Origin of the sequence: Streptomyces sp. BBFR51 (genome assembly GCF_044591655.1) — a bacterium.
In the GTDB taxonomy this organism is placed as follows: Bacteria; Actinomycetota; Actinomycetes; order Streptomycetales; family Streptomycetaceae; genus Streptomyces.
On record NZ_CP172448.1, the window covers coordinates 2699713 to 2757383 of the forward strand.

Consider the following 57671-nt stretch of genomic DNA (forward strand, 5'->3'; position numbering starts at 1 on the left):
TGCCCGTTGAACAGGACGGTCACGTAGCGAGAGGCGAGGAAGGAGGAGAGCAGCCCGATGGCGTAGAGCGGGACGATGGCGACGACGCCGGCGATGATGCGGGTGGTGACCAGGTAGGGCATGGAGCGGATGCCCATGCCCTCCAGGGCGTCGACCTCCTCGTTGATGCGCATGGCGCCGAGCTGGGCGGTGAAGCCGGCCCCGACGGTCGCGGAGAGGGCGAGTCCCGCGACGAGCGGGGCGATCTCGCGGGTGTTGAAGTAGGCGGAGACGAATCCGGTGAACGCGGCCGTGCCGATCTGGTCGAGGGCCGCGTAGCCCTGGATTCCGACGACGGTTCCGGTGAAGAGCGTCATCGCGATCATCACGCCGATGGTGCCGCCGATGACGCCGAGGCCGCCGGAGCCGAAGGCCACCTCGGCGAGGAGGCGCTGCACCTCCTTGAGGTAGCGGCGCAGGGTCCGCGGGATCCACAGCAGGGCCCGGACGTAGAAGAGCAGTTGGTCGCCGGAGCGGTCGAGCCAGACGAGCGGGGAGGCCATCGGACCTCAGCCTCCCTTCGGCGGGACGATCTGGAGGTAGATGGCCGTCATCACCATGTTCACGAAGAAGAGCAGCAGGAACGTGATGACGACGGACTGGTTGACGGCGTCGCCGACGCCCTTGGGGCCGCCGCGCGGGTTGAGGCCCCGGTAGGCGGCGACGATGCCCGCGATGAACCCGAAGACCAGCGCCTTGAGTTCGCTGACGTACAGGTCGGGCAGCTGGGCGAGGGCGGAGAAGCTGGAGAGGTAGGCGCCGGGGGTGCCGCCCTGCATGATGACGTTGAAGAAGTAGCCGCCGAGGATGCCGACGACGGAGACCAGGCCGTTGAGCAGGACCGCCACGGCCATGGCGGCCAGGACCCTGGGCACGACCAGTCGCTGCACCGGCGAGACGCCCATGACCTCCATCGCGTCGAGTTCCTCGCGGATCTTGCGCGAGCCGAGGTCGGCGCAGATGGCCGAGCCGCCGGCGCCGGCGATCAGCAGGGCGACGATGAGCGGGCTCGCCTGCTGGACGACGGCGAGGACGCTGGCGCCTCCGGTGAACGACTGGGCGCCCAACTGCTCGGTCAGGGAGCCGACCTGGAGGGCGATGACGGCGCCGAAGGGAATCGAGACGAGGGCGGCGGGCAGGATGGTGACGCTCGCCACGAACCAGAACTGCTCGACGAACTCGCGGAACTGGAAGGGTCTTCGGAAGACGGCGCGGGTGACTTCGGCGGCGAGTGCGAAGAGCCGGCCGGTCTGCCGCAGCGCGCCGGTGATCACGCGCCGCTCCCGGCGGCGGGCATCGCCACGGTGGCCGCCTCGGAGTTCTTCGCGTAGGTCTCCCGGATGGCGGTGCGCGCGGCGGGCGGCAGCGTGTCAATCATGCCCATGACACGCTCACGTCGCCGGGCGACGGCCTGGCGCGGCGGCAGACCCGGCGAGGGCTCCAGCTGCGGGACGATCTCCCGGGGCCCGTCGGGCACGGCGGGGGCTGCGTCGGCCTCGGCGGCGAGCGTGGCCGCGTCCTTCTCCTCGGACATCCCGATGGGGCCCTCGCGCCGGCCGCCGAGGAACTGGGAGACGACCGGCTCGTCGCTGGTGAGCAGCACCTCGCGCGGCCCGAAGGTGACGAGTTGGCGCAGGAAGAGCATCCCCATGTTGTCGGGCACGGTGGCGGCGATGTCGAGGTTGTGGGTGACGATCAGCATCGTCGCGTCGAGCTGCGCGTTCAGGTCGATCAGCAGCTGGGAGATGAAGGCGGTGCGAACGGGATCGAGCCCGGAGTCCGGTTCGTCGCACAGGATGATCTGCGGGTCGAGGACGAGCGCGCGGGCCAGTCCCGCCCGTTTGCGCATGCCTCCGCTAATCTCTCCCGGAAGCTTTCCCTCCGCACCCAGCAGCCCGACGACGTCGATGCGCTCCATGACGATGCGGCGGATCTCGGACTCCTTCTTGCGGGTGTGCTCACGCAGTGGGAAGGCGATGTTGTCGAAAAGGGACATGGACCCGAAGAGGGCGCCGTCCTGGAACATGAGACCGAACAATTTACGGGTCTCGTAGATGTCTCTTTCCGGACTGTTCACCATGTCCACTCCATTGATGAGGACACGGCCCTTCTCGGGTTTGAGCAACCCTATGAGCGACTTCAGGAAAACCGTCTTACCAGTACCGGACGGGCCCAGCATCACGCTGACCTCTCCGGCCGGAAGAGTGAGTGACACGTCCCGCCAGATGCTCTGCTTACCGAAGGACTTGGTCAGACCCTCGACCACTACTTCGATTCCCATATCACCTCCAGCGGACGTCAATCGGATACGCGCTGCGGGCGCACGTTAAGTCGGCACGGAGCGCACTGACAACGGGTGCGACGCCGGATCTCCGGCCCCCTCCCGAACTTGTCACCGCGCAGACAACCCGCCGGCCCCGCACTTGTCTCCGGGGAGACAGGGCGGGGTCGGGGTCCAGCCCGCCCGGCGGGGGCCACCGACCTGCAACCGAGCACCACACCGGCACGTTACGGCCGAGTAACCTCGGCGGGCAACACCGGAATCGGAGTTTTCCGGGATGCCGACTTCAGCCATCCGGAACCTGTCAGGCAAGGCACAAAAACGAACCGCGAATCACTCACGCCGGAAACAGCTTGTTCCACTTTTCAAAGAATCATGGGCTGCCGCATTGTTCGGCTATGTTTCCCGCGAGTAACGTCACGGCTCTCCTCCCCGTCAACCCCTAGGAGAGTCCCGAGTCATGAAGAAGAACACGAGAAGGACAGCCGTCATGGCGTGTGCGGCCGCGGCCGCGCTGGGCCTCACCGTCGGCACCGCGTCGGCGGCGCCCTCCACGGTGTGGACCGTCAGCCCGTCGCCGGCCGCGTTCGACGCGACGAACGTCGGCAACATCGTGCTGACCGCCACCATCCCCATGACCTGTACGGTCTCGGACGCGGCCGGGACGATGGCGAGCACCACCGGCAACCCGGGGGACGTCGCCGACATCGACGCCATGAACTTCGGTACGTCCGCCTCGCCGTGCACCAGCGTCCTGGGCAACGTCAACACCACGTCGGTCGTCCCCTGGGACGTCGTCGCGGAGGACTACGACGCCGCCACGGGCGTCACCACGGGCTACGTCGGCAGCGTCACGGCCAACGTGACCGCCGGCGCCTGCAGCTTCACGGTGACGGGCCAGGCCTCGGCCACCTACACCAACTCCACGGGCATCCTGGCGGTCAACAGCGTCGCCGGTGAACTGGCGGTCAGCAACCCGGTCAACTGCGGTGCCATCGTCACGGAGAGCACCCGGCCCACCTTCAAGGGCAACTACGCCGTCAAGGTGGCGGGCACCAGCACCATCCCGACCATCGTCGGCTCCAACCCGTAGGCCGCGACCCGCGCACGTCCGCCCGGCCGGCACCCCGGCCGGGCGTTCGCGGGCTCTGCGCCGCGCACCCACGCCACGTCCGAGCGGAGTCGCATGAAAGCCCAACACACCGCCCTCTCGCGGCCGCTCCGGGTCCGTGCCCGGACCACGTCGATCGCCGCGTTCGTCGTGCTCGCCGCCCTGATCCCGACGACGAGCGCCTCGGCCTCGGGCACCCAGGAGGTCGAGGCCGAACTCCCCTACGTCTGCACCCTCCCCTCGGGGCAACTGCCCGCGACGGTGCGGATCTCGGCGGAGTTCCCGGAACGGGCCGAGGTGGGCGAGGCGTTCACGCCCTCAGGCGTCACCACGACCGTGGCACTCCCGGCGGAGGCCGTCGCGGACCTCACGGCGCGCGACGCGACCGAGGTACGGGCGGCCACGAGGCTCGCCGTCGGCGTCGCCCAGAACGCGGCCACGGCCAAGGCGACCTGGCGAGGGAGCGCCGAGCCCGTCGCGGTGCCGGAGTCGGGGCCGCTGACGCTGGTGTCGACGGGCGACGTTCCCTCGGTGGCCGGCCGGAGCGACGGCGACCTGACGTTCTCCGCGGGCGGCCTCGCGATCGACCTGGCGCTCGGCGCGGCGGACCCGGCCGCCACCGACCCGGACACCACCGGCGCCGGTTCGCTGACCGTCGACTGCACCCTGGCCGAGGACGCGCCGGACCAGGGGCTGCTGGCCACCGTACCGGTCGGCACGGGCGGCTCGGGACCGAGCGGTTCGCCCTCCTCGTCCGGGTCGGCCGATCCCTCCGGGGTGCCGGAGGACGGGCAGGGGGACGGACGGGGGGACCAGCAGCGGGAGCGGCAGTCCGAGCGGTCGCCGAAAGTGACGGAGAACCTGCCCGGCGCCGCCGCGGACCGCGACGTACCGCCGTGCCGCTACGACGAACAGCACCCGCCCACGGACGTGTCGCTCAGCGCCTACGTCACCGGCTACGCCAACGTGAAGAAGATGAAGGGCGCCGCATACCTGCCGCCGTCCTGCGTGCTGATCGAACAGGGGATACCCGTGATGGGCCCCCCGGACCCGGAATGGCTCATCTTCGACACGGTGTCGTATGCCAACTTCCACTACCAGGAGCGCAAGGAGACACCGCCGTTCCAGAGCACCTTCCTGTCCTTCGACTTCGCCCCGGTGAAGGCCACCATGGTGCTGGAGCAGACGGGCCCGATGAGAATCGACTCGCGCATGAAGATGCGCCTCTCCGACTTCCTGACCACCACGGACACCTACGTCCGGGCCCCGTTGGTCCTGCACGTGACCGCCCTGGAGGTCAACGGGACTCCCCTGGACGTCGGTTCCGCGTGCCGGACCGAGAAGTCCCTCACCTCCGTCGACCCGGATCCCGCGAACTTCCCCGGTGACCACCTGGTGCTGTACGGACGGGGCGAGCAGATCCTCGGCCAGGACGCCACCGGTTACCTGCTTCTCACCGGCGGTGTGCTGTCCGGCGAGACGAGCATCCCGGCCTTCACCGGCTGCGGCACCGACGGCGAGGACCTCGACCGTCTGCTCACCGCCTCCGTCTCCGGTCCCGGCAACCTCATCAAGCAGGTCCAGGGCCAGACGTGCTCGATCGCCAACCCCGTGTACGAGACCCCGAACACCAGGGGCGAGTGCACCAAGGATCTCCAGCCCTACCAGATCCCGGTCGCCGAACGCTGAACGCCGAGCGCCGAACAGCCACCCCCACCCCCATTCCCGAAACGTCCACGGAAGGCCACCACCATGCCCCCGATCTCCGCCCGCACCCGCCTCGCCACCGTCTCCGCGCTGACCGCGCTCGGCGCCTTCGCCTCGCTGGGCACGGCGACCGCCGCCGACCCCGCGCTGAACGGCGAGTGGGCCCCCTTCACCCGCTGCCCCGTGGACGCCCCGGCGATGCTGGCCGCCGACGGTTTCGACAAGACCCCGCAGTGCGTGGTGTCCACCTCGGCCAGCGGTTCCATCAAGCTGGGCGACACCACCGTGGTCACGGGCAGGACCAACCTCCAGATGGGCGTCGTCCAGAACGCGGACGGCACCAGCAGCGTGGTCGCCCCGGCGTCCGGCGCGCTGGTCGCCGAGCCCGCCTCCGTGCCCGGCGGACTGCTCGGCCTGATGTGTCCGAGCGACATATTCGTGATCACGGGCATCTGCGAGTCGCTGGAGAACTCCAGCCTCAACAAGATCACCGCGACCATGGAGTCCGCCGGCGCGCCCTACGCCTTCGACCAGACCGCGGGGGTCCTCACGGACATGCCGATCGTCGCCCTGCCGGTCCGCATCCATCTGGAGAACCCGCTCCTCGGCGACAACTGCTACATCGGCACGGCCGCCGCCCCGATCGTGCTGCGCCCGGAGAACCGCACCTACCCGGAGTTCGGGATGACCTTCTTCCAGGGCGACGGCACCGCGGACGCGGCCGGCGAGATGAGCCGGATCAACCTCACCGGCGCCACCCAGAACGACAGCACCTTCGCGGTGCCCGGCGCCACCGGCTGCGGCCTGAACGTCGGTCTGATCAACGCGGCGGTCAACGCGAAGACCGGGCTGCCCTCCGCCTCCGGGAACAACAGCGTGACCCTCGACGACACGCAGACCCACCTCACCGGTCTCAACGCGCCCGGCACCGTCGTCCCCGACGCCGGCAAGGTCCTGGCGGAGAACTGGCACTCCGCCGTGAAGTAACCGTCAAGCGCACGCACAACCGGGGCACGATTCCTCCCCAGATTCCTCCCCAAGCGATGTACAACACAACAGAGTTGATTTACCGTCGGCTTGCCAAGCCGGTGAACACCCAGTGGACCGGTCCGGGCCCCGCCCGACGAGGCGGCGGGGCCCGGCCGGCCACCCACCGGACATGTCGCAGACCAAGGGAACACTCATGCCCTCAATCGCGCGTCCGTCGGTGCTCGGTGAACCGCTCGATCCTCTCCCCAAGAAGTTCGCGGCCTTCATGCGCCCGCTGCTCCCCGGTCTGCTGAACGAGATACGAACCGAGGTCACCCGCAGCTATCCGGTGTACGGCAGGCTGCTCAACGGCCCGGACGGGGACGCGATACGCCAGGGTGTGGAGCAGGCACTGACCGCCTTCGTGGACCGGGTGGCCGACCCCGGCAGCAGCTCGGAGCTGCGGGACGAACTGCTGCGCAGGTTCGGCCGGGTGGAGGCCTACGAGGGTCGTGACCTGGAGGTCCTCCAGGGGGCCTACCGGCTCGGCGCCCGCATCGCACTGCGCCGGGCCAAGACACTGGGCCGGCAGTACAGCCTCTCCCCCGCCCTCGTCCTCGCCTTCGCCGACGCCCTCTTCGCCTATGTCGAGGAGCTGGAGTCGATCACCCGCGAGGGGTACGCCGAGGTACGGGAGCGGGCGGCCTCCGAGGAGTCCGCGTTACGAAGACAATTACTGCACTTCCTCCTGACCGCCTCGCCGCTGCCCCGGACGACCGTCTCCGAACTGTGCAAGGCCGCCGCCTGGGAACTGCCCCCATCCTGCTTCCTCGTCGCCCTGCAGTCTCCGGCGCCCGAGCACCTCCAGGCGGGACTCGACCGGGACGTCCTCGCCGACCTGGACATACCGCAGCCGCACCTGCTCGTCCCCGGGGACCTCACTCCCGCCCGCCTCGCCATGCTCCGTACGGCCCTCGCGGGCACCCGCGCCGCGGTGGGCCTGACCGTGCCGGTCGCGCAGGCCGCCGACTCCGTCCGCTGGGCCCGCCGTGTGCTCCAGCTCGCCCACGACGACGTCATACCCGACGCTCCGCTGATCCGCTGCGAGGATCACCTGACGACCCTGTGGCTGCTGTCCGACTCCGCCCTCGTCGACCGGGTCGCGGCGCGTGAACTGGCCCCGCTCGACGAGCTGCCCGCCCGGCGGCGCGACCGGCTCGTCGAGACCCTCCGGGTCCACGTCTCCACCCGGGCGCCCGCGGAGCAGGTCGGCGAGATGCTGGGCGTGCACGCCCAGACCGTCCGCTACCGCCTGCGGACGCTGGACGCCTACCTGGGCGACCGCCTCGCCGACCCCGACCACCGCTTCGCCCTCGAGGTGGCCCTCCGCTCGCTCCATCTGCGCGGCCACGACGGCACGGAGTGATCCTCGCGGCCGGCGCGCGGGTCAGTACGCGACGGGCCAGCCGCTGCTCCAGTCAAGGAGGTTGATGCCGAGCTTGGGCGTGCCGTTGTCGTTGCCGTCGTAGTAGTGGTAGACGATCAGGTCGCCGTCGACGTCGTTCATGATCGACTGTCCGCCGGGGCCGATGACGCCGCCGTGCGACTCGAGGACCGGCGTGCCGCCGTTGTTCGTCATCGAGACGCCGTTCCTGTCGCGGTAGGGCCCGGTGACACTCGTCGCCCGGCCGACCTTGACCTTGTAGGTGGAGCTGGTGCCGGCGCAGCAGGTGTCGTACGACGCGAAGAGGTAGTAGTACCCGTTCCGCTTGACGACGTACGGGGCCTCGACGGCCTTGGTCCCGGTCGGGCGGGAGGCGAGGGAGCGGCGGGCGGTGTCGGAGGCGAGCTGCTTGCCGGTGGCCGGGTCGATCCGGATCATTTTGATGCCGGTCCACCAACTGCCGAAGGCCAGCCACCACTTGCCGTCGTCGTCGACGAAGAGGTTCGGGTCGATGGCGTTGTAGTCGCTCGCGGAACCCGACGTGTAGACGATGCCGTAGTCGCTCCAGCTGCCCGGCGCTGCGGTGGTGGAGCCCGCCAGCCCGATGGCGGAGGTGTTGGAGCCGAACGACGAGACGGAGTAGTACATCAGGTACTTGCCGCCGTGGTAGGAGATGTCCGGCGCCCAGGCCTCCGGGACGGAGGAGTACCGGGACCACCAGCCGGGCCGGGAGCCGAAGGCGTCCGCGCCGGCGGAGAAGGCGGTGCGGTCCGAGGACGTCTTGCTGCTGATGCCGCCGCCCGTGGCGTAGAGCTGGTACTGCCCGGACGAGGTGCGGATCATCGTCGGGTCGTGGGTGACGACGGAGCCGGTGACCCGGCCCGGGTTGGGGTACGCCGACGCCGTGGTCGGGACGAGGGCGAGCAGGGCGGCGGTGGGGAGAGCGAGGAGTGCGGTTCGTCTGCGACGCATGGGGGCTCCTGCCCGTTCAGTATTTCGAACAGCGGTCGTGGTTCCGGACGTGCTGCAGTGACGGAACCTAGAATCGATGCGCTTGCGCGTCAATGCCCCCGGCGGCGACGGTGTTCAACGTCCGGAAAACACGCGGAGCGTCGCGGACGTCCGGTCCCGGGCACGGAGCGCCCGTCTTGCTGCCGCTGCCGCAGAGGTGGTGCGAACGTGTGTAAGCAGTGTCGCCGGTCGGGATGGTGGTTACGGGATCGGGATGCTGACCGGGGCCCGCGCCCGTACGCCGTGGCTGCGGGAGGGCTCCTGCGTTCCCCAGCAGCAGATCATCCGCGGCTTCGGCCGCTCCCGCGCCAAGGCGCACCAGGACATCGCTGAACGTCTGCCCGTAGCGCGCCGGGCCGGGATGCCGACGTGGAAGACCAGGCGCGAGGCGCTGGCGACGCTGAACCACACCCGACGGGGGTTCCGGCTGAACGACGGGCGGCTGCGTCTGGCGGGCGGGATCACCGTGTCGGTGGTGTGGTCGCGGGAGTTGCCGGCCGAGCCGTCCTCGGTACGCGTCTACCCGGGACATCCGCCCGGTCCACCCCGCGTACACCACGACGGACTGCGCGCGGTGCGAAGCGAGAGCCAAGCACGCCCTGCCGCTGGGTGAACGCACCCACACCTGCACCGCCTGCGGAACCGCATCCCCCAGGGACAAGAACTCCGCACGCGTCATGCTCCTCCGGGCTGGTCTCAACCCGGCTGGCGCCGAAGGCCGAAGACCTCCTGGAGCGCCGCTCCAGAGGGCAGCCTGAGCCAGGAATCCCCTCCCCCTCCAGGGAGGGGAGGATTCGAACCGGCCGGTTCCCACCCCGTGGGCGCGGCGCCTGCGGGTCTACGGGTTCTCCCAGGCGGCCGGTTCCGCCGCCAGCTCCCGCACCGGGCCGGGCAGCGTGTCCGCCGCGAGGTCCGCGATCGTCACGCCCTCCAGGATCCTGCGCACATTGGCGCGCAGCGCCACCCACAGCGGCAGCAGGGGCCCCGCCGTGCCCGTGTACACCAGCCCCGTCGGCCGCTCCCCGCGCACCGAGACGATCGGGCCGTCCACCGCCCGGATCACGTCCGCCACCGTGATGTCCGACGACGCGCGCGCCAGCCGGTACCCGCCGCCCCCGCCGCGCCGGCTCTCGACGACACCGCCGCGCCTCAGGTCGCCCAGGATCCCCTCCAGAAACTTGTGCGGAATGTCCTGCGCCGCGGCCACGTCCTCGGCCTTGACCGGGCAGTCGCCCTGCCGGACGGCCAGTTCCAGTACCGCCCGTACCGCGTAGTCCGCACGCGCCGAGATCCTCATACCGACCATTGTGCGGTCCGCTGGAACAATAGCGGGGCACGGGCGGTCCCGCACAGGCGGCGGGACCGGAGACACAGGCAACAGGAGAGGCTCCCTTGGAGCGCAGCAGGATCAGCAGACGAGCGTTCAGCGCACTCGCGGGCACCACCGTCCTCGGTCTCGCGCTCGGCGGCAGCGTGAGCAGCGCGGCGCTGCCCGGCTCCGGCGGTCCGGGCCCGGTGCCCACCGGGCCGCCGCCCGGTCCGCCCGGCGCCGACGGGGTGCGTCACCGGGTCGCCCTGGACCAGTACTCGCTGCTGGTGGACGGCAGGCGGCTGGCGCTGTGGTCCGGCGAGATGCACCCCTTCCGGCTGCCGAGCCCGTCCCTGTGGCGCGACGTGCTGCAGAAGATGCGGGCGTACGGCCACAACGCGGTCGGCGTCCGCCTCGCCTGGAACGAGCACTCCCCCGCACCCGGCAGCTACGACTTCACCGGCGTCCGCGACCTCGACCTGTTCCTGCGCACGGCCGCCGAGTGCAGCCTGTACGTCGTCCTCGACCCCGGCCCCCGCATCGGCGCGGACGTGGACGCCGGGGGCCTGCCCGGCTGGCTGACGGCGGTCGACGCCCGGGCCGGGACCACCGACCCCGCCTATCTGCGCCACGCCGACGAGTGGCTGGGCCGGGTCGACGCGATCGTCGCCCGCCACCAGTTCACCCGCGGCACCGGCACGGTCCTGCTCTACCGGTCCGACGCCCCCGACCCCGCCGGCCTGGACCACCTGCGCGAGAAGATCCGCGCCGACGGCATCGACGTACCGCTCCTGCACCCCGGCACCCCGCTCGCCTGGGGGGAGCCGGAGCGGACCCGGGACGCCGCCGAGGCACGGCGGGTCCATCTCGCCCGCCTGGGCCGGGGAAGCACGCTGCACAACGTCCACACCGCGTTCGGCGGCACCTCGTGGGGGTGGCTGCCCGCGCCCTCCGCCCCCTCGCCCACGTATGACCCCACCGCGGCGATCGACGAGGCGCGCCGGCCGACGGCCAAGCTCGCCCCGCTCCACCAGCTCGGGCACCTCCTGCGCCACGTACCGGACTTCACGCGGCTGGACGAGGCGCCGGCGGTGAAGGCGTCGGACGCCCGCGTCCGGGTGCGGCACCTGGCCAACCCGGACACCGGCGCCCACGCGTACGTCCTGCGCAACGACTCCGCCGCCGACGTGACCTCGACGGTGCCGATGGGCGGCGGCGACGTGGAGGTCACCGTCCCCGCCCGGGACGCCAAGCTCCTCGCCACCGGGCTCCACCTGGGCGCCGGGCGGAAGCTGGCGTACGCCACCGTGCAGCCCATGATGTCCCTGAGCGTGGGGCGGCTGGACATCGCCGCCTTCGTGGGACGGGCCGGCGAGACGGCGCACCTGGTCCTCGACTGCCCGAACGAGCCGTGGCCGACCCGGCTCGACGAGGAGGCGGCCTGGGCCTTCGACCACGGCGAGCTGCACGTGATCGTGCCGCTGAAGGAGGACCGGCTGACCCGGGTGCGGGTGCGCAGCGGGGAGTCCGACCGCACCCTGCTGCTGCTCTTCGCCGACGACGCCGCCTCACTGCGCCTTTGGCCCTACGAGACCCCGTCGGGCCGGGTCCTCGTGCGCGGCCCGGAGCTGCTGCGCGACGTCGCCCTCGACGGTGCCACGATCCGGCTGACCGGCGACACGGTCCAGGAGCGCGAGCTGGAGGTGTGGGCGCCGCGCGGCATCACCGACGTCACCTGGAACGGCCAGGCGGTGGAGGCGTCGCTGGGGCGCGCCCAGAGTCTGATGGCCGTGTGGCCGCTGCCCGCCGTACCCGAGCTGGTGCTGCCCGCGCTGGACGGCTGGCGGCGGCGGACCGAGAACTTCGAGTCCCGGCCCGACTACGGCGACGAGGGCTGGACGGTCGCGGACCGGCGTACGTCGCACGGCACGACCCCCGTGCCCGAGGGGCAGCCCGTGCTCTTCGCCGACGACTACGGCTTCCACTACGGCGACGTCTGGTACCGGGGCCGGCTCACCGGCGCCGCGGGGCTGGAGTCGGTGTCCCTCTCCTACAGCACGGGCGCGCGCGGACTGCTGATGGCCTGGCTGGACGGGGAGCCGCTCGGCACGCACCAGGTGGGCCCGGAGGAGGACGGGAAGGGCACCTGGACGGCCACGGCCGACTTCCGGCTGCCCGAGGCACTGCGCGGGGCGCTGCGCGAGCGGGCCGACGCGGGTGCCGCACCCGTCCTGTCCGTCCTGGTCCGGCGCACCCAGCACGGCCAGGACGCGTACCGGACGGCCCGCGGGCTGACCTCGGCCGGCTTCGAGGGGGCGTCGCCGGACGTGCGCTGGCGGATCATGGGCACGGCCGCCCCGGACCCGGTGCGCGGGCCGCTCAACAACGGCGGGCTGTACGGGGAACGGTACGGCTGGCAGCTGCCCGGGTACGACGACGGCCACTGGGAGCCGGTGTCCCCGGATTCCCTCGCCCGCCAGGACCGGCGCCAGGGCGTGACCTGGTACCGGACCACCTTCCGGCTGGACGTGCCGCCGGAGGTCGACGCCCCGGTCGGGCTCGTCCTCGACGGCCGGGGCCGCGATCTGCGCGACCACCGCGTCCAGGTCTTCCTGAACGGCTGGAACATGGGCGAGTACGCGGGCGGCCGCACGGGCGCGCCGCACACCTTCGTCCTGCCGAACGGCATCCTGCGCACCCGGGCCGCCGCCAACACCCTCGCCCTCGCGGTGCTGTCCGGCGGCGACACGGCGTCGGGTCCCGGCGCCGTGCGCCTGGAGCTGCTGGGCAGCGCGGCCGGAGGAGTGCCGGTGAAGCCCGTGCCCTCCCCCGGCGCGCGCTGACCCGTACGGCGCCGACCCGGCCCGCCCCGACCCGTACGGCGCCGACCCGGGCCGCGCTCAGCGCAGCCGGATCACGTTCCAGGACAGCGGCTCCAGGGCGGCGGTCAGCCTGCCGTCGTCCAGGGCCGTGCCGTCCACCGGGTGCGGGACGACCCGCTCGGGCTCGGCGAGGGTGTTGCGGGCGTCGGGGTCGGCGTCCGCGAGGGCGCTGTGCTCGACGACCTCCGTCAGGTCCAGGCCGCTCAGGGCGACGTCCAGCGGCAGGGGCTCGGTGCGGGAGCGGTTGACGGCGAAGACGGTGACCGAGCCGTCCTCGGCGCGCACGGCGGTGGCGTGCAGCAGGTCCGCCTCGCCGTACTTCTTCGTCTCGTACGTCGGTGAGTCCACCCGGACGTCGAGCACCTCGCCGCGGCCGTACTTCGAGGCCTGGGCGAAGGGGAAGAAGGTCGTCTGGCGCCAGGCCGGGCCGCCGGGTTCGGTCATGATCGGGGCGATGACGTTGACGAGCTGGGCGAGGCAGGCGACGGTGACGCGGTCGGCGTGCCGCAGCAGGGCGACCAGGAGCGAGCCGAAGACGACCGCGTCCATGACGCTGTAGTTGTCCTCGAGCAGCCGGGGTGCCTCGGGCCAGTCCAGGGCGCTCACCTCGGCCTGGGTCTTGGCCATGTACCAGACGTTCCACTCGTCGAAGGAGAGGTTGATCCTCTTCTTCGACTTGAGGCGGGCACCGATGTGGTCGCAGGTGGCGACGACGTTCTCGATGAACGACTCCATGTCCACGGCGGAGGCCAGGAAGGAGTCGACGTCCCCGTCGTGCGGCTCGTAGTAGGCGTGCAGGGAGATGTGGTCGACCAGGTCGTAGGTCTCCTGAAGGACCGTCGCCTCCCACTCGGCGAAGGTCTCCATGGACTGCCCGGACGAGCCGCAGGCGACGAGTTCGACGTCCGGGTCGATCTGGCGCATGGCGCGGGCGGTCTCGGCGGCGACGCGGCCGTACTCCTCGGCGGTCTTGTGGCCGGTCTGCCAGGGGCCGTCCATCTCGTTGCCGAGGCACCAGAGCCTGATGCCGAAGGGGTCCTTGTCGCCGTGCTCGGCGCGCAGGTCGGACAGGGCGGTGCCGGCCGGGTGGTTGGCGTACTCCTGGAGTTCGAGGGCCTCGGCGACGCCGCGGGTGCCGAGGTTGACCGCCATCATGGGCTCGGCCTGGGGGCCGACCTTCTTGAGGAAGGCGATGTACTCCGAGAGGCCGAAGCGGTTGGTCTCCGTGGAGCGCCAGGCCAGGTCGAGGCGGCGGGGGCGGTCCTCCACCGGGCCGACCGAGTCCTCCCACTTGTAGCCGGAGACGAAGTTGCCGCCGGGGTAGCGGACGGCGGTGACGCCGAGTTCCCGGACGAGGTCCAGGACGTCCTGGCGCAGGCCCTCGGCGTCCGCCGCGGGGTGGCCGGGTTCGAAGATGCCGGTGTACACGCAGCGACCGAGGTGTTCGACGAAGGAGCCGAAGAGGCGGGGGTTGACTTCGCCGACGGTGAAGGCGGGGTCGAGGGTGAAGCGGGCGGTGCGCATCTTTTCCTTTCGAGGGGGGTGTTCTTACGGGGGGAGCTCTACTGGCCGGCGAGTCCTGTGTGCGCCACGCCCGCCACGATCTGGCGCTGGAAGAAGACGAAGACGACGATCAGCGGCAGGCCCGCCATGAGGCCGCCGGCCATGAGCTGGGCCCACTGGATGCCGTAGGAGTTCATGACGGTCGCGATGCCGTTCGGCATGGTCATCAGGTCGGGGTTGTTGGTGACCATGTAGGGCCACAGGAAGTTGTTCCACGAGCTGATGAAGGTGAAGATGCCGACCGCCGCGAGCGAGGGGCGCGACAGCGGCACGATGATGGTGAAGAAGACCCGCCAGCGGCCGGCGCCGTCGATGAAGGCGGCCTCCTCCAGCTCGCGCGGGATGCCCTGGAAGAACTTGTAGAGGATGTAGACCATCGCGGCGGGCGCGCACTGCGGCAGGATCATGCCCCAGTAGGTGTCGACCATCCCCATCTGCTGGACGGTGGTGAACAGGGGCACGCCGAGCACCGCGGGCGAGACCATGAGGCCCGCCATCACGACGCCCATCAGGGCTCCCTTGCCGCGGAACTCGGTGCGGGCGAAGCCGTATCCGGCCAGCGCGCTCACCAGCAGCACGACGGTCGTCACGCAGACCGACACGACCAGGGAGTTGACGAACCAGTTGGTGATGTTGCCGGTCTCGAAGAGGGCCTGCCAGGCCTGGCCCGTCCAGTCCTTCGGCAGCCAGTGCGTGGGCACCTCGACCGCCTCGGTCTCCGACTTGAGCGAGGTGAACAGCGCCCAGGCGAGCGGGGCGAGGAACACCGCGCAGACGGCGGTGCCGATGAGCGTGAGCACGATCTGGCTCGGCGTCCAGGCCCGGCGGGGCCTGGTGCGCGTCGGTGCTGCGGCGGTGGTCATCGGCCGCCCTCCTCACGGTTGCGCAGCAGCCACATCCGCGCGAGGGCGACGGCCGCGATGAGCACGAAGAAGATGATGGAGATCGCGGAGGCGTAGCCCACGCGGTAGCTGGTGAAGCCCTCCTCCAGCGTGTACTGCACGAAGGTGCGGGTCGATTCCTCGGGGCCGGGGCCGAAGTCCTGGATGACGACGGCCTGGTCGAAGACCTGGAGCGAGGCGAGGATCTGCAGGGCGACGACGAGGCCGGTGATGTTGCGCAGCATCGGCAGCGTGATGTGGACGATGCGGTGCCAGGCGTTCGCGCCGTCCAGCTTGGCGGCCTCGTAGAGGTGCGGGGGGATGCCCTGGAGCGCGGCGAGGTAGAGCAGGAAGCTGAAGCCGACCGTCCACCACAGGGTGGTGATGACGACCGCGAGCAGGGCGTACGACTTGTCGGTCAGCCACGGTGTCTCGATGCCGAAGACGTGGTTCACCATGCCGGTGCCGGGGTTGAACAGCCACTGCCACAGGTTGGCGGCGACGGTGGACGGCAGCAGGAACGGCAGGAAGAAGCACAGCCGCCACAGCCACTTGCCGCGTTCGATGTGGTGGGCGAGCATCGCGAGGAGGAAGGCCAGGACGGTGATGCAGGGCACGACGAGGAGCGTGAAGTACGCGCTGTGGCCGAGCGCGTCCCACATCAGCGGGTCCTGGAGGGCCTCGCGGTAGTTGTCGAGGCCGATGAAGCTCGCGCCGTCGCCGGAGATGTTGGCGTCGGTGAAGCTGAGGTAGAGGCCGCGCAGCAGCGGCCAGATCACGAAGAGCGCGAACAGGGCGAGGAACGGGGCGACGAACCAGCCGCCGTGCTGGAATCCCTGCCTGCGGCGGACGGTGGCGCTGTCCGCGGCGCTCTTCGCGCGGGCCGGGCGGATGATCGTCTCAGCGCTGGTCGTCGTCATGCGACCGCACCTCCCTGCGCGGCGGTACGGCCGTCCATGGGGTTCTTCGTGGCGAGCAGCTCGGTGAGCGCGCCCTTCATACGGCGGGCGGCGGCCTCGGGTTTGGCCGAGCCCACCGTCGAGGAGACGACGATCGGTCCGACGCGCTGCGCGAGGATGCCGGTGGAGCCGGCGAACCACACCTTCGGCTCGGTGGCCTGGTGGTCCATCGCGCCGACGTACTCGTTCTGCGGCTTCAGCTTCTTGTACGCGGCCGTGGACAGGGTCGGGGTGTAGGCGGGTATGTGTCCGCCGGCCGCCCACTGCCGGGCGTGCTTGACGACGTAGGCGGCCAGTTGGTGCGCGCCCTCGTTGGTGGCGCCGCCGCGGTCCGCCTGGTGCGGCAGGACGAAGGAGTGCGACTCGGCGTGGGTGGCCTCTTTGCCGAAGACCGGCGGCAGCGGGGTCGCGCCGTAGTCGACCTTCGCGGCGTCGAACACGGGCACGGACCAGTTGCCCTCCCACGCGAAGGGAGCGCCGTTGACGAACTGTTCGGCGCCCGCGCCGCCCCCGAAGCCCGGGTTGGCGTAGCCGTCGGCGACGTGCCGCCGCAGGAACTCCAGGACCTGGACGGCCTTGTCGGTGTCGAAGGTGACCTCGGTCTTGGCGTCGTTGAACCAGGTGCCGCCGAGCTGGGTGTAGAAGGCGACGAAGAACCACCACTGGAAGTTCTGGTCGTTGTGCCACAGGCCGATGGTCTGCAGCCCCTTCTTGGTGGCCTTCTTGGCCTCCTTCAGCACGTCGAACCACTCGTCGGTGGAGGTGACCGGCACGATCCTGCCGTCGTCGCCGAGCAGGCCCGCCTTCTTCAGCACGTCCCTGCGGTAGAAGCAGAGCTGGACGTGGATGTCGAGCGGGAGGGCGTAGAGCTTGCCGCCGATGACGGCACGCCGCCACAGCTCGGGGTTGAAGTCGGCCTCCTTCACGCCGTACTTGGCGAGCAGGCCGACGTCCCAGGGGTCCAGGAGGCGGCCGGGCGAGAAGCCGGTGACGCGGCCCAGGTGCATGACGCCGAGGTCCGGCGCGCGGCTGCCGGCGGCCGCCATGGCGAGCTTGGTGTAGAAGGGGCTGCCCCACTGGAGGGTGGAGTCCTTCACGTCGATGCCGGGATGGTCCTTACGGAAGGAGTCCAGCATCGCGATCATGTTGTAGCCGTCGCCGCCGCTGAAGAGGTTCCAGTAGCGCACACGGGTGTCCGCTCCGGAGGCGAGCGCGTCGGCTCCGGTGCCGAGCGCGGCGAAGCCGAAGCTGCCCGCGACCGTCAGACCGCCCGCCGCGGCCAGAAAGTGCCTGCGATTCAGGCCAGGTCGTCCCATGCCCTGCCCTATCTGCTCATGAGTGTTGGAGACAATGGGTGTTCGAAATATCGAATGATGCCCGTAACTTCGAACGGGACCGTAGGTGTGAAGCGCTTGCGCGTCAATGGTTCGAGCAGGAACTCGTGCGGGAACTCCTGCGGGAACTCCGGCAGAACTTCCGGCAGGACTTCCGCGCGCGCCGCTCGCCTGACGCGGACACATCCGGCCGCGTAGGCTCGGACGGCCTTGTGCGCGCCGGCGAGGAGGAGCGGGGGTACGCGATGGAGTCCGCGGACGCGGCCACGGGCCCGGCCTCGTTCCTCAGCGCGTTCTACACGTCCTTCTGGTGGATCCCGGCCGCCGTCCTGGCCGCCGCTCTGGCCATCAAGCTGCCGACGATCATCCGGCTCTGGCGGGACCCCCTGCTGCGCGCGGTCGGCGGTCTGCTGCTGCTCGCCTGCGCCGTGTTCGTGTTCGTGGCGCCCTCGACCATCGTGTGGGTCAACCGCGTCACCGGCGTGCCCAACATCTCGGCGCCCTGGGTGTATTCGCTGCTCACCGCGTTCTGCGGCTCCTGCCTCGTGCTGATCATCGCCTGGCGCGACGGGCTGCCCGAGCGGTCCGCCCGCACCCGCCGGGCCGTCCGCCGGGTCGTCGTCGCCTACGGCGGTGTGATCGTCGCCCTGTGGGTGCTCTTCGTCCTCGCGGACGTACCCGTGGAGCGCACCCGCGACCTGGACACGTACTACGCCAACACGCCGTTCATGCGCGAAGAGATCGTGTTGTACCTCGTCGCGCACACCACGGCCGTGCTCATCACCTCACGGCTCATCTGGACCTGGATCCGCACCGGAGGGTTCGATGCCTGGCTGCGCTGGGGACTGAGGTTCCTGGGTGTGGGCTACGCGCTGAACCTGGCCTTCGACGCCGCCAAACTCACCGCCGTCGCGGCCCGCTGGACCGGCAACGACCTGGACCGGCTCAGCCTGGACGTGGCTCCGGCGCTGGCCTGCCTGTCCGCGGTGTCGATCGCGGTCGGCTTCATCCTGCCCCATGCCGGCCAGTACCTGAACGAGCGCTGGCGGATCCGGCTGGCCCACCGTGAACTGCGGCCGCTGTACCGGCTGATGCGGACCGTGCACGGCTCCGGAGTGCCGTTCGTCCTGCGGGCCGGCCCCGAGCTGCGGCTGACCCGCCGTGAGACCTTCATCCGCGACGTCCTGCTGCCGCTCGCCAGGCACGCCGACGAGCGCCTGGGCGAGCGGTCCCACGCCGCCGCCCTCGGCCTGGGCCTGACGCCGGAACGGGCGAAGGGCCTCGCCGCGGCCGTGGTGATCCTCGACGCGGTCGAGTCCCGGCCCGGCGCGGGCGGCACGCACGGCACGCACGACCACGACACCACGAACCTCCTGCGCGAGATCGGGCCCGCCTCCCGTGCTCTGCGCCACCCCGACACCCTCCGGGAGATCCGCGCCCGCGCCGTGGCACCCCGGGACACCGCGGCGGTCACCGAGTGACCCTGCCGCACGCGGAACTGGCCGGGACGGCACCCGTCTTGGCATATTGCACTGGTGACCGAGCGACATCCAGGGGAACGGGGAGACAGTGGCGCGTACCAGGAAGGAGATGCGTCGTCTCGCTGACGCCCTCATCGACCCCATCCGGGTGGCGGTGCCCGCGGATCCCGAGGTGTTGTTCGAGGCACTCGTGGCTTCCGTGAGCGCCTGGCGAGGACGGGACGTGATCGTGCACCGGGCGGCCTTCCCGCCGCACACCGCAAGCGGACTGTGGCTGGAGCGCGAGGGGCACGACGACATCGTGGTCGACGAACGCGCCGCCGTGTGGCACCAGATCGTGATCCTCTGCCACGAGGTGTGGCACATGAGCCGCCGCCAGGCGGACGCGGAGGCCGACGGAGGCGGCAGCGGTCGGCCCGGGTCGGTCGCAGCCCGCACCGATTTCAGTCTGGCCGAGGAACAGGAGGCGGACCGCTTCGGCATGCTGATGGGCCGTCGGCTGCGCACCTGGCTGGAGGCGTCCACCGACTCGGTGTTCGCCACGGCGGGCGAGCACGACGACGCGCGGGACAACCCGCAGGACCTCGCCGGACGCATCGGTGCCGCGCTCAACTACCGCGGGACGACGAGATGAACGGCCTGATCAACTACATCAGCTGCGCCGCGCTGTGGCTCGGCCTGGTGGTGAAGGCCCCCGACCTGCTGCGCCACCGCCGCGACCCGTATCTGCGCGCCATCTGCGCGGTGCTGGGGCTGGCCGGCCTGTGCTTCCTGCTCGGGGCGCCGCCGACCGTCGGCGCCGTCAACGAGCTGAGCGGGGTGCCCAACCTCGCGGCTCCGATCACCTACGCGGCGATCACCGGCTACTGCGCGGCCTCCCAGGTCCTCGTCGTCCACTGGCGCGGCGGGCCCCACGTGCGCCGCACCGCGCGCCGCTGGGCCCTCGCCTACGCCGCCGTGGTCCTCGGCATCGCGGTGACCTTCGTCCTCGGGGACGCGCCCGTGGAGCGCCGTACCGACCTGGACACCTACTACGCGACGACCCCGTTCATCGCCGCGATGATCGTGCTGTACCTGCTCGCGCACCTCACCGCGGTGACCGTCACCACGCTCACGTCGCTGCGCTGGGCGCGCCGGGTCCGGGGCGGGCTGCGGGCGGGCATGACGCTGCTCGGGATCGGTTCGCTGTGCGGCGCCGGCTACAGTGTGGCCAAGCTCGTCGCGGTGGGCGCCCGCTGGTCCGGGCACGACTGGTCGGCGCTCGGCACCACCGTCTCCCCTGCCGCCGCCGGTCTCGGCGCCCTCGTGACGGTCGTCGGGGTGCTCGTGCCGCTGGTGGCGCCCCGGGCGGCCGAGTGGCGGCGGGCGGAGCGGACGTACGCCCGTCTCGGGCCCCTGGAGCGCGCGCTGGACGATCTGCTCACCCGCCGTGCGCTGCGGCTGCCCCGGCCCCGGTTCGCCTCGCCCGGCACCCGGCTGGTGTGGCGCCGGACCAGCATCCACAACGCGCTCGGCCACCTGGACGCGTACTTCGACCGGGACCTCTACGACCGGACCCGCGCCGGTGTGCTGGCGGCGACCGGCGATCCGGAACGGGCCGAGGCGGCCGCCTGGGCCGCGGTGATCACCGACGCGGTACGGCACGAGGCGGACCCGCGGCGCGAGGCCCCGGCGTCCCGCGACACCGGCCCGCCCCTGGACCGGACCCCGGGCCAGGCCGCCCTCGGCCGGATCGCCGACGTGCTGGCCGGCACCGCACCGTGGCCGGCCGCCTCCGCGGTGCCGAGCGGTACGACCACGGCGGGAACGGCGTGAACGGCGGCGGTCGCGTCGACGACCCCTCCGGCCACGGCGAAGAGGTCCCGTACGAAAGGAGTTGTCCGGCGTGAGTCTCGTCGTGTACCTGGCGGCCCTGGTGTTCGCCATGACCTCCGTGCTGCTGTTCCGCCGCCCGCGCACGGCCATGCGGAACCCGCTGACCCTGTCCACCTGCGTGGCGGTCGTCCTCGGCGCCCTGGTCTTCGTCTGCGCCGCCCCGGCCACCCTCTCCGCCGTCAACGAACTCACCGGCGTCCCCAACTTCGGCGCCCCGCTGACCTACGGAATGCTCTCCGCGTACAGCTGCGCCGTGCTGGTGCTGCTGATCAACTGGCGGGGCGGGCCCCGCGAACTGGTGCGGCGCATGGTGCTGCGCAGCATGGCCGCCTACGGTCTGCTGGTGGCCGCCGTCGTCGTGCTGTTCACGCTCGCCGACGCCGACACCGAGCGGCTGACCGACCTCGACACCTACTACGCCGGCACCCCGTTCATGCGGGAGATGATCCTGCTGTACCTGCTCGGGCACAGCGCGGCGATGCTGGTGATGTGCGCCGTCTGCGTCAAGTGGGGGCGCGAGGTGGGCGGCCTGCTGCGGACCGGTCTGCGGCTGATCCTGCTCGGCGCACTGCTGGACGTGGTGGGGTTCCAGCTGACCAAGTACACGGCGGTCGTGGCCCGTTGGTCGGGTCACGATCTCGACTTCCTGTCCACCACGGTGGCCCCGCCGATGGCGTCGCTGGCCGCGCTGCTGTGTTCGGCGGGGTTCCTGCTGCCGCGGCTGCTGCCTCCCGTGCTCGCCCACTGGCGGGGGCTGGGCGACTACCGGCGGCTGGATCCGCTGTGGTTTCTGGTGCGTTCGGTGTCCACCGCCCCCGAGCCGCCCACCGCCTTGTGGCAGCTCCCCCAGGCCCGGCTCCAGTGGCGCGAGGTGTCCATCCACGACGGCCTGCTCGCCCTGGCGCCGTACTTCGACCACCAGGTCCGTGAGCGGGTACGGGACACCGCCCTGCGCGCGGGGCGTTCCCCGCACGAGGCCCGGCTGGCGGCGGAGGCGGCCATGCTCGCCGACGCCGCGCGCCGGGCGGACGCCCACGAGGAACCGCCTCAGACCTCCGGGACGTATCGCCTGCACGCCACCGAGGTCTCCGGTCCGAGCGGGCTGGTCGAGCTGGCGCAGGCACTGCACCGGCCGCCCGCCGGGGCAAAGGCGCCCGACGGCGCGGTGCCGTCCGCCGTGACCGGAACCATGACCGAACCCGAGGAGCCCCATGTCGCGTAGAGCTGTCGTCGTCGGTGCCGGCCTGGCGGGCATGCTGGCCGCGGCCGTGCTGTCCGCCGCGGGCGTGGAGGAAGTCGTCGTGCTGGAGCGCGACGACCTGCCCGAGGGCCCCGAGCAGCGTCGGGGGCTGCCGCAGGGGCGGCACGCGCATCTGCTCATGGCCGGCGGGCTGGCCGCCATGGAGGAGATCGTGCCGGGTGTGAGCCTGCGCAAACGGCTGCTCGCCGCCGGAGCCCACGAGATATCCCTCAGCTCGGGCATGCTCGCCCTCACCCCGGAGGGCTGGCTGCGCCGGTGGCGGCGCGAGGGGCCCGTGATGCTCACGTGCACCCGGGCGCTGGTGGACTGGACGCTGCGGGCCGCGGTGCTCGAGCAGTCCGCCGTCGAGGTCCGCAAGGCCGCCGTGGTCGGGCTGACCGGCTCCGCGGGGCACGTGCGGGGGGTGCGGATCGCGGGACGGGACGGAGAGGCGGACCTCGACGCCGACCTGGTCGTCGACGCGAGCGGGCGCGGTACCCGCGTCCTCGCCTGGCTGGACGGTCTCGGGCTGGCCGGCGTCCGCACCCGGACGGTCGACTCGGGACTGGTCAACGCGTCGCGGCTGTACCGCGTACCCGCCGGAGCGGAAGGGTTTCCGCTGACGATCGTGCAGGCCAACCCCTATGTGTCCCGACCCGCCCGGAGCGCCATGGTCATGCCGGTCGAGGGGGACCGCTGGCTGGTGAGCTGCGGCGGCTCGCGCGGTGGTGAGCCGCCCGCGGATCCGGCCGGCTTCCTGCGGTACACGCTCGATCTGCCGGACCCGATCGTGGGGCGGCTGATCTCGGGGGCGCAGCCCCTCACCGATGTGCACCTGAGCCGGTCGACCAGCAACGTACGGCGGTACCTGGAGAAGGCGCCGGGCTGGCCGGAGGGTTTCGTGGTCCTCGGGGACGCGCTGGGCACGTTCAACCCGGCGTACGGGCAGGGCATGTCGGTGGCCGCGTTCGGCGCGCGGGTGCTCGGCGGGGAGCTGGGCCGGGCCGACCGTCTCGGCGAGCCCGGTCTCGCCCGGCGGGTGCTGCGGGGCGCGGCGCGGTCGGTGGAGGCGGCGTGGTCCATGGCCGTCGGCCAGGACGTCCTCTACCCGGAGGTGCGCGGCGGGCGGCCGGGCGGCGCCGACCGCGTCCTGACGGCGTACACGCGACGCGTGATGAAGGCGGCCGCGGGCGGCTCCTACCCGGCCGCCTCGGCCCTCTGGGACGTCACCAGCATGCGCACGCCCCCGACCCGGATGTTCCACCCCGGCACGGTCCTGGCAGCCCTCGCCGGCGCCCCGCTCCCCCCGCTGACCGGGCCCCCGCTGACCGCAGGTGAGCGCGAGGTACTCGCCGGGCTGGACCGCACGGGACGGTGACCTCACCCCACGAACGCCGCCTGCGCCACCCCCGGCACGGTCCTGGCAGCCCTCGCCGGCAGCCCGCTCCCCCCGCTGACCGGCGCCCCGCTGACCGCGCGTGAGCGCGAGGTACTCGCCGGGCTGGACCGCACGGGACGGTGAGCTCACCCCGCGAACGCCGCCTGCGCCACCCCCCGCCCCGCGCCCGGCACCACCAGCAGCGAGCCTGCCAGGGGGTGCGGGGCCGCTAGGCCCACTCGGGCGGTGGTGATGTACAGGTCGGTGAGGCCGGGGCCGCCGAAGGCGCAGGCGGTGACCCGGGGGACGGGGAGGGGGATCACCCGGTCCAGGTCGCCGGACGGGGTGTAGCGGCGGACCGCGGCGCCGTCCCACAGGGCGACCCACACACAGCCGTCGGCGTCGACGCACAGGCCGTCGGGGAACCCGGCGCCGTCCTCGATCACGGCCAGGGGGCGGCGGCCGGTGATCCGGCCACTGGCGGGGTCGGTGTCGAAGACGTCGACACGGCGGGTCGGTGTGTCGATGTAGTACATCAGCCGGCCGTCGGGGCTCCAGCCGGTGCCGTTGCTCACCGTCACGTCGTCGAGGAGGACCTCGGCCGTGCCGTCGCCGGTGACGCGGGACAGCGTGCCGCCGCCCGCCGCCTCGTCGTAGCGCATGGTGCCGGTCCACAGGCTGCCGTCGGGGGCGACGGCTGCGTCGTTGCCGCGGCGGCCGGGGACGGGCTCGCGGTGCAGCCAGCGGAAGGTGTCGTCGGGGTCGAGCAGGCCGATCCCGTCGCGCAGGTTGAGGACGAGGCCGCCGCCCGCGCGGGGTTTGACGGCGCCCACGTGCTGGTCGGTGCGGCGGAGTGTGCGCCGGCCGGTGGACGGGTCATAGGTGTGGACGCGGGAGTTCAGGATGTCGATCCACAGGAGGCGGTCGGTCGCCGGGTCCCAGGTGGGGCCCTCGCCGAGGGCGGCCTCCTCGTGGACGGCCACCTCGAAGGCCGTGCCGGTCCCCGTCATGCCGCGCTCCGGTGGCCGAGCCGCTCGGAGAGGTCGGCGGCACCCTTGACGGCGAGCTGCTCCAGCTCGGCGCGGCGCTCCTCGCTCCAGCGGATCATGGGCACGGAGATCGACAGCGCGGCGACGACACGGCCGGTGCGGTCGCGGACCGGGGCGGCCACGCAGGAGACGTCCGGGTTGGACTCGCGGCTCTCCACCGCGGTGCCGCGCTCACGGATCGCGGCGAGGGCCTCGCGCAGGGCGGCCGGGTCGGTGATGCTGTTCGGGGTCATCGCGGCCAGCTCGGCACCGTCGGGGAAGCGCGCGGCGACCTCCGGCTCGGGGAGGGAGGCCAGCAGCATCTTGCCGACGGACGTGCAGTGGGCGGGCAGCCTGCGGCCGGCCGCGGACACCATGCGCACCGCGTGCGTGGAGTCGACCTTGGCGATGTAGATGACGTCGGTGTCCTCCAGGATCGCCACGTGCACCGTCTCGTCGCAGGTCTCGGCGACGGTCCGGGCGACCTGCTGGCCCTCGGCGGCGAGGTCGAGGTGCTCGGCGTAGCGGGCGCCGAGCTGGTACGGGCGCACGCCGAGCCGGTACCGTCCGGGCTGCCCGGCGACCGGGACGATGTACTTGCGGGCGGCGAGCGTGGTGACCAGCTCGTGCACGGTGGTGCGCGGCAGCTGGAGCCGGCGCACGATGTCGGGGGCGGAGAGCGTGCCGTCCCCGTCGAGGAAGAGCTCCAGTATGTCGAGAGCCCGGGTCACGGCTGGTACGAGTCGTCCCATGTCCGGCCCCCTCCCTAGGTGTCTCAGGCGCCTGCGGTGAAGAACCCCGATGTTCGAGATTTCAACAGACGATCGGAATGGCGAACACAGGCTACTCACACCGTGTTTCCCGGGGCAATGGGCGTGCGCCCCGTCCATGGTCCACGATGGTGCCCATGCCCCCGCCGCCCATGCCCACGCCCACCGGAAAGCAGCCCGCCGGTCCGTTCACCCCGCGCGACTTCCAGCTGGTGCTGCTGCGCCGCATGGCCGACCACAATCCGGGCCCGGTGGAGGACGCCCGCCGCGAGCTGGGCGCCTCGCTCGCCGAGATGCGGGAGGCCAACAGGCGCTGGCAGGCGATGCTCCGCTCCCCGCGCTCCCGCTCGGCCGCCTCCCGGTACCGCTCCGTCCTCGGCGAGCCCGAGTCCACCGCGCCCCGCCGGATCGGCGACCTGGAGTGCGAGGCCCGGCAGTGGGCGCTGCCCCTGTGGCCCGGCCTGCGCTTCGAGGTCCTCGTCGCCGACCGGGGCGTCGTCTGGAACGAGTGGCTGGTCCGCGCCCCCGGCGCGCGGCGACCGGACCTGCGCACCCTGGACGACCTGACGCCCTGGTCCTGCACGGTCGACGAGGCGGCCCGCGCCTTCGCCCCCGCCCGGCCGCTCCAGGGCTCGGCACCGACCCGGTGGGGGCTGGCCTTCACCGCCCCGGACGGGGACGGCACCCCGCGCGAGGTGGTCGCGGAGTTCACGTGGGGGCTGCTGCAGCGAACGGCGGTCGGGTCCTAGCGGACGGCCGCCGCGAGGACCGCCTCGACCACCCTGGGCACGGACTCGGGGTGCAGCCACAGGAACAGGTTCGGCTCGACCAGCTCCAGCTCCATCACCTGCGGCCGCCCGTCCTCCCCGTCCACCAGGTCGACGCGGGCGTACAGCAGCGCGGACGCGTCCGGTACGACGGCCAGGGCGCGCTCGGCGACGGCGAGTTCGGCCGGGGTCGGGGTCCAGCGCTCCAGCCCCGGATGGGCGACCTTGCGTGCGTCGTACGGCGTCCCGGGGGTGAGGACGGCGCCCTTGCGGGACGCGTGCAGCAGGCGCCCGCCGAAGAACTGAAGCGCCCGCTCGCCGGCGGTGTCGATGCCGCGCACGTACGGCTGCACCATCGCCGTGAAGCCCTCGGCGTGCATCCGCTCCAGCTGCCGTACGGCGGTGGCGTGTTCGTCGGGGCCGTAGCGGGCGGCGAAGCGGGCGCCGGCCCCGGAGGTGGGCTTGACGACGTACTCGTGCCCGTCGGGCAGGCCGGCCGGCTCACCGGGGGCGACGTACCGGGTGGGGACGGTGGGCACGCCGGCCGCCGCGAGGTCACCGAGGTAGCGCTTGTCGGTGTTCCAGCGCACGACGGCGGGCGGGTTGGCCAGCCGTGTGACCCCGCCGCACCGCTCGGCCCACGCGGTGAACTCGTCCGCGCGCCAGCTGTAGTCCCAGGTCGAGCGGATCAGGACGAGGTCGAAGGAGCCCCAGTCGACGCCGTCGTCGTCCCACACCTCGGCGGACGCGCGGGCCCCCGCCTCCTCCAGCGCCCGCACCAGGACGGGCAGATCGCGGTCGGCACTGATCTGAGGGCCGGGACGGCAGGTCACCAGGGCGGTGCGGGGGCCGGTCATCGCTCGTCCTCCGGGTCCCAGTCCAGCAGGCGGACCTTGGCGACGGTGCGGACGTGGCGGCGCATCGCGGTGGCGGCCTGCCGGGGTTGGCGGGCGGCGACGGCGTCCAGGATCGCGCGGTGCTGGTCGAGGGAGCGGCCGGGGCGGCCGGGCTGGCGCAGGGACTCGGTGCGGCTCTCGGCGATCTGGTGGGCGATGGAGCGCATGAACTCGGCGAGCAGGCTGCTGTGCGCCGCCGCCGTGACCGCCGCGTGGAACAGCCGGTCGCCCTCGACGCCGTGCGCGCCCCGTTCGATCTCCTCGGCCATCACGTCGAGCGCGGACCGCATCGCGGCCAGGTCGTCCTCCGTGCGGCGCTCGGCGGCCAGTTCGGCGAGCTTGGTCTCCAGCGCCTCGCGGGCCTCCAGGACGTCGGGGAGGCGGCGTCGGCGCTCGACCATCTTCTCGACGGGTTCGACGTCGAGGCTGTCCCGGACCAGATAGGTCCCGCCGCCGTGCCGTGCCTCCACCAGGCCCTGGACCTCCAGGACCACGATGGCCTGCTTCACCGAGGCGCGGCTGACGCCGAGGCGCTGGGCGAGGTCCCGTTCGGGCGGAAGCCGGTCGCCGGCCCGCAGGCCGCCGTCGGTGACGTACTGGCGCAGCCGCTCCAGCACCTGTTCGTACAGCCGCTGTCTGGTCATCGGACGCAGGGCGTCGGTCACGAGATCCCCCTCTCGACGGGAGCGTAGCACCGGGACTTCGGTGGCCGAGTGGCTGAGCCAATCGTTGCGCGACCCCTTGACGCGGGCCCGGGGCGGGCCCACGCTGACCAGCCAACCGCACCATCCAAGTGGCTCAGCCACTCAGCCAATCAGGTCAGCACTCGGGAGCCCCCGCATGTCCCCCGAACTCATCTCGATCCTCGTCCTCGTCGTGGTGTTCGTCATCGCCACCACCCGCTCCGTCAACATGGGCGCGCTCGCCTTCGCCGCCGCGTTCGGGGTGGGCACGCTCGTCGCTGACCTCGACGCGGACGGCATCTTCGCCGGCTTCCCCGGCGACCTGTTCGTCGTCCTCGTCGGCGTCACCTATCTGTTCGCGATCGCGCGGGCCAACGGCACCACCGACTGGCTGGTGCACGCGGCCGTACGGCTGGTGAGAGGCCGGGTCGCGCTGATCCCGTGGGTGATGTTCGCGCTCACCGGCGCGCTCACGGCGATCGGCGCGGTCAGCCCGGCCGCGGTCGCGATCGTCGCGCCGATCGCGCTGAGCTTCGCCACCCGGTACTCGATCAGCCCGCTGCTCATGGGCACGATGGTGGTGCACGGCGCGCAGGCCGGCGGGTTCTCGCCGATCAGCATCTACGGCTCGATCGTCAACGGCATCGTCGAGCGCGAGCACCTGCCGGGCAGCGAGGTCGGCCTGTTCCTCGCCTCGCTGATCGCCAACCTCCTCATCGCGAGCGTGCTGTTCGTGGTGCTCGGCGGGCGGAAGCTGTGGGCGCGCGGGGCGGTGGCGCCGGAGGACGGCGGCGGCCTGGGCAAGGACGCGGAGCAGCCCACCGGCGACGGTGCCGGCGCAGGCACGGGCGCAGGCACCGGCGGCTCGGGCACGGGCCGCGCCTCGGGCCCCGAGGCCGGTGGCGGCACCGCCCCCACCGCCGTGGCCGTCCGCCCCGAACAGGACACCGACGGCGCCGGCGCCACCCGCCTCACGCCCGCCCGGATCGCCACCCTCGTCGCCCTGGCCGCCCTCGTCGTGGCCGTCCTCGGCTTCGACCTGGACGCGGGTCTGACCGCGGTCTCCCTCGCCGTGCTGCTGAGCACCGCCTGGCCGGAGGACAGCCGCCGCGCCGTCGGCGAGATCGCCTGGTCCACGGTGCTGCTGATCTGCGGTGTCCTCACCTACGTCGGCGTACTGGAGGAGATGGGCACCATCACCTGGGCCGGTGAGGGCGTCGGCGGCATCGGCGTCCCGCTGCTGGCCGCGGTGCTGCTCTGCTACATCGGCGCGATCGTGTCCGCCTTCGCCTCCTCCGTGGGGATCATGGGCGCACTGATCCCGCTCGCGGTGCCGTTCCTCGCGCAGGGCGAGATCGGGGCCATCGGCATGGTGGCGGCGCTCGCGGTCTCGGCGACGGTCGTGGACGTCAGCCCGTTCTCGACGAACGGCGCGCTGGTCCTGGCGGCGGCGCCGGACGTGGACCGCGACCGCTTCTTCCGGCAGCTGATGATGTACGGAGGGATCGTGGTGGCGGCCGTGCCCGCGCTGGTGTGGCTCGTGCTGGTCGTGCCCGGCTTCGGGTAGGCCCACCTCGAAACCGGCAGTCTTGAGTGACGGCCCTCCAGCAACAGCCCTGAGCACCAGCCCTGAGCACCAGCTAAGGAGTACGACGCGTGTCCTCTCTCTTCCCGGCCCTCTCCCCGGCCCCGTCCGGCGCCCCCGCCGGCCGGCCCGCCCTGCGGTTCGGCGAGCGCTCCCTGACGTACGCGGAACTCGCCGCCGCGGCGGGCGCCACGGCCGGGAGGATCGGCGCCGCCGACCGGGTCGCCGTCTGGGCGACCCCGGCGATGGAGACGGCCGTCGCCGTGGTGGCGGCGCTGCTGGCCGGGGTCCCCGCCGTACCGCTCAACCCGAAGTCCGGCGACAGGGAACTCGCGCACATCCTCTCCGACAGCGCGCCGTCGCTCGTCCTGGCGCCCCCGGGCGGCGAACTCCCGCCGGCCCTGGGCGCCCTGGAGCGCGTCGACGTCGACGTCCACGCCCGCGGGCCCGTCCCCGAGGACCGCGCCGAGGACGGCGACCCCGCCCTGGTCGTCTACACGTCCGGCACCACCGGACCGCCCAAGGGTGCCGTCATCCCCCGGCGGGCGCTCGCCACGACCCTGGACGCGCTCGCCGACGCGTGGCGGTGGACCGGCGAGGACGTACTGGTGCAGGGGCTGCCGCTGTTCCACGTGCACGGGCTGGTCCTCGGCATCCTCGGGCCGCTGCGGCGCGGCGGATCCGTGCGGCACCTGGGCAGGTTCTCGACCGGGGGCGCGGCGCGGGAGCTGAACGACGGCGCCACCATGCTGTTCGGGGTGCCGACGATGTACCACCGGATCGCCGAGTCGCTGCCGCAGGACCCTGAGCTGGCGAAGGCGCTCGCCGGGGCCCGGCTGCTGGTGTCCGGGTCGGCCGCGCTGCCCGTGCACGACCACGAGCGGATCGCCGCCGCCACCGGCCGGCGCGTGATCGAGCGGTACGGCATGACGGAAACGCTGATGAACACCAGCGTGCGCGCCGACGGCGAGCCGCGCGCCGGGACGGTGGGCGTGCCGCTGCCCGGCGTGGAGCTGCGGCTCGTGGAGGAGGACGGCACGCCGATCGCGGCGCTGGACGGGGAGAGCGTCGGCGAGATCCAGGTGCGCGGCCCGAACCTGTTCACCGAGTACCTCAACCGCCCGGACGCCACCGCCGCCGCCTTCACCGGGGACGGCTTCTTCCGCACCGGCGACATGGCGGTGCGCGACCCCGACGGCTATGTCCGCATCGTCGGCCGCAAGGCGACCGACCTGATCAAGAGCGGCGGCTACAAGATCGGCGCCGGCGAGATCGAGAACGCGCTGCTCGAACACCCGGGGGTGCGCGAGGCGGCGGTCACCGGGGAGCCCGACCCGGACCTCGGGGAGCGGATCGTGGCGTGGATCGTGCCGGCCGATCCCGCCTCGCCGCCCGCCCTGGACGCGCTGGCCGACCACGTCGCGGCCCGGCTCGCCCCGCACAAGCGGCCCCGCGTCGTCCGGCACCTCGAGGCGCTGCCCCGCAACGACATGGGGAAGATCATGAAGCGGGCGCTGGACCGTGGCTGAGCGCCGCTCCGCACGGGAGTTCCTCGCCCTCGTCACCGACGACTTCGCCGAACTCCCCCACCCGGGCGGCGCGTGGCGGCCCGACGGCCCCCTCGGCTGGCCCGGCTACGACGCCATGCGGGCCCGCGCCGCCGAGCGCACCGGCGAGGAGGAGTCCGTCGTCTGCGGCACCGGGCACGTCGAGGGCACGCCGGCCGTGCTGATCTCCTTCGAGTTCGGCTTCCTCGGCGGCTCGCTGGGCCGCGCCACCGGTGACCGGCTGGAGGCGGCGTACGCGTACGCGCGCGAACACCGGCTGCCCGTGGTGCCGTTGGTGGCCACCGGTGGCAGCCGGATGCAGGAGGGGATGCTCGCGCTGACCCAGCTCCAGCGCGTGGCCCGGCAGTCGGCGCTCACCCGGGCGGCCGGGCTGGCGCAGGTCGCGGTGGTGCGGGATCCGGCGACCGGGGGCGGCTGGGCGACGCTGGGCGCGGGCGCCGACGTGGTGCTGGCCGTGCCCGGCGCCCAGGTCGGTTTCGCCGGCTCCCGGGTGCGGCCGGCGGACGCCGATCCGGCGGCGTACACGGCCGAGGCGCAGGTGGCGGCGGGCAGCGCGGACGCCGTCGTACCGCCCGGGGAGCTGCGCGGGACGCTGGGGCGGTGGCTGCGGCTGCTGACGGCGCCGTCCGGCGATCCGGCGCCGGTGCCGGGGCCGCTGGGCGCGAGGGGCCTGCCGGACACCGGGTGGGACGCGGTGCGGCGGGCCCGCGCGCCCGAACGCCCGCGCGCCGGGGCGTACCTGGACGCCTACTTCACCCACCGCGTCGCCCTGTCCGGCGACCGCTGCGGCGGCACCGATCCCGACGGGATGCTCTGCGGCTTCGGCGAGCACGCGGGGCGGGCGGTCGCGTACGCCGCCCAGACCGGGACCGCGACGCGGCCCGCCGGGTACCGCACCGCCACCCGGCTCATCCACCTCGCGGACCGGCTCGGCATCCCGGTGCTGACCCTGGTGGACACGCCGGGCGCGGCCAACGACGCGGCGGCGGAACGGCAGGGGGTGGGCCCGGCGATCGCCGACCTGTTCGGCGCGGTGGCGTCGGCGGGTACGCCGGTCACCACGCTGGTGATCGGTGAGGGCGGCTCGGGCGGCGCGCTGGCGCTGGCCGCGCCCGGCAGCACCTGGGCCACCCCGGACAGCTACTTCTCGGTCATCGCGCCGGAGCAGGCGGCGGCGATCCTGAAGCGCCCGCCGACGGAGGTCGAGGCGACGGCCGGTCAACTGCGCCTGCGACCGCAGGACTTGGCCGAGCTTGGCGTGATCCGAACAAGCGATCAGTTGTTCCCTGGAACAGGTGATCGTCGCTCTGAAGAGCGCATGTGACTGCAGGGACCAACGATACTCACGGTGTGCGAGCAACGGGCTGCAGACCGTAGTCGACGCACGAGTCCCACAAGTCCCCAGTAGGGCCCGCACCTGTGGTCCCACACATGCACAGCGCAAGGAGCTGCACGATCATGAACCTTCTCACCGACATCCTCGCCGGTCTCGTCCACTTCGTCGGCTGGCTGGTCTGACGGTCCGAGAAACCCGGCGGCGCCGCCTCCCCGTCCCAGGGAGGCGGCGCCGTCCGCGTGTCACCGCACGGCCGGGGGCCTACCGCACGGCCACCGCCCGCACGATCTCCTGCGTGACCGAGCCGCCCCGGTCGTCGCGCGCCGAGGCCCGCAGCGAGACGTGCTCCGCGTCGCGCGGCACGCTCAGCGTCCCGTGCCAGGACGCCTCCCCGTCACCGCCGCGCAGCCGGACCTGGTGCCAGGTCTGCCCGCCGTCGTAGGACGCCTCCAGCTTTCCGCCGCCGAGCTTCCCCGTGTCCGGGGTGCCCGCGACGTACGCGGCGTCGAGACCGACCCGCAGCTTCTTCCCGCCGCGCACCTTCCCCGCGAGGTCGGTGTCGACGTCGAAGGAGAGGTTGATCAGCGGCAGGAAGGTCCACCGGTCGTCCGGCGTGGCCGCCGACCGGAAGGTCCACTCCGCGTGGCCCTTCGTCGCCAGTGGCCAGCGCGCCGCGTCGAGCGCGGTGTCGGTGACGAGCCCGTACGTGTGCTCGTCGGCGGGCGCGTCCGAGACGTACGCGGCGGAACTCGGCCCCTGGTCGGCCAGTTCGCCGTCCAGGTACACCGACGTGGTCTGCGTCATCCCGCTGCCCTCGCTCCACACGTCGCCGAAGCCGGTGTGGTCGGGTCCCGAGTCGCCCCAGCCGGGCGCGTTGAACTGGAGCTGGTTCCCGGAGCGCTGCTGGCCCCAGCCGAGGCCGGTGCCGAGGTAGGGATGCCACACGGGCTTGAACCAGTTCAGCTCCGCACGCCAGCCTCCCCGGTACTCGGACAGTCCGCCGCGCTCCTCCAGCGCCTCACCGGCGCTCGTCACGGTCTCGTGCCACAGCTGGCCGGGCCCGGTGGACACGTACTCGGTGCGTTCGGCGGGGTAGTCGATCCGCTCCCGGAAACCGAGGCCGATCGGGAAGGTGTCGGTGATCGAGTACCGGAACTCGCCCCCGCTCGCCGGCTCGGCGGCGTGGTACCCGGTCCGCAGCACGGCGAGGTCGCGGTGCCCCGGCTCGTAGGTGAGGTCCCGGTCGGGGACGGCGCCCCGGTGGCCCTCGGACAGGTCGTACACGTAGGGCGTGTTGCGGGTGCCGGTCATGTCGACCCGTCCGGCGTTCCGCAGCCGCCGGGCGTCGGCCGCGTCGACCGTGGCGATCTGGAGCGGCCGGTCGGCGTTGTCGTCCGTGCCCCACCAGGACATCAGCCGTCCGGGCGCGTCGTCGGTCACGAACAGCGCCTTGACGCCCGCGTCCTGCGCGGCCCGGGCGAGCGCGGCCGGTTCGGTGTCCCCGGTCAGCCGCGCGAGGACCGCCTTGCCGCGTACGCCGTCCGGGAAGGCGCCGTCCCCGACGTCCCCGGCGTCGACCAGCGGCAGCCTGCTGCGGCCCTCGGTCAGCGTGCCGCCGGACTGGACGACGGCCTCGCCGATCCCCTTGACCTCAAGGAGCGGCTTGCCGAGCCGCCACACGGTCCGGTACTCGAAGTCGCCCTCGGTGACCTTCTTCGTGGGCGCGGCGAACACGCTGTCGTACGTCATCGGTACCTGGACCGCGCCGAACAGGTCGGAGCCGCCCGCGCTGCGGTCGTACTCCATGAGGAGCTGCCGTGTCTCGGTGCGCTTCGGCACGTCGGCGCCGACCTCGCGCAGGTCGCGGCCGTCCAGGGTGATCTCGCGGTCCCGGTCGACGACGACCTCCGGGGCGGCCAGGAAGCCGAGACCGAGCGAGTCGGCGCCGTGGCTGCCGCGCACGTCGAGGAAGGACGTCAGGCTGTACGTCCCGCGCGCGAGGCGCAGCTCCAGGGTGCCGGAGTCGCCGACGTGCGCGGGGACGGGGTCGACGCCCTCGGTGAGCTGCTGGACGACCAGGTCGGCCGGGGTGGCTCCGCCGGACCGGTCCTTGACGCGCACGGTGAGCGTGTACCGCTCGTCCTCCTTGACCAGCCCGAACGCGGTGTGCGCGACGGGCGTTCCGCTCGCGTCGGCCGCCACGACTTCCCCGCCGGTGTTGCCGACGGGTGCCTTGGACCCGTCCCCGGTGACGGTGGTGGAGGCGGTGCCGTGCGCGGGCACGGTGAGGGCGGCGTCGGCGAGGGTGGCGACGCCCTCGGGGGCGCCCTGCACGGACAGCTTCAACTCGACGGCGGCGTCGGAGTCGTTGGTGTACGTGAGCGTCCTGGTGACGGGCTCGTTGGACTCGTACGGCCAGGAGTAGAAGCCCAGGTCGGCGCTGCCGGTGGCGGTGACGTCGGCGCCGACGGCGTCCGGCACGCTGACCCGGCCCGCGCCCAGCCGGTAGACCGAGGCGTCCAGTTCCTTCGACGTGGACATCAGCGCGTCCTTGAGCCGCGCGCCGCTCCAGTCGGGGTGCTCCTCGGCGAGCAGGGCGGCCACCCCGGCGATGTGCGGCGTCGCCATCGACGTACCGCTCATGGACGTGTAGTCGCCGCTGCCCTCGGTGAGCCGCGAGCGGGCGGCGAGGATGTCGACGCCGGGGGCGGACAGGTCGGGCTTGAGCGCGTTGTCGCCGGAGCGGGGCCCGGCGCTGGTGAAGTAGGCGGCCTGGTCGGCGGCGTCGACGGCCCCCACGGTCAGGGCGGCGTCGGCCGCGCCGGGCGAGCCTATGGAGGACGGGGCGCCGGTGTTCCCGGCCGCGATCACGAACAGGGCGCCGGTCTCGCGGGACAGGGTGTTGACGGCCTCGGCCATCGGGTCGGTGCCGTCGCTGGGTTCGGTCGAGCCGAGGCTCATGGAGACGACGTCGGCGTCCACGTCCCGGGCGGCCCACTCCATGCCGGCGATGATCTCGGACTCGCTGCCGAAGCCCTCGTCGTCGAGGACCTTGCCGACCGTGAGCGTGGCACCGGGTGCGACGCCCTTCTCCTTGCCGTCGGAGGCGGCACCGCTGCCGCCGACGGTGGAGGCGACGTGCGTGCCGTGCCCGTTGCGGTCGGCGACCTCCTGGCCCGCGATGAAGCTCCGGCTCTCGGCGACCCGTCCGGCCAGGTCGGGGTGGCCGGCGTCCACGCCGCTGTCCAGCACGGCCACGGTGACGCCCTTGCCGGTCAGTCCGGCCTGCCAGGCCTCGGGCGTGCCGATCTGCGCGTTGGACTCGGCCATCGCGGCGGTGACCCGGCCGTCGAGCCACACACCGTCGAGACCGGCGCCGCGGCGGGTGAATTCGCGCCAGAAATCACGCCCCTTGTCGGCCTCCACGGCGGCCCCGCGCACGCTGGGCAGCGCCCGCGTCCGCTCGGTGCCCCTCGGGGTGGCGGCCCGCGCACCCTTGTCGTACGTCACGATCAGCGGCAGCTCGCCGGTCTCCGTGTCGGCGAGCCCCTGCGCCAGCAACGCGCCGACGTCGAAGAGCCGTTCGTCGAGGCTGCCGTCGCGCAGGTACGGCACGGCCTCGTCGGGTACGACGGTGGTCCGGCCGCCAAAGCTGCGGGTGTGCACGGCACCGGTGACACCCTCGGGCCGCTCGACCGCGACGGTCTTCCGGCCGCCGCCGAGGTCGGTGACGGTCACCCGGTCGCCGGTGACGAGGGTGACGGTGCGGGCTTCGCCGCCCGTGCGGGTGGCGGCCGGGGTGCGCGCCGGGTCCGGGGGCGGCTCCTGCGCCGCCGCCGTTCCGGCCGGCAGCAGCGCGATCACGAGCCCCGCCGACAGGAGGGTCGCCCCACGTCTGACTGGTCCTGTGCTCATCCACGTCTCTCTTCGTGTCGTCGTAGAGTGCTGTGACGAGTGCTGTGAGCAGTCTCAGGGGGCTTGTGGGGCACGGGAGTTGAGTGGACGCGGCGGGTAGATGCCCTGGCGGGTTTCCGCCACTGGCAGGACCGACCCGCGCCGGAAGGCGGGACACGGCCAAGTACCGTCCGTCACAATGGTGATGCGCACGGACACGTACGGCACACGGGGAGCGAGCGGCGTCATGGACGGGTTGGTCGAGTTCAAGACGGGGGACGGCGTGCGGGTGGTCGTCGAGGGCGTCGAGGACGAGGACGGCGCGCGGCTGGTCTCGCGCGGCGACGGACCGGCCCGGGCGGCCCGCACCTTCGAGGACTCCCTGGACGGTGTACGGGCGGCGGCCGTCTCCGCCCTGCGGGTCTTCAGGGACGGCTCCCTCAGACCCGACTCGGTGGAGCTGGAGTTCGGGGTCAAGCTGAGCGCGGAGGCCGGCGCGGTCATCGCCAAGGGCTCGGCGGAGGGCCATCTGACCGTCAAGCTGAGCTGGTCACCGGACCCGTCCACGACCCGCCCCGAGCCACGGTCGCCCGCGACGCAACCCGAACCGGAGCCCTCCGCAGCGCGACCCGAGCCGCGATCGTCCACGGCGCGACCCGAGCCACGGTCGTCCGCGACGCGACCCGAGCCGCAGCCGCCCGCGACACGACCCGAACCGCAGCCGCCCGCAGCGCGACCCGAGCCACAATCGCCCCCGACACACCCCGAACCGGAGCCCTCCGCAGCGCACCCCGAGCCACGGTCGTCCACGGCGCGCCCCGAGCCACGGTCGTCCGCGACGCGACCCGAGCCGCAGCCGCCCGCGACACGACCCGAACCGCAATCGCCCCCGACACACCCCGAGCCGCAGCCGCCCGCGACACGACCCGAACCGCAGCCGCCCGCAGCGCGACCCGAGCCGCAATCGCCCCCGACACACCCCGAACCGGAGCCCTCCGCAGCGCACCCCGAGCCGCGGCCGCCCGCGACGCGTCCCGAGGCCGCGGACGTCGCCGCGCTGTCATGAGCGGTGACGCCTGGCACGCCCGCGTGGAGTGTGGCAAGGAGGTCGGCGCCGGATTCCTCGTCTCCGCCCGCCGGTTGCTCACCTGCGCCCATGTCGTCCGCTGGGCCGACCGCGCGCCGGTGACGGTGAGCTTCCCGGGGCGCCGGGACCTGGGCGAGCTGTCCGGCACGGTCGCCGTGCACGGCGGCTGGCGGGAGGGCGCCGCCGACCTCGGTGACCTGGCCGTACTGGAACTGGACCGGGATGTGCCGCTCACCCCGGCCGCCTTCGCCCGGCCCGGCACGGAGCGGACCGCTCCCGCCCCCGAGCTGATCGCCTACGGCTTCCCCAAGGGGTACGACGAGGGCATGCTCGCCTCCTACCGCGCCCTGCCGGGCCCGCTCATCTCGGACGAGTGGGTCCAGTTGGAGGCGCTCGCGGCACACGGGCAGCCACTCGCGGCCGGGTTCAGCGGCGCGGCGCTCGCGCTGGCCGACGGCACGGTCGTCGGCATGGTCACCGCCGTCGCGGGCGCCAAGGACGTGCGCGTCGGCAGGATGCTGCCCGTCGAGGTGATGGCGCGCTACTGGCCGGAGCTGGGCGAGCTGGTGCCCACGCCCGGCCACCGGGCGGACGCCCGCAGACGGCTGTACGCGCTGGTGCGCCGGGCCGAGGAGACCGGCCTGGACTGCGACCCGAACCGGCTGTACGTCTCCGCCATGGACGCGTTCGACCCGCCGCCCCCGGAAGGAGGCTTCGCCTCCCTGCGGGAAGCCGCCGCATACGTCCAGTGGGAGGTGCCGGAGCCGGCGGCCGTGGCCCGGTTCGCCGACCGGCTGGAACAGCGGCTGCACGCGCCGCCGCCGCGCCCCGCGACCTGGTCGCCCATCGTCGTGGAGATCGACCACAGCGGCGCCGGCGCCGACCAGGTCACCGTCGAGGTGTCCGCCTACCGGGACGGGCAGCGCCGCCCCGTGGGCTCGCGCCGGCTGGCCCGCGGCGCGGTGCGGGCCTTCGTGCAGGAGCGCATCGACGAGGCGTTCACCCAGCTCGACCCCGGCGCGGACGAGCTGCTCACCTTCGTACTGCCGCGCGAGTGGCTGAACGAGCCGGTGGCGCACTGGGAGTGCGGTGAGGACGACTCGACGCCGCTCGGCTGCGCCTACCCGCTCGTGGTGACCGACCGCTACCGCCACCGCAGCGGACGGCTGCGCCACCAGCTGCGCAAGAAGTGGCGCCGGCTCGGGGCCAGTCCGGGCGGCACGCTGCACCGCGTGGACTGCGGCACCCGGGAGCGGCCGGCGGGCCTGCGCAAGCGGCTGCGGGACGACGCGGAGCTGGCCGGGTTCGCCACCCCGCCCACGGCGGCGCCGGAGCACTTCGAGGTCGGCCTCAACGTCCCCGTCCCCGTACTGCTGTGGCCGCGCCGCGGCTGCCCCGGCGACGGACACGCGGGACCCGGCGGACCCGGCGGCCCCTGCTCCGGCACGGCGTTCCTCGACGAGCTGGCCGTGTCCGTGGCGGACGTACCGCCGGCCGAACTCCCCCGCCTGGTCAGGGAGCTGCGCGAGACGGCGGACGCGGCCGACGTCCCGGAGGAGCACTGGGCGCGGGACGTCCAGCTGCTGTGGGACGACCCCCGCTGCTTCGCCGAGCCCGCCGCGCTGCTCCACTCCCCCGTCGGCTGAACGCCCGCCACGCCGATGCACCGCGTCGAACCGCCCGCCGTCCCGCCCGCCGAACCGCCCGCCGTACCGATCGCTCGGAGAGAAGAACCCATGTCCCTGTGGCCCGTCTACACCGGCGCGCCGGCCCCCCACGACGGCATCACGAAGCTCCCGCCGCCCCCGCCCTGGCGGGCCTTCGACGGCGCTCCCGTGCTCGACCCGCCCGCCGAGGACGGCGACACCCCGGCCGCCTCGCCCGACCGCGCCCACCGCGCCGCGACCTACCAGGCCACCGCGGACACGGTGCAACTGGTCAACGCGGCCCTGTACCTGCGACGTCCGCTGCTGGTCACCGGACCGCCCGGCACCGGGAAGTCGTCCCTCGCCTACGCGGTCGCCCGTGAACTGCGGCTCGGCCCGGTCCTCAGGTGGAACATCACCAGCCGCAGCACGCTGGGCGACGGCCTCTACACCTACGATCCGCTCTCCCGGCTGTACGCGGCGCGCCAGGCCACGCAGCAGCCGGACGCCCCGGCGGCCGCCAGGGGCATCGAGGACCACCTGCGGCTCGGCCCGCTCGGCACCGCCCTGCTGCCCTACGCCCGCCCGCGCGCCCTGCTCATCGACGAGATCGACAAGAGCGACCTCGACCTGCCGAACGACCTGCTGCACGCCCTGGAGGAGGGTCAGTACGAGATCCCGGAACTCGTGCGGGCCTCCCGGGACACCCCCGACGGACACGCCGAGGTCCTGATCGACGGCACCGACCAGCGGGTGCCGGTGGAGCGCGGCCGGGTCCGCTGCAAGGCCTTCCCCTTCGTCGTCCTCACCAGCAACGGCGAGCGGGAGTTCCCGCCCGCCTTCCTGCGCCGCTGCGTCTCGCTGCGCCTGCGGCAGCCCGACGACGACCACCTCGCCGAGATCGTCCGCGCCCACCTGGGCGAGCCCGACGGGTACGCGCATCAGCTCATCCACCGGTTCCTGTCCCGGGTGGGCAGCGGCGAACTGGCCACCGACCAGCTGCTCAACGCCATCTACCTGGCCCGTTCCTCCGGGCTCGGCACCGACTCCCTGGACGAGCTGGCCGATCAGCTGATGCCGTACCTGGGCAGGTCCCCGCAGGCCGACGCCTTCTGATGCCCACCGACCGCCCCGGCTCGCCGGAACCGCTGCCCCGCCTGGCCGACATCCTCGGCCGGGCGGCCTCCGGCGTCCGCCCGACCCCGCTGGAGCTGGCCGAACTCCTGTGGCTGGCCGGGCAGATGGAACCCCCCGCCCAGGACCCGCCGGGCGGTCCGGCGCCCGGGACGCATCCCGCGGAGCCGACGGCGCCCACCCCCGAAGCGGCACCGGAACCGGACCGGGAACGGGACACACGGGACGACCGGCGAGACCGGGGCGGGGAGCGGCGAGACCGGGGACAGGGGCCGGGGCACCGGCCCCGCGCCGACCGGCCGGTGGACGCCCCTCCCGCGTCCGAGGCGTCCCGCACCCCGCTGCGCCTGCCGTCCCCGGCCTCCGCCCCGGGCGCCTCGGCGGCCCAGCCGCACAGCGCCCTGCTCGCGCCCGCCCCGCCGATGCTGCGCCACACGCTGGCGCTTCAGCGTTCCCTGCGGCCGCTGAAACGCCGCAGCGACGCGCCCGTGGGCCACGAGGTGGACGAGTCCGCGACCGCCGACCGCATCGCGCGCCTCGGCGTCGGCCCCGAATGGTGGCTGCCGGTACTGCGCCCCGTACGGGAGCGGTGGCTGCGTCTGCACCTGGTGCACGACGCGGGCCCCACGATGCCCGTCTGGCAGCCCTTGGTGCGCGAACTGCACGCCGCGCTCGCGCAGTCGGGCGTCTTCCGCACCGTCACCCTGCACCGCGCGGAACCCGACGGCACCGTCCGCGGCGACGGCGCCCAGGCCCCCGCCGACGGCCGTACGGTCATGCTGCTGATCAGCGACTGCATGGGGCCGCAGTGGCGCGAGGGCCCGGCCGGCACCCGGTGGTTCGGCACACTGCGCCGCTGGGCGCACCGCACGCCGCTGGCGGTCCTCCAGCCGCTGCCCGAGCAGTTGTGGCGGGACACCGCCCTGCCGCCGGTCCCGGGCCGGCTGTCGGCCCCGCACCGGGCCGCGCCCAGCGCCTCGCTCGCCTTCACGCCGTACGACGGCACCGCGCCCCCGGCCCCCGGGGCCGCCGTGCACGTCCCCGTCCTCGAGCCGGGACCCGAGTGGCTGGCGAACTGGGCCGCACTGGTGGCGAGTCCGGGCGGCGCCGCGTACCCGGGCGCGGCCGCCGCGCTGGACCGCCCGCTGCCGGCCGACGCCGACGACCGCACCGACGTCGCGCGGCTGTCCGCCGAGGAACTCGTCCTGCGTTTTCGCGCGAGCGCCTCCCCGCAGGCCTACCGCCTGGCCGGTCATCTCGCGCTCGGGCGCCCCGACCTGCCCGTGATGCGGCTGGTGCAGGCCGCGGTCGAGCCGGACCCGCGGCCCCAGCATCTGGCCGAGGTCATCCTGAGCGGACTGCTCACCACGGTCGCCGGGCCGCCCGGCTCGTACGCCTTCCGTCCCGGCGTGCGCGAGCTCCTCCTGCGCGGGCTGCCCCGCACCGCCCGCAACCGCACCCACGACCTGCTGCTGCGCACCGGCGGCCTGATCGACGAACGGGCGGGGCGCTCGCCCGGCGAGTTCCGCGCGCTGATTCCCTCCCGGGAGGGCACCGAACGGGCCGACGCGAACGAGTCGTTCGCCACGATCAGCCAGGAGAGCGCCCGGCAGCTGTCCGTGCCGGAGCGCCCCGCGGCCCCGTCGCCCTTCCCGGCCGCCCTGGGCGCGCGCTACCGGCCGACGCGCCGGCTCGCACCGACCGGCAGGTTGTGGCTGGCGGAGGGCAACGGGACGAACCGGACGGTGGCGATCCGGCTGCACGACACGGACACCGACCCCGCCTCGCGCCGGGCGTTCCTGCGGGACGCGCGCCGTCTGACACGGATCAGCCACCCGAACGTGGTGACCGTCCTTGACGCCGGCATCGAGGACGACGTGCCGTACGTCGTCATGGAGCAGCTCGACGGCATAGCGCTCAGCACCCTCGCCCGGTCGGGCGGCCGGCGGCTGCCGTTGCCGCTGACGGTGTCGGTGGGGGCACAGCTGGCACGGGCGCTCACCGCCCTGCGCCGGGCGGGCGTCGCGCACGGCGCTCTGGAGGCGTCCCGGGTGGTCCTGATGCCGGACGGCACGGTCGTGCTCAGCCTCTTCGAACCGGCTCGGGCCTCGGGCCCGGCCGGTCGCTCCGCGGACCTGAGGGGCCTGTGCGCCCTCATGCTGCACCTGACGTCGGGGGCCTCGCACCCGACCGTCCCGATCGACTCCCGCCGCCTGGACCGGCTCCCCGCCGACCTGCGCATCCACTACGCGCACGCCTTCGACCAGCTGCTGTCCACCTCGTCGGCGACACAGTCCCAGGGTCTTGAGCTGCTCGCGGACCCGCGGCTGCTCACCCGGGCAAGCGAGGCGTACGAGCCGCGCCGGTACCGCGCCCTGGGTCCGCTGCGGGTCGACCTCCCGGACGGCTCGCCCCGCCCGGCCCCGGACGTACGCGCGCTGCTCGCGATGCTGCTGCTCAAGCACGGCCGCACGGTGACGCACGAGGAGCTGCGGTGGGGGCTGTGGGACCCGGGCGACGAGCCCCGCAACCCGCGGTCCGAGGTGACCCTGCTCGCGACGCGCCTGGCGGACCTCCTGGGCCCGGGTGTCCTGGCGAAGGCGGCCCACGGTTACGCCCTGCACACCAGCGCAGACGACGTGGACCTGGTGCGCTGCGACGAGCTGGTACGGCGCGCCGACGCGGCCGGTCCCGAGGACGCGCTCACCGAGGCGCACGGCCTGGTCACCGAGGCGCTGTCGCTGTGGCGCGACGCCGAGCCCCTCGCCGACGTGCCCGGCCCCGCTGCCCGCACCGCCCGGACCCGCCTGCTGCGGCTCCGGCTCGCCCTGCACACCAAGCGCGCCGAACTCGACCTGGCACTCGGCGAGTACGACCGGGCCTCCACCGAACTGGCCGGCCTGCTGCGCGCCCACCCGCACCGGGAGGACTTCCGCCGCCTGTACCTGATCGCGCTGCGCCGCCAGGGCCGGGGCGAGGAGGCCCTGGAGGTGTACGAGGAGTACGAGCTGTCCGGGGGACGGAGTCCGGCCCTGTCGGCGCTGGGCCGGGAGCTGCGCGAGGAACACGCCGGGCCGGTGGACGACGCGCCGTGGCCGGAGTACGAGCAGCGGCGGCAGGACCCGGACGGATCCGCATCCGCCGTGTCCGCGCCGGACGAGTTGCCGGAGGGCCCCTTCGCCACCGAGGACGGCCCGTGGGTGCCCCTGCTGGAGGAGCCGGAGGAACCCTCCGAGGAGACGCGGGAGGACATGCTCGCCGGGGCCGCCGCGTGGGGAGGCCGACCGGACGACGGCGCGGACCGGGACGCCGCGCAGGCCCCGCCGTACGGGGAAGGGGCGCACGGGGGAGAGGCGCGCGAGGCGGCGGCGGAAGAGGAGGAAGAAGAAGCGGAAGAGGAGGAAGAAGAAGAGGAGGAGACGGGGGACGACCTCGACACCGACTTCCGCGGCTGCGCCCGCTACGCCTTCGCCGACGGCCCGGTGGACCGCGACGCCCGCGCGGCCCTGCACGGCGTGGTCACGGACCTGCTGGCCGACAGCGGGATGGACGGTGCCGCCCACGAACTCCTGGACGACGACGGCGGCCTGCTCGTGCTGCTGGCGCCGAGGGCGGAGGCGGCCCCGCTTCTGAGGTCGACCGTGCAGGCTCTGCCCGGGCTGCTGGCACGCCTGGGCGGCCTGCGGCTGCGGGTGGAGTTCTGGCAGGTCGAGTTCCGGCTGGACGGGACCGGAGAGCAGTCCTTCCGCGCCGACACCGAGTCGGTCGGCGCGGTCCTGGACGCCTCCCCCGCGCAGGCGGTCGTCGCCGTCTCCGACTCCCTGTACGACGACGAGGTGTGCGAGGAGGGACAGTACGGACCCGCCTTCCCGCCGGACCTCTTCCGACCGCTGCCCGACGACACCGGCTGGTACCGCCTGGTCGAGGATGCCGGGGCCCCGGCGGCGCCGGCGTCGGACGGCGGGGCCGTGAGCGGTCCGTTCCCGATGCCGCCCGACGGGCGGCTCCCCGTCCCGCGCGACGCCTCCCGGGCCGTCGTCCTGCGGCTGCCCGACGGCACGCTCGCCCTGCCGGACTCCGAACCGGTCCGGTCCGCCTCCGCCCGGTCCCGTGCGGGCTGGCAGTACTTCGAGGTCGACCTGACCGAGCACCGGCTCGAGACGGGCGTGGGCGACATCGAGGCGACCTGGCAGGTCGAGGACCCGGTGGCGGCCGTGCGCAACCGGACCACCGACCTGCGTGAGCTGGTCGCCGAGCTGACCAGGGAGCCGCTCGCCGCGTTCCGGGACGGTCGCACGTTCGATCTCGACGAGATCGAGGCGCCCGGCTACCGGGCCGTCTGGACCGTCTTCCGGCGGGGCCGCACCCCCGCTCCCGCCGCGCCCCGGCCCCGCCCCGCCGCGCACTCACCCGCGGACCTGATCGCCGGCGCCCGCTGCGTGCTCCTCGGCTTCGACGACGTGGTGGCCCGGCTGTACCGGCCCGGAGCGGAGCGCGAGGTGCTCCTGGACATCGCACGGCTCTTCGTCGAGGAGCGCGATCCCGAGGACGCGCCGGCCGGGGTGCCGCTGCCGCGGGTCACGACGGACGGATACGCCGGCACTCTCGACTTCGTCCGGGCGCTCGCCGGCCACCGGCTCGCTCCGGAGGTGCGGGTGCGGCTTGACCGGCACGAGGCGCGGGCGGCCCGCACCGCGCGGCCGGTTCCCCTGGCCGACCGGCTGGTGCAGGCGCTGCGCACCCGCGGCGTGCCCACCGCCGTGGTGACCGACCGCGCCCCCGAGCCGGTCACCGCGTACCTGCGACGACGCGGTCTGCTGGACGCCCTGCCGGGCGGCGCGCACGGCCGGGGCGCCGACCTCACCCGCCTCATGCCCGACCCGGACGTCCTCCACCGGGCGCTGGAGCGGCTCGACGCCCCCGCCGGTGACTGTGTGCTGGTCGGCTCGTCGGCCGCCGAGCAGTCCGCCGCCCGCGCGGCCGGTCTGCCGTTCATCGGCCACTGGCCCGGCGAACGGGTCCGGCGGGAGCTGACCGCGGCGGACCCCGACGCACTCCTCGTACCGGACCTGCGCCCCTTGCTGACGGCGGCCGAGAACCGCTGAGCCACCGCACCGGCCCACCGGCCGCGCCGACCGCCCACCCCCATTCAGCGGCCCCCCGCCCGGCCCCCTCCAGCGGGCGCCCGGCCCCGCCGCCGCGCACGATCGAGCCCTAGGAGGCCGGCCACCGGGCGGCCCCGCACGGTCCGCGCTCTCGGGAGGATCTGCCAATGACCGCCAGTACCGCCAGTCTGGAGCAGCTGCGCCGCTGCCACTTCGCCGTCGACCTGGGCGCGGCACGGACCCGCGTGTACGTGAAGGGTGTCGGGCTCGTCGTGGACCAGCCGTCCGCCGCGGCGATCAACACCCGCACCGGAGCGCTCATCGCGGTCGGCGAGTTCGCGGAGAAGATGACCGGCCGCACCCCCGGCTACATCCGCGTGGTGCGGCCCGTCTCCGGCGGCACGGTCGTCGACATCGAGATGGCCCAGCGCATGCTGCGGCACCTGCTCGGTGACAAGATCCGCCGCGCCCTGCGCCGCAAGCCCCGCCTGCGCGCCGCCGTGTGCACCCCGCACGACGCGGATCCGCTGTCCCAGCGGGCGGCGATCGAGACGCTGGTCGGGCTCGGCGCGCGCCGGGTGGAACTCGTCGACACGCTGATCGCGGCGGCGGTCGGCTGCGGACTGCCCGTGGAACAGCCCGAGGCGACCATGATCATGGTGTGCGGTGCGCACGCCACGCAGGTCGCGGTGCTCTCCCTCGGCTCGATCGTGACCGCCGTACGCATCCCGGTCGGCGGCGAGGCCGTGGACCACGCGATCGTGCAGCTCCTGCGCCACCAGCACGAGCTGGTGCTGCCCAGCCAGTCGGTACGTCCGCTGCAGCTCGCCCTGTCCGGCAACGGGCTGACCCCGCAGGGACCGGCGTCCACCGAGATCCACGGGCGGGACGTGGCGACCGGCCTCGCGCGCAGTGTGCGGGTCGACACCGCCACCGTGCGCAACGCCATCCAGACGCCGCTGACGGCCGTGCTCGACGGCATCGGCAAGGTGCTGCGGGACTGCCCGCCCGACCTGGTCGCGGACCTCGCCGACCGCGGGATCATGATGGTCGGCGGGAGCGCGCTGCTGCCGGGCTTCGACCAGATGCTGCGTCAGGCCACGGGCATGCCGGTGCACATCGCCGAGCGGCCCGACGTGTGCGCGGTCCAGGGGCTCGGCAGCATGCTGGAGGGCCGGGTCGAGCCGCTCGTGCTGCACCCGACGACCTCGGACGCCGGCTCCGACTCCCACTCCGACTCCGACTGATCCAGGACCCGCGTCGGGAACCGCCCGGATGACCGCACAGCCCCCGCCCCGGCTGACCCGTCTCCTCGAAGCCGTCCTGGGCGTCGGCACCGACCTCGATCTGCGCGCCGTCCTGCGGCACATCGTGGACGGCGCCGCCGAACTCACCGACGCCGGCTGCGCGGCCCTGACCGTCGCCGACCCCGGCGAGGGCGGCCTGGCCGAGATCCGCACCCCGGGCCCGGACCCCGTACCGGAGACGGCAGCGCGGCTGCGGGTGCCGATCCTGGTGCACGACGAGGAGTTCGGGGAGCTGTGGCTGGCCGGGCGGCCCGGCGCCGGCCCGTTCACGGTCGAGGACGAGCAGTTGCTGCGGGTCCTCGCCACGCAGGCCGGTATCTCGATCGGCAACGCCCGGCTGTACGAGACGGCCCGGCAGCGCGAGCGCTGGATCGAGGGCGCGGCGGCCGTCACCACCGCGCTGCTCACCGAGGAGGGCGCCGTCGACGCGCTGACGACGGTCGCCGAACGGGCCCGGCTGCTCGCCGGCGCCTCCGCGGGCGTCATCCTCCACCCGACCGCCGAGGGCGGCATGGAGATCGTGACCGCCTCGACGCCCGACGACCCGGACGGCATCGTGGGCGCGACCATCGAGCCGGGCAGCCCCGTCCTGGAGCAACTCCTCGGCGGCGAACCGGTGTTCATCGCGGACTCGGCGACCGATCCGCGCATGACGACGCACGTACGGCACCGGTTCGGGCCGAGCATGATGCTGCCCCTCCAGGCGAGCGGCCGGCTGATCGGCACCCTCGCCCTGCCCCGCCGCCGCGGGGAGCGCCCGTACACGGACCTGGAACGGCTGCTCGCGACGCAGTTCGCCTCGCAGGCCGCGCTCGCCCTGGTCCTGGCCGACGCCCGGCGCGGCAGGGAGCGGCTCGCGGTCTACGAGGACCGTGACCGCATCGCCCGGGACCTGCACGACCTGGTGGTGCAGCGGCTGTTCGCCACCGGCATGATGCTGGAGTCCACGCAGCGCAGGCCGGGTGCGCGGGACGTGCGCGACATCCTCGTACGGGCGGGGGACGAGCTGCGCTCCACGGTCCAGGAGGTCCGTACGGCGATCTTCGCGTTGCAGCAGTCCCCGGCCGACCCGCCGACCGGGCTGCGCGGCCGGGTGCTGCGCGAGACCGCGTCCGCCGCGCCGCGGCTCGGATTCCCGCCGTCCACGCATTTCAGGGGCGCCGTCGACACCCGCGTACCCGACCGGGTCGCCGATCCCCTCCTCGCCGCCCTGCGCCACGCCCTGGCCGACGCGTCCGCCCGCCCGGACGTCTCCCGCGTCGAGGTCACCGTCGACACGCCCGCCACGGCACCCGGGGACCGGGACGGGGTGCGCCTGACGGTCTTCGACGACGGCCGTACCGGCGGGGACGAGGGGCAGGGGACGACGGTCACGTGGTGGTCCCCGCTGTGAGCGGGCGGGAGGGTCACTAGGGGGCGGGAGGGGCAGGAGGGGGAAGCGTGCCGCGATGCGCGGACCGCGCCTTTACCCATCCGTGGGCCGGTCATTCCCCGCCCCGGGGTGTAGTCGCTCCGGCGACGGGCAGGTGCACGGACAGCGTTTGCGAACGCCTGTCGGAGACCGACCGACACGGACGGACAGGGCGGTGACATGACCCCAGCGGCACCACCACGCCCGGCGGGCGAGCCGGCCACCCTGGCCGTCGACGGCCGGGTGGACGCCGGCCGGGCGTTGCTCGTCCCGCGGGGTGAACTCGTCCACGGGTGCGCGGACATCCTCGCCGAGGCCCTGGCCGCGCTGCCCGCCGACGTCGACCGGGTCGACCTGGACATGGGCGACGTGGTGTTCATGGACACGGCCGGGCTGCGTTTCCTGGACCAGCTGGGCGGCTACAGCCACCGGCAGGCGGTGCCGGTGACGGTGACGAACTGGCGCGGCCAGCCGCTGCGCATCCTGGAGCTGGCGGGTCTGGACACCGCCCGCCCCCTCGGCACCACGGCCCCCCGACCGGAGCCCGCGCCCGAGCCCCCCGCGGCATCCGAGCCACCCGCGGCACCCGCGGCACCCGCGGCACCCGCCGAGCGGTTGCACGTCCTCCAGGAGGAGGTGGCCCAGTTGCGCCGGGCCATCGCCTCCCGCCCCGTCATCGACCAGGCGCGGGGCGTGCTCATGGCGCTGCACGCCTGCACGTCGGACGAGGCGTGGCACATCCTGCGGGAGGCCTCCCAGCTGTCCAACACGAAGCTGCGCGAGGTCGCCGCCGCCGTCACCGCCAGCACCGAGGGCGACGGCCCGCCGCCGCCGGCCGAGGTGCGCACGGCCCTGCGGACGGCCGTGGCCCGCCTCGGACGCTGAGCCGGCGGACGCGTCCGGTGGTGCCGGCCTCTCAGGGGGTACTCGGGCCGCGACCGCCCGGCAGGAGGAGGCACCACGATGACCGAACCGACCCCGTCCCAGGCCGAGGGCGAACGCGACGACGAGCCGGACACCCCGGACGTGCCGCACACCACTCCCTCCCAGGCGGAGGGCGAACGCGACGACGAGAACGAGAACGTCGTGGAGGAAACGGAAGGCCGGTGACCGAGGCCTTGTGAAAGCCCGGGAACGGCGTTCGGCGGACGCCGTGGGTGACGACGTCCGCCGGGTGAGAAATCGGCACCGGAGGTGCGGGGTGTCAGGCGGAGACCTTGACGGACCGCGGGCGGCGCATGATCTGGCCGGTGCGGGCGGCATGCCGCAGCAGGAGGACCGTGGGCACCAGGCACACCAGCAGTGCCAGCAGGCTGGCCTCCGGTCCGAACGTGCCCCCGGTCAGCAGCGACGAGCCGGACAGCGTGGTGTCCAGCAGGCCGTGGGGCGCCGTGTCCGAGCCGGAGAGCACGGCACCGAAGATGCCGGCATGGGTGAAGTTCCAGGCGAAGTGCAGGCCGATCGGCAGCCACAGCGAGCGGGTCACGACGTAGGCGGCGGACAGCATGACTCCGCCGGTCAGGGCGATCGAGAGCGCGCCCCACAGCGTCGCGTTGGTGTTGACCAGGTGCGTCGCGCCGAACAGCACCGAGGACACGGCCAGAGCGATCACGGTGCCGGCACGTTCCTCCATGATGCGGAACAGGACCCCGCGAAACAGTGCCTCCTCGGTGACCGCGACGCCCGCCATCATTCCGGCGGTGCCGATGAGCCCGCCGAAGGAGCCCCAGGACAGGTCCTCCCAGCCACCGAACATCCCGATCAGCAGCATCAGGCCGGTGAACGCGCCGAACCCGAGCAGTGCCCCGCGCCTCATCAGGGACCACTGCCCCGTCTTCGCGAGTTCGGAAACGGGCCGCTGCTCGACGGTGCGGCACAGCCGGCGGTAGCAGGCCACACCGGCGACCGCGAGGCCGACGCCCACCGGCAGCGCGAGGAACGGGAGGGGCGCGACCAGCTGGTTGATCCCGGCGACCGCCGCCATCACACCGATCATCGCGAGCAGGAGAACCGGGAACCGGAACGTGCGCAACCGGCGACGGCCGTCAGAAAGTCCGTCCTGCTGGGAGATGTGCTCCAAACTGCCCGTGCTGGTCATGCCGTTCGTCCCTCTCAGCCGGTTTGTCGAGGCGACTGCCTGCGACACGACTGAGATTAGGAACCGGACCGCGCGGCGACATCCCACCGGAGTGGACACTTGCCGGTAGCTCGCACGGGGGACAGGACCGTCGCCACTGTGGCGTCCGCCGCACGCAAAAAACGCCCCCGAAAACACGTTTCCCCAGGTCAGATCGATTCTGCCTGGGGTTGCTGAGTGGGGCGGGTGGGACTCGAACCCACGGCCGACGGATTATGAGTCCGCTGCTCTAACCGGCTGAGCTACCGCCCCATAGCGGCGTGTCGCGTACACGTGTGCGCGCCGTCTGCCGCAGCATAGCCGCTCATACGATCTCCTGCCTCGGATGGTCGGCCACCACGGCTGCCTTCATGACCTTGAGGACTCCGCAGCGTGCCGCGCGGTTCCCGGGCATGAAAAAGGACCCCCCAAGGGGTCCTCGTTCACCATGCTCCCCCGACTGGACTCGAACCAGTAACCTGCCGGTTAACAGCCGGCTGCTCTGCCAATTGAGCTACGGAGGACCGAGCTCCCCGGACTGGACTCGAACCAGTAACCTGCCGGTTAACAGCCGGCTGCTCTGCCAATTGAGCTACCGAGGAATGTCGGTGTCGCATCGAACGCGTCTGCCTGGGTATTCGCCAGGGGGCGCGCGCTCGCTGCGACACATACATTAGCGCAAGCAGGGGGGTGCTCCGCCAATCGGTAGTCTCCAGCACCCCGGAGCCAGTGAAGGGAAGGGTGGCCGCCATGCGTTACCGGCTCACGTTCGTCGTCGGACTAGCGGTGGGTTACGTGCTCGGCACCAAGGCCGGGCGCGAGCGATACGAGCAGTTGCGGAAGTCCGCACGGCAGGTCTCGCAGAACCCGGCCGTGCGCAACACCGCCGAGTCGGCCGCCCAGCAGGGCAGGCACTTCGCCGACAAGGCGTACCACGTGGTGAGTGACAAGGTCGGCGACCGGATGCCCGATTCGGTGGCCCACCGGGTCCGCTCGCTGCGGGAACGCGGCACGAACGGCAGTGGTCCGGACGACTGGGGCACCAGCAACACCTGAGGCTCCTGCCCGGCTCCTGCCCCCACCGGGTACGTACACCTTTCCCGGTGCGGCAGAATTTCGGGTATGGGGATAGTCGCCGGGTTGGACAGTTCGCCCGATTTCACTCGTATCGTCGTCTGCGATTCGGACACGGGTGCCGTGCTGCGCCAGGGCTACGCACCGCACCCGCTGGAGGGCCCCGAGGGCGGGGGCCGGCCCTCAGACGTCGATCCACAGGCCTGGCTGCTCTCCCTAGGGGAGGCGGCCGGCGGTGGGCTGCTCGAGGGCGTGCAGGCCATCGGCGTGTCGGCGCAGGCCAACTCGGTCGTGCCGCTGGACGCGCAGGGCAACACCGTGCGCCCGGCCATGGTGGGCGGCGACAAGCGCTCCCAGGTGGCCGCGGCCGACCTGATCGACGCCCTCGGCGGGCGTGAGGCGTGGGCGCAGGCCGTGGGCTCGGTGCCCCAGGCCGCGCAGCCGGTGACCAAGCTGCGCTGGCTGGCCCGGAGCGAACCCGAGGCCGCCGCGCGGACCGCGGTACTCCTCCAGGCCCACGACTGGCTGGTGTGGCAGCTGCTCGGGCGGCCGGTCAGGCGGACCACCGACCGGGGCGGGGCCTCCGGCACCGGCTACTGGTCCGCGGCGACCGGCGGTTACCGGCCCGACCTGGTCGAGCTGGCGCTCGGGCACCAGGTGATGCTGCCGGAGGTGATCGGCCCGGCCGAGGCGGCCGGTACGACGCCGGAGGGGCTGCTGATCTCCGCCGGGACCGGTGAGACCCAGGCCGCCGCCTTCGGGCTCGGGATCGGGCTCGGGGACGCGGTCGTGTCACTGGGCGCGTCCGGGTCCGTGATGGCCGTGCACCCCGAGGCGCTGGTCGACCAGTACGGCATGATCACCTCGCTGGCCGACGCCACCGGCATGCACCTGCCCGTCGTCACCACCCTGAACGCCGTACGGACCCTGCGCGGCGCCGCCGAACTGCTCGGCATGCCGGACCTGGAAAGCCTGTCCGAGCTGGCGATGAAGTCGACGCCCGGCTCGCACGGGCTGGTGTTCCTGCCCTACCTGGAGGGTGAGCGCACGCCGAACCTGCCGCACACCGCCGGCACGCTGGCCGGCCTGCGGCGCGAGTCGATGCGGCCGGAGCATCTGGCGCGGGCCGCGTTCGAGGGCATGCTGTGCGGTCTGGCCGACGCCCTGGACGTGCTGCGCGGCCGGGGCGTGGACGTGCGGCGGGTGTTCCTGCTGGGCGCGGCGGCCGAGCTGCCGGCGGTGCAGGCGGCGGCGCCCGCGCTGTTCGGGACGCAGGTCGTCGTACCGCAGCCGGCGGACTACGCGGCGATCGGCTCGGCCCGGCAGGCGGCCTGGGCGCTGGGCGCCTCCCAGGGCACGCTCGACCCGCGCACTCCCCCCGTCTGGCAGGGCGCGGTCGCGCAGGTGCTGGAGCCGGGCGAGGAGCTGGCGGTGGGGCAGGCCGTGCGCCAGCAGTTCGTGTCGGTGCGCGAGCAGACCCATCCGGGCGCGCTGCGCGTGTGACGCGGGGGGCCCGTACCGCTCGTAGGCCGGAATTTGCCGCGCTCTTGGGTTAATCGGTTGAGGTAACGCGGGTGGAGTGTTCGACGATAGGGGCCAAGGGCAACCAACCGCCGCCCTCGTCGCCGACTCCGAGAGACACAGCGTGCTCATACGACTCCTGCGGGCCTATCTCAGGCCCTACAAGAAACCCATCGCCCTGCTGGTGGCGCTGCAGTTCCTGCAGACCTGCGCCTCCCTCTACCTGCCGACCCTGAACGCCCACATCATCGACGAGGGCGTGGTGAAGGGTGACTCGGGCTACATCCTGAGCTACGGCGCCGTGATGATCGGCATCTCGCTGGCCCAGGTGGTGTGCAACATCGGGGCCGTCTACTACGGCGCGCGCACCGCGGCCGCCCTCGGCCGGGACGTGCGGGGTGCCGTCTTCGACCGGGTGCAGTCCTTCTCGGCGCGCGAGGTCGGCGACTTCGGCGCGCCCTCGCTGATCACCCGGACGACCAACGACGTGCAGCAGGTCCAGATGCTGGCCCTGATGACGTTCACGCTGATGGTGTCGGCGCCGATCATGTGCGTGGGCGGCATCGTGATGGCGCTCGGTCTGGACGTTCCGCTGTCCGGCGTGCTGGTCGGGGTCGTGCCGGTGCTGGCGGTCTGCGTGACGCTGATCGTGCGGAAGCTGCGCCCGCTGTTCCGGGCCATGCAGGTACGTCTCGACACGGTGAACCGGGTGCTGCGCGAGCAGATCACCGGCAACCGCGTCATCCGCGCCTTCGTGCGCGACGAGTACGAGCAGCAGCGCTTCCGGAAGGCCAACGCCGACCTCACCGAGGTGGCGCTGGGCACCGGCAACCTGCTGGCGCTGATGTTCCCGGTGGTCATGACGGTGGTGAACCTGTCGTCGATCGCGGTGGTGTGGTTCGGCGCCCACCGGATCGACAGCGGCGGGATGCAGATCGGCGACCTGACCGCGTTCCTCGCCTATCTGATGCAGATCGTCATGTCCGTGATGATGGCCACCTTCATGTTCATGATGGTGCCGCGCGCCGAGGTGTGCGCCGAGCGCATCCAGGAGGTCCTGGGGACCGAGAGCAGCGTGGTGCCCCCGGTGACGCCGGTCACGCAGCTGCGCCGGCACGGGCATCTGGAGATCCGGGGGGCGGGCTTCCGCTACCCCGGTGCGGAGGAGCCGGTGCTCCGGCACATCGAACTGGTGGCCAAGCCGGGCGAGACGACCGCCGTCATCGGCTCGACCGGCAGCGGCAAGTCGACCCTGCTGGGGCTGGTCCCGCGGCTCTTCGACGCCACCGACGGCCAGGTCCTGGTCGACGGGGTGGACGTGCGGACCGTGGACCCGAAGACGCTGGCCAAGGTCGTGAGCCTGGTCCCGCAGAAGCCGTATCTCTTCGCGGGGACCGTCGCGACCAATCTGCGCTACGGCAATCCGGACGCCACGGACGAGGAGCTGTGGCACGCGCTGAAGGTGGCACAGGCCAAGGACTTCGTCTCGGAGCTGGAGGGCGGCCTCGACGCGCCGATCTCGCAGGGCGGCACGAACGTGTCGGGTGGCCAGCGGCAGCGGCTCGCCATCGCGCGGACGCTGGTCCAGCGCCCGGAGATCTACCTCTTCGACGACTCCTTCTCCGCCCTGGACTACGCCACCGACGCGGCGCTGCGGGCCGAGCTGGGCCGGGAGACCGCCGAGGCGACGGTGGTGATCGTCGCCCAGCGGGTGGCGACCATCCGGGACGCGGACCGGATCATCGTGCTGGACGAGGGGCGGGTGGTCGGCGTGGGCCGGCACCACGAGCTGATGACGGACAACGTGACCTACCGGGAGATCGTGCTCTCCCAGCTGACGGAAGCGGAGGCTGCCTGATGGCGGGTCCTGCGGGGCGGATGATGGCCGGGGCGGGACCCGACCAGCGTTCGATGGACTTCAAGGGGTCGACCAAACGGCTCCTGGCGCAGTTCCGGCCGGAACGGGCGACCCTGTTCACGCTGCTGGCGTGCGTCGTCGTCAGCGTCGGCCTCAACGTGGTCGGACCGAAGATCCTGGGCCGGGCCACCGACCTGGTCTTCGCGGGCATCGTCGGGCGGGACATGCCTTCGGGGGCCACGAAGGAGCAGGTCCTGGACTCCATGCGGGAGCGCGGCGACGGCAATGTCGCCGACATGCTCCGCAGCACGGACTTCACCCCGGGCCAGGGCATCGACTTCGGTGCGGTCGGCGAGGTGCTGCTGCTGGCGCTGGCCACGTTCGCGGTGGCGGGACTCCTCATGGCGGTGGCCACGCGGCTGGTGAACCGGGCGGTCAACCGGACGATGTTCCGGCTGCGCGAGGACGTGCAGACGAAGCTGTCCCGGCTGCCGCTGTCGTACTTCGACAAGCGCCAGCGCGGCGAGGTGCTGTCCCGGGCGACCAACGACATCGACAACATGGGGCAGACGCTCCAGCAGTCGATGGGCCAGCTGATCAACTCGCTGCTCACCATCATCGGCGTGCTCGCCATGATGTTCTACGTCTCCTGGATCCTGGCGCTGGTCGCCCTGGTGACCGTGCCGCTGTCGTTCGTGGTGGCCACCCGCGTGGGCAAGCGGTCGCAGCCGCAGTTCGTGCAGCAGTGGCGCTCGACGGGGCAGCTGAACGCGCACATCGAGGAGATGTACACCGGGCACGCGCTGGTGAAGGTGTTCGGGCGGCAGGAGGAGTCGGCGAAGCAGTTCGCCGAGCAGAACGACGCCCTGTACGAGGCGGGGTTCAAGGCGCAGTTCAACAGCGGGATCATGCAGCCGCTGATGATGTTCGTGTCCAACCTGAACTACGTCCTCGTCGCCGTGGTGGGCGGCCTGCGGGTGGCCTCGGGCACCCTGTCCATCGGTGACGTGCAGGCCTTCATCCAGTACTCCCGGCAGTTCTCGATGCCGCTGACGCAGGTCGCGTCGATGGCGAACCTGGTGCAGTCGGGCGTCGCGTCGGCGGAGCGGATCTTCGAACTGCTGGACGCCGAGGAGCAGTCGGCGGACCCGATCCCGGGCGCCCGGCCGGAGGACCTGCTCGGGCGGGTGGAGCTGGAGCACGTGTCGTTCCGCTACGACCCTCAGAAGCCGCTGATCGAGGACCTGTCGCTGAAGGTGGAGCCGGGTCACACGGTCGCGATCGTCGGTCCGACGGGGGCGGGCAAGACGACGCTGGTCAACCTGCTGATGCGGTTCTACGAGGTCTCCGGCGGGCGGATCACCCTGGACGGCGTCGACATAGCGAAGATGTCCCGGGACGAGCTGCGGGCCGGTATCGGCATGGTGCTCCAGGACACCTGGCTGTTCGGCGGCACCATCGCGGAGAACATCGCGTACGGGGCGTCCCGGAAGGTCACCCGCGGGGAGATCGAGGAGGCCGCGCGGGCCGCGCACGCCGACCGGTTCGTACGGACGCTGCCCGACGGCTACGACACCGTGATCGACGACGAGGGCACGGGGGTGAGCGCGGGTGAGAAGCAGCTCATCACGATCGCGCGGGCGTTCCTGTCCGACCCGGTGATCCTGGTGCTCGACGAGGCGACGTCGTCCGTGGACACGCGGACCGAGGTGCTCATCCAGAAGGCGATGGCGAAGCTGGCGCACGGGCGGACGTCGTTCGTGATCGCGCACCGGCTGTCGACGATCCGGGACGCGGACACGATTCTGGTGATGGAGGACGGGGCGATCGTGGAGCAGGGGGCGCACTCGGAGCTGCTGGCTGCCGATGGTGCTTACGCGCGGTTGTACAAGGCGCAGTTCGCGCAGGCGGTGGCGGAGGTGGACTGAGGGGTTGCCCGGCGTCGGGGTGCCTCCCCCACTCTCGGCTTCGCTCGAGCGGGAGGTGCCCCCACCGCCCACCCGTGCCGCCCCAGCGGCACGACTGCCCGCAGCGGCGGCGGGGCCCCGGCTCACTCCAGGTAGCCCCTGAGTTGGTCCGCGTAGGCGTGGTCGCGGAGTTTGTTGAGGGTCTTGGACTCGATCTGGCGGATGCGTTCCCGGGTGACGCCGAAGATGCGGCCTATCTCCTCCAGCGTGCGGGGGCGGCCGTCGACCAGGCCGTAGCGGAGCTGGACGACCTTGCGTTCGCGTTCGCCGAGGGTGGAGAGCACCGCGTCCAGGTGCTGGCGCAGCAGCAGGAACGCGGCCGTCTCGACGGGGCTGGCGGCGTCGCCGTCCTCGATCAGGTCGCCGAGGGCGACGTCGTCCTCCTCGCCGACCGGGGCGTGCAGCGAGACCGGCTCCTGGGCCAGGCGCAGCACCTCGCCGACCCGCTCGGGGGGCAGCTCCAGGTGGGCGGCGACCTCCTGCGGAGTCGGCTCGTAGCCGCGTTCCTGGAGCATGCGGCGCTGCACGCGGACGACCCGGTTGATCAGCTCCACGACGTGGACGGGGACGCGGATGGTGCGGGCCTGGTCGGCCAGGGCACGGGACATGGCCTGGCGGATCCACCAGGTGGCGTAGGTGGAGAACTTGTAGCCCCGGGCGTAGTCGAATTTCTCCACGGCCCGGATCAGCCCCAGGTTCCCCTCCTGGACCAGGTCGAGCATGGTCAGCCCGCGTCCGACGTACCGCTTGGCCACCGACACCACGAGCCGCAGGTTCGCCTCGATCAGCCGCCGCTTGGCGAGGCGCCCCAGGACGACGAGCCGGTCGAGGTCGAGGGCGAGGCGGCTGTCCAGGTCGGGGGTGCGCCGCAGCTTCTCCTCGGCGAACAGCCCGGCCTCCACGCGCCGGGCGAGGTCGACCTCCTCGGCCGCGGTGAGCAGCGGGATCCGGCCGATCTCGCGCAGGTACTGCCGGAACAGGTCGGAGGAGGGCCCGCCGGACTCCGTGCGGGTGGGCGGCGGCGGTCCGGCGGAGTCGGGAGCGACCACGGGGTCGGCGGGGTCGGGGTCCGGGTCGCCGGGGTGGTGCACGGCCGGCACCGCACCGGGCTGCGCGGGCATCGCGACGAGGACGCCGCGCTCCGCGTCCGGCTCCGCGCCGCCGGTACTGGTGTCGGTCTGGGTGAGGGTCTGGGTCTGCACGGGGGCGACCTCCAGGATGGACGCGGCCGGCGGGGGCCGGCGGCGGTACTTCGGGGACGGAGTCGGCTGGCTCGCCGCTGTCCGTCCCGCTCGCGTCGAACGCGGCCGCGGGGACCGGCGAACCGCCGGGACGGGCCCCAGGGCACCGCCCCCAGTGTGGGGTACGACACATCGCCGCCACGAGGGGCGTGCGGTGACTTTTTGCGTCCGGGCCGTGACCGACGGGTTACCCGCGGGTGTTCACACGGGTGC

Annotated in this window: 41 protein-coding genes, 3 tRNA genes and 2 pseudogenes (1 of these 46 running past the window's edge); 27 read left to right on the forward strand and 19 right to left on the reverse strand. The window is 73.1% G+C overall.

The window, feature by feature from the left end:
• The 3 genes in view from ACGH7X_RS12365 to ACGH7X_RS12375 are tightly spaced (at most 6 nt apart) and all read right to left on the reverse strand, a layout consistent with a single transcriptional unit that may run on beyond the window.
• Positions 1–542, reverse strand: partial view of an MlaE family ABC transporter permease gene (locus ACGH7X_RS12365; protein WP_399884625.1) — the 5' portion only. The gene continues 265 nt to the left of window position 1, outside the view; only the first 542 of its 807 coding nucleotides appear in the window; it begins with the start codon at positions 540–542; the stop codon falls past the left edge of the window.
• A gap of 6 nt (positions 543–548) precedes the next feature.
• Positions 549–1313 carry an MlaE family ABC transporter permease gene (locus ACGH7X_RS12370; protein ID WP_399884627.1) on the reverse strand — a complete coding sequence of 255 codons (765 nt, stop codon included), beginning with the start codon at positions 1311–1313 and terminating at the stop codon, positions 549–551.
• Entirely contained in the window at positions 1310–2320 is a 1011-nt protein-coding gene (locus tag ACGH7X_RS12375) for an ABC transporter ATP-binding protein (protein WP_399884629.1), read from the reverse strand. Before ACGH7X_RS12375 ends, ACGH7X_RS12370 begins: the two co-directional genes overlap by 4 nt.
• 460 nt (positions 2321–2780) lie before the next feature.
• Between ACGH7X_RS12375 and ACGH7X_RS12380 the strand changes: the two genes are divergently transcribed.
• From ACGH7X_RS12380 to ACGH7X_RS12395, 4 genes are all read left to right on the forward strand, one after another.
• A complete protein-coding gene (locus ACGH7X_RS12380) occupies positions 2781–3413 on the forward strand; it encodes a hypothetical protein (protein ID WP_399884631.1) in 633 nt (210 codons plus the stop codon).
• Between the two features lie 93 nt (positions 3414–3506).
• On the forward strand, positions 3507–5120 hold the full coding sequence (locus ACGH7X_RS12385) for a DUF6801 domain-containing protein (RefSeq protein WP_399884633.1): 1614 nt from the start codon (positions 3507–3509) through the stop codon (positions 5118–5120).
• 63 nt (positions 5121–5183) lie between these two features.
• A complete protein-coding gene (locus tag ACGH7X_RS12390) occupies positions 5184–6125 on the forward strand; it encodes a hypothetical protein (RefSeq protein ID WP_399884635.1) in 942 nt (313 codons plus the stop codon).
• Between the two features lie 196 nt (positions 6126–6321).
• On the forward strand, positions 6322–7533 hold the full coding sequence (locus tag ACGH7X_RS12395) for a helix-turn-helix domain-containing protein (RefSeq protein ID WP_399884637.1): 1212 nt from the start codon (positions 6322–6324) through the stop codon (positions 7531–7533).
• 21 nt (positions 7534–7554) lie between these two features.
• On the opposite strand, the gene ACGH7X_RS12400 is transcribed toward ACGH7X_RS12395, so the two are convergent.
• The gene (locus ACGH7X_RS12400) at positions 7555–8523 is read right to left on the reverse strand and encodes an arabinan endo-1,5-alpha-L-arabinosidase (protein WP_399884639.1); all 969 of its coding nucleotides are present in this window, start codon (positions 8521–8523) and stop codon (positions 7555–7557) included.
• A 253-nt stretch (positions 8524–8776) separates the two neighbouring features.
• On the opposite strand from ACGH7X_RS12400, the pseudogene ACGH7X_RS12405 reads away from it, so the two are divergent.
• Positions 8777–9320: pseudogene (locus ACGH7X_RS12405) on the forward strand (zinc ribbon domain-containing protein).
• Between the two features lie 80 nt (positions 9321–9400).
• Here ACGH7X_RS12405 and ACGH7X_RS12410 read toward each other — a convergent pair.
• Positions 9401–9859, reverse strand: coding sequence for an RrF2 family transcriptional regulator (locus ACGH7X_RS12410; protein ID WP_399884641.1), 459 nt, complete (start codon positions 9857–9859; stop codon positions 9401–9403).
• 95 nt (positions 9860–9954) lie between these two features.
• Here ACGH7X_RS12410 and ACGH7X_RS12415 point away from each other — a divergent pair, with 95 nt between their 5' ends.
• Positions 9955–12714, forward strand: coding sequence for a beta-galactosidase (locus ACGH7X_RS12415; protein ID WP_399884643.1), 2760 nt, complete (start codon positions 9955–9957; stop codon positions 12712–12714).
• Positions 12715–12771: 57 nt separating this feature from the next.
• On the opposite strand, the gene ACGH7X_RS12420 is transcribed toward ACGH7X_RS12415, so the two are convergent.
• The 4 genes from ACGH7X_RS12420 to ACGH7X_RS12435 are packed head-to-tail and all read right to left on the reverse strand — an operon-like array spanning position 12772 to position 17472.
• Positions 12772–14277: an alpha-N-arabinofuranosidase gene (locus tag ACGH7X_RS12420; protein ID WP_399884645.1), complete on the reverse strand. Its 1506-nt coding sequence runs from the start codon at positions 14275–14277 to the stop codon at positions 12772–12774.
• Positions 14278–14315: 38 nt separating this feature from the next.
• On the reverse strand, positions 14316–15179 hold the full coding sequence (locus ACGH7X_RS12425) for a carbohydrate ABC transporter permease (RefSeq protein ID WP_399884647.1): 864 nt from the start codon (positions 15177–15179) through the stop codon (positions 14316–14318).
• Positions 15176–16117 carry a carbohydrate ABC transporter permease gene (locus ACGH7X_RS12430; protein ID WP_399884649.1) on the reverse strand — a complete coding sequence of 314 codons (942 nt, stop codon included), beginning with the start codon at positions 16115–16117 and terminating at the stop codon, positions 15176–15178. The genes ACGH7X_RS12425 and ACGH7X_RS12430 overlap by 4 nt, the downstream gene beginning before the upstream one ends.
• Entirely contained in the window at positions 16114–17472 is a 1359-nt protein-coding gene (locus ACGH7X_RS12435) for an extracellular solute-binding protein (protein ID WP_399884651.1), read from the reverse strand. Before ACGH7X_RS12435 ends, ACGH7X_RS12430 begins: the two co-directional genes overlap by 4 nt.
• A 263-nt stretch (positions 17473–17735) precedes the next feature.
• Between ACGH7X_RS12435 and ACGH7X_RS12440 the strand changes: the two genes are divergently transcribed.
• The 5 genes from ACGH7X_RS12440 to ACGH7X_RS12460 all read left to right on the forward strand — a co-directional run bounded on the left by ACGH7X_RS12440 (position 17736) and on the right by ACGH7X_RS12460 (position 23464).
• Entirely contained in the window at positions 17736–18971 is a 1236-nt protein-coding gene (locus tag ACGH7X_RS12440) for an MAB_1171c family putative transporter (protein WP_399896972.1), read from the forward strand.
• A 109-nt stretch (positions 18972–19080) separates the two neighbouring features.
• Entirely contained in the window at positions 19081–19605 is a 525-nt protein-coding gene (locus tag ACGH7X_RS12445; protein WP_399884653.1) for a toxin, read from the forward strand.
• Positions 19602–20786 carry an MAB_1171c family putative transporter gene (locus ACGH7X_RS12450; RefSeq protein WP_399884655.1) on the forward strand — a complete coding sequence of 395 codons (1185 nt, stop codon included), beginning with the start codon at positions 19602–19604 and terminating at the stop codon, positions 20784–20786. The genes ACGH7X_RS12445 and ACGH7X_RS12450 overlap by 4 nt, the downstream gene beginning before the upstream one ends.
• A 70-nt stretch (positions 20787–20856) precedes the next feature.
• On the forward strand, positions 20857–22068 hold the full coding sequence (locus ACGH7X_RS12455) for an MAB_1171c family putative transporter (protein WP_399884657.1): 1212 nt from the start codon (positions 20857–20859) through the stop codon (positions 22066–22068).
• On the forward strand, positions 22058–23464 hold the full coding sequence (locus tag ACGH7X_RS12460) for an FAD-dependent monooxygenase (protein ID WP_399884659.1): 1407 nt from the start codon (positions 22058–22060) through the stop codon (positions 23462–23464). The genes ACGH7X_RS12455 and ACGH7X_RS12460 overlap by 11 nt, the downstream gene beginning before the upstream one ends.
• A 146-nt stretch (positions 23465–23610) precedes the next feature.
• On the opposite strand, the gene ACGH7X_RS12465 is transcribed toward ACGH7X_RS12460, so the two are convergent.
• Positions 23611–24474 carry an SMP-30/gluconolactonase/LRE family protein gene (locus ACGH7X_RS12465; RefSeq protein WP_399884661.1) on the reverse strand — a complete coding sequence of 288 codons (864 nt, stop codon included), beginning with the start codon at positions 24472–24474 and terminating at the stop codon, positions 23611–23613.
• Positions 24471–25244 (reverse strand): IclR family transcriptional regulator, encoded by a 774-nt coding sequence (locus ACGH7X_RS12470; protein WP_399884663.1) that lies wholly within the window; start codon positions 25242–25244, stop codon positions 24471–24473. Before ACGH7X_RS12470 ends, ACGH7X_RS12465 begins: the two co-directional genes overlap by 4 nt.
• Before the next feature lie 155 nt (positions 25245–25399).
• Here ACGH7X_RS12470 and ACGH7X_RS12475 point away from each other — a divergent pair, with 155 nt between their 5' ends.
• Positions 25400–26011, forward strand: a complete 612-nt coding sequence (locus tag ACGH7X_RS12475; RefSeq protein ID WP_399884665.1) for a hypothetical protein — start codon at positions 25400–25402, stop codon at positions 26009–26011.
• Here ACGH7X_RS12475 and ACGH7X_RS12480 read toward each other — a convergent pair.
• Positions 26008–26886, reverse strand: coding sequence for a RimK family alpha-L-glutamate ligase (locus tag ACGH7X_RS12480; RefSeq protein ID WP_399884667.1), 879 nt, complete (start codon positions 26884–26886; stop codon positions 26008–26010). The genes ACGH7X_RS12475 and ACGH7X_RS12480 overlap by 4 nt on opposite strands.
• Positions 26883–27590, reverse strand: coding sequence for a FadR/GntR family transcriptional regulator (locus ACGH7X_RS12485; protein WP_399884669.1), 708 nt, complete (start codon positions 27588–27590; stop codon positions 26883–26885). The genes ACGH7X_RS12480 and ACGH7X_RS12485 overlap by 4 nt, the downstream gene beginning before the upstream one ends.
• A gap of 175 nt (positions 27591–27765) precedes the next feature.
• Here ACGH7X_RS12485 and ACGH7X_RS12490 point away from each other — a divergent pair, with 175 nt between their 5' ends.
• The 3 genes from ACGH7X_RS12490 to ACGH7X_RS12500 all read left to right on the forward strand — a co-directional run bounded on the left by ACGH7X_RS12490 (position 27766) and on the right by ACGH7X_RS12500 (position 32085).
• Entirely contained in the window at positions 27766–29175 is a 1410-nt protein-coding gene (locus ACGH7X_RS12490) for an SLC13 family permease (protein WP_399884671.1), read from the forward strand.
• Positions 29176–29264: 89 nt separating this feature from the next.
• Positions 29265–30722, forward strand: coding sequence for an acyl-CoA synthetase (locus ACGH7X_RS12495; RefSeq protein ID WP_399884673.1), 1458 nt, complete (start codon positions 29265–29267; stop codon positions 30720–30722).
• Positions 30715–32085 (forward strand): carboxyl transferase domain-containing protein, encoded by a 1371-nt coding sequence (locus tag ACGH7X_RS12500; protein WP_399884675.1) that lies wholly within the window; start codon positions 30715–30717, stop codon positions 32083–32085. The genes ACGH7X_RS12495 and ACGH7X_RS12500 overlap by 8 nt, the downstream gene beginning before the upstream one ends.
• Before the next feature lie 273 nt (positions 32086–32358).
• Here ACGH7X_RS12500 and ACGH7X_RS12505 read toward each other — a convergent pair whose 3' ends face one another.
• Positions 32359–36012 (reverse strand): S8 family serine peptidase, encoded by a 3654-nt coding sequence (locus ACGH7X_RS12505; RefSeq protein WP_399884677.1) that lies wholly within the window; start codon positions 36010–36012, stop codon positions 32359–32361.
• 178 nt (positions 36013–36190) lie between these two features.
• Here ACGH7X_RS12505 and ACGH7X_RS12510 point away from each other — a divergent pair, with 178 nt between their 5' ends.
• The 8 genes from ACGH7X_RS12510 (at position 36191) to ACGH7X_RS12545 (ending at position 48791) form a co-directional block, all read left to right on the forward strand.
• A complete protein-coding gene (locus ACGH7X_RS12510; protein WP_399884679.1) occupies positions 36191–37057 on the forward strand; it encodes a CU044_2847 family protein in 867 nt (288 codons plus the stop codon).
• On the forward strand, positions 37054–38724 hold the full coding sequence (locus ACGH7X_RS12515) for a trypsin-like peptidase domain-containing protein (protein WP_399884681.1): 1671 nt from the start codon (positions 37054–37056) through the stop codon (positions 38722–38724). The genes ACGH7X_RS12510 and ACGH7X_RS12515 overlap by 4 nt, the downstream gene beginning before the upstream one ends.
• Positions 38725–38814: 90 nt before the next feature.
• Positions 38815–39840 carry an AAA family ATPase gene (locus ACGH7X_RS12520; protein ID WP_399884683.1) on the forward strand — a complete coding sequence of 342 codons (1026 nt, stop codon included), beginning with the start codon at positions 38815–38817 and terminating at the stop codon, positions 39838–39840.
• Entirely contained in the window at positions 39840–44963 is a 5124-nt protein-coding gene (locus ACGH7X_RS12525) for an SAV_2336 N-terminal domain-related protein (RefSeq protein ID WP_399884685.1), read from the forward strand. The genes ACGH7X_RS12520 and ACGH7X_RS12525 overlap by 1 nt, the downstream gene beginning before the upstream one ends.
• Positions 44964–45130: 167 nt before the next feature.
• Entirely contained in the window at positions 45131–46210 is a 1080-nt protein-coding gene (locus tag ACGH7X_RS12530) for a rod shape-determining protein (protein ID WP_399884687.1), read from the forward strand.
• 28 nt (positions 46211–46238) lie between these two features.
• Positions 46239–47663: a GAF domain-containing protein gene (locus ACGH7X_RS12535; RefSeq protein WP_399884689.1), complete on the forward strand. Its 1425-nt coding sequence runs from the start codon at positions 46239–46241 to the stop codon at positions 47661–47663.
• Positions 47664–47861: 198 nt separating this feature from the next.
• On the forward strand, positions 47862–48566 hold the full coding sequence (locus ACGH7X_RS12540; protein WP_399884691.1) for an ANTAR domain-containing protein: 705 nt from the start codon (positions 47862–47864) through the stop codon (positions 48564–48566).
• 78 nt (positions 48567–48644) lie between these two features.
• Positions 48645–48791: a hypothetical protein gene (locus ACGH7X_RS12545; RefSeq protein ID WP_399884693.1), complete on the forward strand. Its 147-nt coding sequence runs from the start codon at positions 48645–48647 to the stop codon at positions 48789–48791.
• Between the two features lie 94 nt (positions 48792–48885).
• On the opposite strand, the gene ACGH7X_RS12550 is transcribed toward ACGH7X_RS12545, so the two are convergent.
• From ACGH7X_RS12550 to ACGH7X_RS12565, 4 genes are all read right to left on the reverse strand, one after another.
• The gene (locus tag ACGH7X_RS12550) at positions 48886–49779 is read right to left on the reverse strand and encodes a lysostaphin resistance A-like protein (RefSeq protein WP_399884695.1); all 894 of its coding nucleotides are present in this window, start codon (positions 49777–49779) and stop codon (positions 48886–48888) included.
• 217 nt (positions 49780–49996) lie between these two features.
• Positions 49997–50070: transfer RNA gene (locus ACGH7X_RS12555), tRNA-Ile, on the reverse strand.
• A 178-nt stretch (positions 50071–50248) separates the two neighbouring features.
• A tRNA-Asn gene (locus ACGH7X_RS12560) sits at positions 50249–50321 on the reverse strand.
• Positions 50322–50326: 5 nt separating this feature from the next.
• A tRNA-Asn gene (locus tag ACGH7X_RS12565) sits at positions 50327–50399 on the reverse strand.
• Positions 50400–50547: 148 nt separating this feature from the next.
• Here ACGH7X_RS12565 and ACGH7X_RS12570 point away from each other — a divergent pair.
• The 4 genes from ACGH7X_RS12570 (at position 50548) to ACGH7X_RS12585 (ending at position 56178) form a co-directional block, all read left to right on the forward strand.
• Positions 50548–50853, forward strand: a complete 306-nt coding sequence (locus ACGH7X_RS12570) for a YtxH domain-containing protein (protein WP_217166718.1) — start codon at positions 50548–50550, stop codon at positions 50851–50853.
• 66 nt (positions 50854–50919) lie between these two features.
• The gene (locus tag ACGH7X_RS12575) at positions 50920–52374 is read left to right on the forward strand and encodes an FGGY-family carbohydrate kinase (protein WP_399884697.1); all 1455 of its coding nucleotides are present in this window, start codon (positions 50920–50922) and stop codon (positions 52372–52374) included.
• A 142-nt stretch (positions 52375–52516) separates the two neighbouring features.
• Entirely contained in the window at positions 52517–54250 is a 1734-nt protein-coding gene (locus ACGH7X_RS12580; protein WP_399884699.1) for an ABC transporter ATP-binding protein, read from the forward strand.
• Complete coding sequence (locus tag ACGH7X_RS12585) at positions 54250–56178, forward strand: ABC transporter ATP-binding protein (RefSeq protein WP_399884702.1); 1929 nt, start codon at positions 54250–54252, stop codon at positions 56176–56178. The genes ACGH7X_RS12580 and ACGH7X_RS12585 overlap by 1 nt, the downstream gene beginning before the upstream one ends.
• 122 nt (positions 56179–56300) lie before the next feature.
• Here the strand turns inward: ACGH7X_RS12585 and ACGH7X_RS12590 are convergent.
• A pseudogene (locus ACGH7X_RS12590) lies at positions 56301–57565 on the reverse strand (RNA polymerase sigma factor).
• Positions 57566–57671: the final 106 nt, after the last annotated feature.

Bases quoted from the DNA above. Each gene is read 5' to 3' on its own strand.
- ACGH7X_RS12375 (WP_399884629.1), bottom strand. From the start codon at position 2,320: ATGGGAATCGAAGTAGTGGTCGAGGGTCTGACCAAGTCCTTCGGTAAG.
- ACGH7X_RS12380 (WP_399884631.1), top strand. From the start codon at position 2,781: ATGAAGAAGAACACGAGAAGGACAGCCGTCATGGCGTGTGCGGCCGCG.
- ACGH7X_RS12385 (WP_399884633.1), top strand. From the start codon at position 3,507: ATGAAAGCCCAACACACCGCCCTCTCGCGGCCGCTCCGGGTCCGTGCC.
- ACGH7X_RS12390 (WP_399884635.1), top strand. From the start codon at position 5,184: ATGCCCCCGATCTCCGCCCGCACCCGCCTCGCCACCGTCTCCGCGCTG.
- ACGH7X_RS12395 (WP_399884637.1), top strand. From the start codon at position 6,322: ATGCCCTCAATCGCGCGTCCGTCGGTGCTCGGTGAACCGCTCGATCCT.
- ACGH7X_RS12400 (WP_399884639.1), bottom strand. From the start codon at position 8,523: ATGCGTCGCAGACGAACCGCACTCCTCGCTCTCCCCACCGCCGCCCTG.
- ACGH7X_RS12410 (WP_399884641.1), bottom strand. From the start codon at position 9,859: ATGAGGATCTCGGCGCGTGCGGACTACGCGGTACGGGCGGTACTGGAA.
- ACGH7X_RS12420 (WP_399884645.1), bottom strand. From the start codon at position 14,277: ATGCGCACCGCCCGCTTCACCCTCGACCCCGCCTTCACCGTCGGCGAA.
- ACGH7X_RS12425 (WP_399884647.1), bottom strand. From the start codon at position 15,179: ATGACCACCGCCGCAGCACCGACGCGCACCAGGCCCCGCCGGGCCTGG.
- ACGH7X_RS12430 (WP_399884649.1), bottom strand. From the start codon at position 16,117: ATGACGACGACCAGCGCTGAGACGATCATCCGCCCGGCCCGCGCGAAG.
- ACGH7X_RS12435 (WP_399884651.1), bottom strand. From the start codon at position 17,472: ATGGGACGACCTGGCCTGAATCGCAGGCACTTTCTGGCCGCGGCGGGC.
- ACGH7X_RS12440 (WP_399896972.1), top strand. From the start codon at position 17,736: ATGGAGTCCGCGGACGCGGCCACGGGCCCGGCCTCGTTCCTCAGCGCG.
- ACGH7X_RS12445 (WP_399884653.1), top strand. From the start codon at position 19,081: ATGCGTCGTCTCGCTGACGCCCTCATCGACCCCATCCGGGTGGCGGTG.
- ACGH7X_RS12450 (WP_399884655.1), top strand. From the start codon at position 19,602: ATGAACGGCCTGATCAACTACATCAGCTGCGCCGCGCTGTGGCTCGGC.
- ACGH7X_RS12460 (WP_399884659.1), top strand. From the start codon at position 22,058: ATGTCGCGTAGAGCTGTCGTCGTCGGTGCCGGCCTGGCGGGCATGCTG.
- ACGH7X_RS12465 (WP_399884661.1), bottom strand. From the start codon at position 24,474: ATGACGGGGACCGGCACGGCCTTCGAGGTGGCCGTCCACGAGGAGGCC.
- ACGH7X_RS12470 (WP_399884663.1), bottom strand. From the start codon at position 25,244: ATGGGACGACTCGTACCAGCCGTGACCCGGGCTCTCGACATACTGGAG.
- ACGH7X_RS12475 (WP_399884665.1), top strand. From the start codon at position 25,400: ATGCCCCCGCCGCCCATGCCCACGCCCACCGGAAAGCAGCCCGCCGGT.
- ACGH7X_RS12480 (WP_399884667.1), bottom strand. From the start codon at position 26,886: ATGACCGGCCCCCGCACCGCCCTGGTGACCTGCCGTCCCGGCCCTCAG.
- ACGH7X_RS12490 (WP_399884671.1), top strand. From the start codon at position 27,766: ATGTCCCCCGAACTCATCTCGATCCTCGTCCTCGTCGTGGTGTTCGTC.
- ACGH7X_RS12505 (WP_399884677.1), bottom strand. From the start codon at position 36,012: ATGAGCACAGGACCAGTCAGACGTGGGGCGACCCTCCTGTCGGCGGGG.
- ACGH7X_RS12510 (WP_399884679.1), top strand. From the start codon at position 36,191: ATGGTGATGCGCACGGACACGTACGGCACACGGGGAGCGAGCGGCGTC.
- ACGH7X_RS12515 (WP_399884681.1), top strand. From the start codon at position 37,054: ATGAGCGGTGACGCCTGGCACGCCCGCGTGGAGTGTGGCAAGGAGGTC.
- ACGH7X_RS12520 (WP_399884683.1), top strand. From the start codon at position 38,815: ATGTCCCTGTGGCCCGTCTACACCGGCGCGCCGGCCCCCCACGACGGC.
- ACGH7X_RS12525 (WP_399884685.1), top strand. From the start codon at position 39,840: ATGCCCACCGACCGCCCCGGCTCGCCGGAACCGCTGCCCCGCCTGGCC.
- ACGH7X_RS12530 (WP_399884687.1), top strand. From the start codon at position 45,131: ATGACCGCCAGTACCGCCAGTCTGGAGCAGCTGCGCCGCTGCCACTTC.
- ACGH7X_RS12535 (WP_399884689.1), top strand. From the start codon at position 46,239: ATGACCGCACAGCCCCCGCCCCGGCTGACCCGTCTCCTCGAAGCCGTC.
- ACGH7X_RS12540 (WP_399884691.1), top strand. From the start codon at position 47,862: ATGACCCCAGCGGCACCACCACGCCCGGCGGGCGAGCCGGCCACCCTG.
- ACGH7X_RS12545 (WP_399884693.1), top strand. From the start codon at position 48,645: ATGACCGAACCGACCCCGTCCCAGGCCGAGGGCGAACGCGACGACGAG.
- ACGH7X_RS12550 (WP_399884695.1), bottom strand. From the start codon at position 49,779: ATGACCAGCACGGGCAGTTTGGAGCACATCTCCCAGCAGGACGGACTT.
- ACGH7X_RS12570 (WP_217166718.1), top strand. From the start codon at position 50,548: ATGCGTTACCGGCTCACGTTCGTCGTCGGACTAGCGGTGGGTTACGTG.
- ACGH7X_RS12575 (WP_399884697.1), top strand. From the start codon at position 50,920: ATGGGGATAGTCGCCGGGTTGGACAGTTCGCCCGATTTCACTCGTATC.
- ACGH7X_RS12585 (WP_399884702.1), top strand. From the start codon at position 54,250: ATGGCGGGTCCTGCGGGGCGGATGATGGCCGGGGCGGGACCCGACCAG.